At 70.1% G+C, this 57,671-nt stretch carries 53 protein-coding genes (1 of these 53 running past the window's edge); 26 read left to right on the top strand and 27 right to left on the bottom strand.

What is annotated here, in order from left to right; genetic code table 11:
* Positions 1-76 precede the first annotated feature (76 nt).
* Positions 77-448, top strand: a complete 372-nt coding sequence (locus OG764_RS18925; protein ID WP_328969607.1) for a cyclophilin-like fold protein — start codon at positions 77-79, stop codon at positions 446-448.
* Positions 449-486: 38 nt separating this feature from the next.
* Here OG764_RS18925 and hisC read toward each other — a convergent pair whose 3' ends face one another.
* The gene (gene hisC / locus OG764_RS18920) at positions 487-1,566 is read right to left on the bottom strand and encodes a histidinol-phosphate transaminase (RefSeq protein WP_328969606.1); all 1,080 of its coding nucleotides are present in this window, start codon (positions 1,564-1,566) and stop codon (positions 487-489) included.
* 350 nt (positions 1,567-1,916) lie between these two features.
* Between hisC and OG764_RS18915 the strand changes: the two genes are divergently transcribed.
* The 3 genes from OG764_RS18915 to OG764_RS18905 all read left to right on the top strand — a co-directional run bounded on the left by OG764_RS18915 (position 1,917) and on the right by OG764_RS18905 (position 5,356).
* Positions 1,917-3,029: a LacI family DNA-binding transcriptional regulator gene (locus OG764_RS18915; RefSeq protein ID WP_328969605.1), complete on the top strand. Its 1,113-nt coding sequence runs from the start codon at positions 1,917-1,919 to the stop codon at positions 3,027-3,029.
* A gap of 184 nt (positions 3,030-3,213) precedes the next feature.
* Positions 3,214-4,380: a metallophosphoesterase gene (locus OG764_RS18910; RefSeq protein ID WP_328969604.1), complete on the top strand. Its 1,167-nt coding sequence runs from the start codon at positions 3,214-3,216 to the stop codon at positions 4,378-4,380.
* A 148-nt stretch (positions 4,381-4,528) separates the two neighbouring features.
* Positions 4,529-5,356, top strand: coding sequence for a hypothetical protein (locus tag OG764_RS18905; RefSeq protein WP_328969603.1), 828 nt, complete (start codon positions 4,529-4,531; stop codon positions 5,354-5,356).
* 72 nt (positions 5,357-5,428) lie between these two features.
* Here OG764_RS18905 and OG764_RS18900 read toward each other — a convergent pair whose 3' ends face one another.
* Together OG764_RS18900 and thiC are read right to left on the bottom strand one after the other, a co-directional pair.
* Positions 5,429-6,934 carry a VWA domain-containing protein gene (locus tag OG764_RS18900; protein WP_328973064.1) on the bottom strand — a complete coding sequence of 502 codons (1,506 nt, stop codon included), beginning with the start codon at positions 6,932-6,934 and terminating at the stop codon, positions 5,429-5,431.
* A gap of 236 nt (positions 6,935-7,170) precedes the next feature.
* On the bottom strand, positions 7,171-8,958 hold the full coding sequence (gene thiC / locus OG764_RS18895; RefSeq protein WP_328969602.1) for a phosphomethylpyrimidine synthase ThiC: 1,788 nt from the start codon (positions 8,956-8,958) through the stop codon (positions 7,171-7,173).
* Positions 8,959-9,170: 212 nt separating this feature from the next.
* Between thiC and OG764_RS18890 the strand changes: the two genes are divergently transcribed.
* Complete coding sequence (locus OG764_RS18890; RefSeq protein ID WP_328969601.1) at positions 9,171-10,622, top strand: YibE/F family protein; 1,452 nt, start codon at positions 9,171-9,173, stop codon at positions 10,620-10,622.
* Between the two features lie 91 nt (positions 10,623-10,713).
* Here OG764_RS18890 and OG764_RS18885 read toward each other — a convergent pair whose 3' ends face one another.
* The 4 genes from OG764_RS18885 to OG764_RS18870 all read right to left on the bottom strand — a co-directional run bounded on the left by OG764_RS18885 (position 10,714) and on the right by OG764_RS18870 (position 13,033).
* Positions 10,714-11,163, bottom strand: coding sequence for an SsgA family sporulation/cell division regulator (locus tag OG764_RS18885; protein ID WP_328969600.1), 450 nt, complete (start codon positions 11,161-11,163; stop codon positions 10,714-10,716).
* Positions 11,164-11,261: 98 nt separating this feature from the next.
* Positions 11,262-11,987, bottom strand: coding sequence for an IclR family transcriptional regulator (locus OG764_RS18880; RefSeq protein WP_328969599.1), 726 nt, complete (start codon positions 11,985-11,987; stop codon positions 11,262-11,264).
* A 309-nt stretch (positions 11,988-12,296) separates the two neighbouring features.
* Entirely contained in the window at positions 12,297-12,524 is a 228-nt protein-coding gene (locus OG764_RS18875; RefSeq protein WP_328969598.1) for a DUF5326 family protein, read from the bottom strand.
* Between the two features lie 188 nt (positions 12,525-12,712).
* Complete coding sequence (locus OG764_RS18870; RefSeq protein ID WP_328969597.1) at positions 12,713-13,033, bottom strand: cupin domain-containing protein; 321 nt, start codon at positions 13,031-13,033, stop codon at positions 12,713-12,715.
* Between the two features lie 97 nt (positions 13,034-13,130).
* On the opposite strand from OG764_RS18870, the gene OG764_RS18865 reads away from it, so the two are divergent.
* The 4 genes from OG764_RS18865 to OG764_RS18850 all read left to right on the top strand — a co-directional run bounded on the left by OG764_RS18865 (position 13,131) and on the right by OG764_RS18850 (position 16,374).
* Entirely contained in the window at positions 13,131-13,511 is a 381-nt protein-coding gene (locus OG764_RS18865) for a phage holin family protein (protein ID WP_328969596.1), read from the top strand.
* Positions 13,512-13,584: 73 nt separating this feature from the next.
* A complete protein-coding gene (locus OG764_RS18860) occupies positions 13,585-14,733 on the top strand; it encodes a cystathionine gamma-lyase (protein WP_328969595.1) in 1,149 nt (382 codons plus the stop codon).
* 187 nt (positions 14,734-14,920) lie between these two features.
* Positions 14,921-15,817, top strand: coding sequence for a LysR family transcriptional regulator (locus tag OG764_RS18855; RefSeq protein ID WP_328969594.1), 897 nt, complete (start codon positions 14,921-14,923; stop codon positions 15,815-15,817).
* A gap of 77 nt (positions 15,818-15,894) precedes the next feature.
* On the top strand, positions 15,895-16,374 hold the full coding sequence (locus tag OG764_RS18850) for an NUDIX hydrolase (RefSeq protein ID WP_328969593.1): 480 nt from the start codon (positions 15,895-15,897) through the stop codon (positions 16,372-16,374).
* Between the two features lie 65 nt (positions 16,375-16,439).
* On the opposite strand, the gene OG764_RS18845 is transcribed toward OG764_RS18850, so the two are convergent.
* Together OG764_RS18845 and OG764_RS18840 are read right to left on the bottom strand one after the other, a co-directional pair.
* The gene (locus OG764_RS18845) at positions 16,440-17,801 is read right to left on the bottom strand and encodes a globin domain-containing protein (protein ID WP_328969592.1); all 1,362 of its coding nucleotides are present in this window, start codon (positions 17,799-17,801) and stop codon (positions 16,440-16,442) included.
* Positions 17,802-17,954: 153 nt separating this feature from the next.
* Positions 17,955-18,587, bottom strand: coding sequence for an HAD family hydrolase (locus OG764_RS18840; protein WP_328969591.1), 633 nt, complete (start codon positions 18,585-18,587; stop codon positions 17,955-17,957).
* Between the two features lie 177 nt (positions 18,588-18,764).
* On the opposite strand from OG764_RS18840, the gene OG764_RS18835 reads away from it, so the two are divergent.
* Both OG764_RS18835 and OG764_RS18830 read left to right on the top strand, forming a co-directional pair.
* A complete protein-coding gene (locus tag OG764_RS18835) occupies positions 18,765-19,652 on the top strand; it encodes a GNAT family N-acetyltransferase (protein WP_328969590.1) in 888 nt (295 codons plus the stop codon).
* 79 nt (positions 19,653-19,731) lie between these two features.
* Positions 19,732-20,901, top strand: a complete 1,170-nt coding sequence (locus OG764_RS18830; RefSeq protein WP_328969589.1) for a winged helix DNA-binding domain-containing protein — start codon at positions 19,732-19,734, stop codon at positions 20,899-20,901.
* 22 nt (positions 20,902-20,923) lie between these two features.
* Here the strand turns inward: OG764_RS18830 and OG764_RS18825 are convergent, their stop codons facing one another.
* From OG764_RS18825 to OG764_RS18815, 3 genes are read right to left on the bottom strand one after another with little or no spacing between them, the layout of a single operon-like run.
* Entirely contained in the window at positions 20,924-22,312 is a 1,389-nt protein-coding gene (locus OG764_RS18825) for a serine hydrolase domain-containing protein (RefSeq protein ID WP_328969588.1), read from the bottom strand.
* A 31-nt stretch (positions 22,313-22,343) separates the two neighbouring features.
* On the bottom strand, positions 22,344-23,003 hold the full coding sequence (locus OG764_RS18820) for a response regulator transcription factor (RefSeq protein WP_443055978.1): 660 nt from the start codon (positions 23,001-23,003) through the stop codon (positions 22,344-22,346).
* Positions 23,000-24,148 (bottom strand): sensor histidine kinase, encoded by a 1,149-nt coding sequence (locus OG764_RS18815; RefSeq protein ID WP_328969587.1) that lies wholly within the window; start codon positions 24,146-24,148, stop codon positions 23,000-23,002. Before OG764_RS18815 ends, OG764_RS18820 begins: the two co-directional genes overlap by 4 nt.
* Before the next feature lie 156 nt (positions 24,149-24,304).
* Between OG764_RS18815 and OG764_RS18810 the strand changes: the two genes are divergently transcribed.
* Positions 24,305-24,517, top strand: a complete 213-nt coding sequence (locus tag OG764_RS18810; RefSeq protein WP_328969586.1) for a hypothetical protein — start codon at positions 24,305-24,307, stop codon at positions 24,515-24,517.
* Between the two features lie 28 nt (positions 24,518-24,545).
* Here OG764_RS18810 and dnaB read toward each other — a convergent pair whose 3' ends face one another.
* Positions 24,546-26,027, bottom strand: coding sequence for a replicative DNA helicase (gene dnaB / locus OG764_RS18805; protein WP_328969585.1), 1,482 nt, complete (start codon positions 26,025-26,027; stop codon positions 24,546-24,548).
* A gap of 424 nt (positions 26,028-26,451) precedes the next feature.
* Here dnaB and OG764_RS18800 point away from each other — a divergent pair, with 424 nt between their 5' ends.
* Complete coding sequence (locus tag OG764_RS18800) at positions 26,452-27,789, top strand: MATE family efflux transporter (protein WP_328969584.1); 1,338 nt, start codon at positions 26,452-26,454, stop codon at positions 27,787-27,789.
* Between the two features lie 172 nt (positions 27,790-27,961).
* Here the strand turns inward: OG764_RS18800 and rplI are convergent, their stop codons facing one another.
* From rplI to rpsF, 4 genes are all read right to left on the bottom strand, one after another.
* Positions 27,962-28,408 carry a 50S ribosomal protein L9 gene (gene rplI, locus OG764_RS18795; protein ID WP_328969583.1) on the bottom strand — a complete coding sequence of 149 codons (447 nt, stop codon included), beginning with the start codon at positions 28,406-28,408 and terminating at the stop codon, positions 27,962-27,964.
* A gap of 18 nt (positions 28,409-28,426) precedes the next feature.
* The gene (gene rpsR / locus OG764_RS18790) at positions 28,427-28,663 is read right to left on the bottom strand and encodes a 30S ribosomal protein S18 (RefSeq protein ID WP_005315025.1); all 237 of its coding nucleotides are present in this window, start codon (positions 28,661-28,663) and stop codon (positions 28,427-28,429) included.
* 42 nt (positions 28,664-28,705) lie between these two features.
* Complete coding sequence (locus OG764_RS18785) at positions 28,706-29,311, bottom strand: single-stranded DNA-binding protein (protein WP_328969582.1); 606 nt, start codon at positions 29,309-29,311, stop codon at positions 28,706-28,708.
* Between the two features lie 78 nt (positions 29,312-29,389).
* A complete protein-coding gene (gene rpsF, locus OG764_RS18780; protein ID WP_004950685.1) occupies positions 29,390-29,680 on the bottom strand; it encodes a 30S ribosomal protein S6 in 291 nt (96 codons plus the stop codon).
* Positions 29,681-29,928: 248 nt separating this feature from the next.
* On the opposite strand from rpsF, the gene OG764_RS18775 reads away from it, so the two are divergent.
* From OG764_RS18775 to OG764_RS18765, 3 genes are all read left to right on the top strand, one after another.
* The gene (locus OG764_RS18775) at positions 29,929-30,243 is read left to right on the top strand and encodes a hypothetical protein (RefSeq protein ID WP_328969581.1); all 315 of its coding nucleotides are present in this window, start codon (positions 29,929-29,931) and stop codon (positions 30,241-30,243) included.
* Positions 30,244-30,384: 141 nt separating this feature from the next.
* The gene (locus OG764_RS18770; RefSeq protein ID WP_328969580.1) at positions 30,385-31,503 is read left to right on the top strand and encodes a lipid II:glycine glycyltransferase FemX; all 1,119 of its coding nucleotides are present in this window, start codon (positions 30,385-30,387) and stop codon (positions 31,501-31,503) included.
* Positions 31,504-31,557: 54 nt separating this feature from the next.
* Positions 31,558-32,589: an alanine racemase gene (locus OG764_RS18765; RefSeq protein WP_328969579.1), complete on the top strand. Its 1,032-nt coding sequence runs from the start codon at positions 31,558-31,560 to the stop codon at positions 32,587-32,589.
* A 57-nt stretch (positions 32,590-32,646) separates the two neighbouring features.
* On the opposite strand, the gene OG764_RS18760 is transcribed toward OG764_RS18765, so the two are convergent.
* Both OG764_RS18760 and OG764_RS18755 read right to left on the bottom strand, forming a co-directional pair.
* The gene (locus OG764_RS18760) at positions 32,647-34,095 is read right to left on the bottom strand and encodes a glycosyltransferase family 87 protein (protein WP_328969578.1); all 1,449 of its coding nucleotides are present in this window, start codon (positions 34,093-34,095) and stop codon (positions 32,647-32,649) included.
* Between the two features lie 144 nt (positions 34,096-34,239).
* Positions 34,240-36,936: a transglycosylase domain-containing protein gene (locus OG764_RS18755; protein ID WP_328969577.1), complete on the bottom strand. Its 2,697-nt coding sequence runs from the start codon at positions 36,934-36,936 to the stop codon at positions 34,240-34,242.
* A gap of 273 nt (positions 36,937-37,209) precedes the next feature.
* Between OG764_RS18755 and OG764_RS18750 the strand changes: the two genes are divergently transcribed.
* From OG764_RS18750 to OG764_RS18740, 3 genes are all read left to right on the top strand, one after another.
* On the top strand, positions 37,210-37,812 hold the full coding sequence (locus tag OG764_RS18750; RefSeq protein ID WP_328969576.1) for a PadR family transcriptional regulator: 603 nt from the start codon (positions 37,210-37,212) through the stop codon (positions 37,810-37,812).
* Positions 37,813-37,870: 58 nt separating this feature from the next.
* Positions 37,871-38,953, top strand: a complete 1,083-nt coding sequence (locus OG764_RS18745) for an inositol-3-phosphate synthase (RefSeq protein ID WP_328969575.1) — start codon at positions 37,871-37,873, stop codon at positions 38,951-38,953.
* 102 nt (positions 38,954-39,055) lie between these two features.
* Positions 39,056-40,324 (top strand): MFS transporter, encoded by a 1,269-nt coding sequence (locus OG764_RS18740; protein ID WP_328969574.1) that lies wholly within the window; start codon positions 39,056-39,058, stop codon positions 40,322-40,324.
* A 135-nt stretch (positions 40,325-40,459) separates the two neighbouring features.
* On the opposite strand, the gene OG764_RS18735 is transcribed toward OG764_RS18740, so the two are convergent.
* The gene (locus tag OG764_RS18735; RefSeq protein ID WP_328969573.1) at positions 40,460-41,902 is read right to left on the bottom strand and encodes a CCA tRNA nucleotidyltransferase; all 1,443 of its coding nucleotides are present in this window, start codon (positions 41,900-41,902) and stop codon (positions 40,460-40,462) included.
* A 227-nt stretch (positions 41,903-42,129) separates the two neighbouring features.
* Between OG764_RS18735 and OG764_RS18730 the strand changes: the two genes are divergently transcribed.
* From OG764_RS18730 to trxA, 7 genes are all read left to right on the top strand, one after another.
* Entirely contained in the window at positions 42,130-44,448 is a 2,319-nt protein-coding gene (locus OG764_RS18730; protein ID WP_328969572.1) for a DUF6049 family protein, read from the top strand.
* 46 nt (positions 44,449-44,494) lie between these two features.
* On the top strand, positions 44,495-46,699 hold the full coding sequence (murJ, locus tag OG764_RS18725; RefSeq protein WP_328969571.1) for a murein biosynthesis integral membrane protein MurJ: 2,205 nt from the start codon (positions 44,495-44,497) through the stop codon (positions 46,697-46,699).
* Between the two features lie 117 nt (positions 46,700-46,816).
* A complete protein-coding gene (locus OG764_RS18720) occupies positions 46,817-48,544 on the top strand; it encodes a protein kinase family protein (RefSeq protein ID WP_328969570.1) in 1,728 nt (575 codons plus the stop codon).
* Positions 48,545-48,585: 41 nt separating this feature from the next.
* A complete protein-coding gene (gene sigM, locus OG764_RS18715) occupies positions 48,586-49,278 on the top strand; it encodes an RNA polymerase sigma factor SigM (protein WP_328969569.1) in 693 nt (230 codons plus the stop codon).
* Positions 49,275-50,234, top strand: coding sequence for a zf-HC2 domain-containing protein (locus tag OG764_RS18710; protein ID WP_328969568.1), 960 nt, complete (start codon positions 49,275-49,277; stop codon positions 50,232-50,234). Before sigM ends, OG764_RS18710 begins: the two co-directional genes overlap by 4 nt.
* Positions 50,235-50,359: 125 nt before the next feature.
* Positions 50,360-51,319 (top strand): thioredoxin-disulfide reductase, encoded by a 960-nt coding sequence (gene trxB, locus OG764_RS18705; RefSeq protein WP_328969567.1) that lies wholly within the window; start codon positions 50,360-50,362, stop codon positions 51,317-51,319.
* Positions 51,320-51,375: 56 nt separating this feature from the next.
* Positions 51,376-51,717 (top strand): thioredoxin, encoded by a 342-nt coding sequence (gene trxA / locus OG764_RS18700; RefSeq protein ID WP_328969566.1) that lies wholly within the window; start codon positions 51,376-51,378, stop codon positions 51,715-51,717.
* Between the two features lie 72 nt (positions 51,718-51,789).
* Here the strand turns inward: trxA and OG764_RS18695 are convergent, their stop codons facing one another.
* The 7 genes from OG764_RS18695 to yidD all read right to left on the bottom strand — a co-directional run.
* Positions 51,790-52,407, bottom strand: coding sequence for a GNAT family N-acetyltransferase (locus OG764_RS18695; RefSeq protein ID WP_328969565.1), 618 nt, complete (start codon positions 52,405-52,407; stop codon positions 51,790-51,792).
* A 211-nt stretch (positions 52,408-52,618) separates the two neighbouring features.
* Positions 52,619-53,686: a ParB/RepB/Spo0J family partition protein gene (locus tag OG764_RS18690; RefSeq protein ID WP_328969564.1), complete on the bottom strand. Its 1,068-nt coding sequence runs from the start codon at positions 53,684-53,686 to the stop codon at positions 52,619-52,621.
* Positions 53,683-54,759, bottom strand: coding sequence for a ParA family protein (locus OG764_RS18685; RefSeq protein WP_328969563.1), 1,077 nt, complete (start codon positions 54,757-54,759; stop codon positions 53,683-53,685). Before OG764_RS18685 ends, OG764_RS18690 begins: the two co-directional genes overlap by 4 nt.
* Positions 54,760-54,988: 229 nt before the next feature.
* A complete protein-coding gene (gene rsmG / locus OG764_RS18680; RefSeq protein ID WP_328969562.1) occupies positions 54,989-55,708 on the bottom strand; it encodes a 16S rRNA (guanine(527)-N(7))-methyltransferase RsmG in 720 nt (239 codons plus the stop codon).
* A 123-nt stretch (positions 55,709-55,831) separates the two neighbouring features.
* Complete coding sequence (locus tag OG764_RS18675) at positions 55,832-56,344, bottom strand: Jag family protein (protein ID WP_328969561.1); 513 nt, start codon at positions 56,342-56,344, stop codon at positions 55,832-55,834.
* A gap of 15 nt (positions 56,345-56,359) precedes the next feature.
* On the bottom strand, positions 56,360-57,463 hold the full coding sequence (gene yidC, locus OG764_RS18670) for a membrane protein insertase YidC (RefSeq protein ID WP_328969560.1): 1,104 nt from the start codon (positions 57,461-57,463) through the stop codon (positions 56,360-56,362).
* A 3-nt stretch (positions 57,464-57,466) separates the two neighbouring features.
* A protein-coding gene (gene yidD / locus OG764_RS18665) for a membrane protein insertion efficiency factor YidD (RefSeq protein WP_443055977.1) crosses the window boundary here: on the bottom strand, positions 57,467-57,671 show its 3' portion. It continues 77 nt past the right edge of the window; only the last 205 of its 282 coding nucleotides appear in the window; the start codon falls outside the window, past its right edge; its stop codon occupies positions 57,467-57,469.

The following is a 57,671-nucleotide window of genomic DNA, read 5'->3' as shown; positions in this document are numbered from 1 at the left end:
TATGTCGTACCGGTTCATCGACCCCGAAGGGGGGTCCCCCCTGGTCAAGAAATTCAACATCTTGTTGAATTTGGCCATGCAGATACGGATCTCCTGGCCCGCCGGCCAGCTCACCGCCACCCTCGACGACACCCCGACCGCCCAGGCCCTGGTAGCGGCCCTCCCGCTGGTCTCCAGCGCCCACACCTGGGGCGAGGAGGTCTACTTCGACACCCCGGTCTCCGTGGACCTGGAGGACGACGCCCGCCAGGTGGTCGACCCGGGCACGGTGGCCTTCTGGACCGAGGGGGACGCCCTCGCGCTGCCCTACGGCCCGACCCCGATATCGCGAGGAGGCGAGAGTCGCCTGGCGAGCCCGTGCAATGTGCTCGGCTCACTCGACGGCGACCCCCGCCTCCTCGCCACCGTCCGCGACGGCGACCCGATCAGGGTGGAACGGGCCGGCTGACCGGCCCGCCCCGGCGCCCCGCAGAGCGCCACCCCTCCCTACAGCTCCTTGCGGAACGCCTCCGCCGCGTGCAGGAAGAGGTCATTGGCCTCGGTCTCACCGATCGTGACCCGCAGGCCCTCGCCCGCGAAGGGCCGGACCACCACACCGGCCTTCTCGCAGGCCGCGGCGAAGTCGGCGGTCCGCTCCCCCAGCCGCATCCACACGAAGTTGGCCTGCGTGTCGGGGACCGTCCAGCCCTGCTTGAGCAGCGTCTCGTGGACCCGGGCGCGCTCGCCGACCAGCGACCCGACCCGCCCCAGCAGCTCGTCCTCGGCGCGCAGCGAGGCCACGGCCGCGTCCTGCGCCAGCTGGCTCACGCCGAAGGGCACGGCCGTCTTGCGCAGCGCCGCCGCCACCGGCTCGTGCGCCACCGCGAACCCGACCCGCAGGCCGGCCAGCCCGTACGCCTTGGAGAACGTACGCAGCACCGCCACGTTGGGCCGGGTGCGGTACAGCTCGATGCCGTCCGGGACGTCGGAGTCGCGGACGAACTCGCGGTACGCCTCGTCCAGCACCACCAGCACGTCGGAGGGCACCCGGTCCAGGAAGCGCTCCAGCTCCGCGCGGCGCACGGCGGTGCCGGTGGGGTTGTTCGGGTTGCAGACGAAGATCAGCCGGGTCCGGTCGGTGATCGCGTCGGCCATCGCGTCCAGGTCGTGCACGTCCCCCGGGGTCAGCGGGACCTGCACGGACGTCGCGCCCGAGATCTGCGTGATGATCGGGTAGGCCTCGAAGGAGCGCCAGGCGTACATGACCTCGTCGCCCGGGCCCGCGGTGGACTGGATCAGCGACTGGGCCACGCCCACCGAGCCGGTGCCGGTGGCGATGTGCTCGACCGGGACCCCGAACCGGTCCGCCAGCTCGTTCATGAGGCCGGTGCAGGCCATGTCGGGGTAGCGGTTGAAGTTGCCGGCCGCCGCGATCACGCCCTCCAGCACCCCGGGGAGCGGCGGATACGGGTTCTCGTTGGAGGACAGCTTGAATGCCACGGCGCCTCCGGCCGCGGCGGGCTTCCCCGGCTTGTAGGTGGGGATGCCATCCAGCTCGGCTCGCAGCTTCGGGCTGTTCTCGCTCACCGCAGGTCCTCCTCGACCGTCCCGTACAACTCAATACTGCTCACCTTATGAGGATTCCGCCGTCCCGAGAATGGCTGGCCGAAGGAAAGTGGGGGGCGCATGCATATATGCATGCGCTGGTGGCTCGCGCCGTGGCGCGCGTCCCCCGTAAAGGTGAGTTGAGACCACTTCGAGACATCACCACCTTGGCATGCCCGTACCGATCGACAAGCGGCACCCAGGCCCCTGCACCCCAAATCACCTTTGTTTTCAAGGTCATTGGGGGTGGCGAACCGTGCAGAAACGTGCCTGTCAACGACTGCATATGCATTCGGCCCAGCCGGCCTTCAGCGCCCTACTATCGGCTCGCCATGACAGCAGCAGGGAAGCATCAGGTGAGCCGGACGGAGACCCCCCGGCGGGCCGGCCGGCAAGGACGGGCGGGCATCAGGGACGTCGCGGCAGCGGCCGGCGTCTCCATCACAACCGTGTCGGACGCGCTCAATGGCAAGGGCAGGCTGCCGGACGCCACCCGCCGCCACGTCCGAGAGGTGGCCGACCGGCTGGGTTACCGCCCCTCCGCCGCGGCCCGAACCCTCCGTACCGGCAAATCGGGCCTCATCGGCCTGACCGTGACCACGTACGGGGATGAACCTTTCACCTTCACCGAATTCGCGTACTTCGCCGAGATGGCCCGAGCCGCCACCTCCGCCGCGCTCGCCCGCGGCTATGCCCTCGTCATCCTCCCCGCCACCTCGCGACACGACGTCTGGTCGAACGTCGCGCTGGACGGCACCGTCGTCATCGACCCCTCCGACCACGACCCCGTCGTCACCGAGCTGGTCCGCCAGGGCCTGCCCGTCGTCTCCGACGGCCGGCCGGCAGGATCCCTGCCGGTCACCGCCTGGGTCGACAACGACCACGAGGCCGCCGTCCTCGATCTGCTCGACCACCTGGCCTCCGCCGGCGCCCGCCGGATCGGCCTGCTCACCGGCACCACCACCGACACCTACACCCGGCTCTCCACCACCGCCTACCTCAACTGGTGCGACCGCGTGGGCCAGGACCCGGTCTACGAGTCCTACCCCGCCCACGACCCGTGCGCCGGAGCGGTCGCGGCCGACCGGCTGCTCGCCCGCCCCGACCGCCCCGACGCCGTCTACGGCCTCTTCGACCCCAACGGCACCGATCTGCTCGCCGCCGCCCGGCGCTACGGGCTGCGCGTCCCGGACGACCTGCTGCTCGTCTGCTGCAGCGAATCCACCGTCTACGCCACCACCGAGCCCCCCATCACCACGCTCTCCCTCAAGCCCCGGCGGATCGGCACGGCCGTCGTCCAACTCCTCATCGACGCCATCGAAGGAGTGGACACCGGGCGGCCGGTCGAGCAGGTGATACCGACGGAACTCATCGTCCGGACCTCCTCGCAGCGCAGGCAGCCCCGCACCACGGTCAGCCCGCCACGCTCACCGTCGAAGGACTGAGAACGAACAATTCGGGATAAAAGGCCAAGAACAGGCCTGTGCGGCTCGGGTCCGTCCAGGATTCACCACCCCTGGTGCGTCACAGAGCGCGAGCCGCATTCCTATGATGGGCGCACGACATCACGGACCCTCCGGCCAGGAGGGTCCGCGGATGTGCGGCAGCGCGACGGTGGTGGAGGGGTCGATGACTCAGGGGGCCGGTCAGGGACCCGTGGTGCGGACGGAGACGCTGCGGGACTTCCGCGTCCCCGGAACCGCTCCCGTTCCGTACGCGGAACCCGTGTCGTACGGGCAACCCGTCCCGTACGAGGAACCGGCGCCGTACCCGGAGCCGGCCCCCTACGCGAAGCCGGTTCCGTACGCGGAGACCGCGGAATCCGCGCCGTACCCGGAGCCCGCCCCGTACGAGGAAGAGGCCGAGGGCTACGACGGCTACACCCCGACGCAGCGCGACCTGCCCGTCATAGGGGCGCGGGCCGGGGACACCGTCCAGGTCACCTACGTGCCCGAAGAGCGGCCCGGCTCCGGCCTCGGCCCGCTCTACGTCGTCGGCGACGTCCACGGCTACCTCGACGAGCTCGTCACCGAACTGCACGCGCAGGGCCTCATCGACGCCGACGGCAACTGGTCCGCGGGCAACGCCCGGCTCTGGTTCCTCGGCGACTTCACCGACCGCGGCCCCGACGGCATCGGCGTCATCGACCTCGTCATGCGGCTGTCCGCCGAGGCCGCCGCCTCCGGCGGCTACTGCAAGGCCCTCATGGGCAACCACGAGCTGCTGCTGATCGGCGCCAAGCGCTTCGGCGACACTCCCGTCGCGTCCGGCGCCGGCACCGCCACCTTCCAGGCCGCCTGGCTCCTCAACGGCGGCCAGCGCACCGACATGGAACGCCTCCAGGACGTCCACCTCCAGTGGATGTCCCGCCTGGACGCGGCCGTGCTGGAGGACGGGCACCTGCTCCTGCACTCCGACACCACCGCCTACCTCGACTACGGCAGCTCCATCGAAGACGTCAACGACAAGATCCACGAGCTGCTCAACCTCAACGACGCCGACGAAACCTGGGACCTGTTCCGGAAGTTCACCCGCCGCTTCGCCTTCCGCGACGAGGAGTCCGGTCCGGCGGCGGTCCGCGAACTGCTCGACACATACGGCGGGCAGCGCGTGGTCCACGGCCACAGCCCCATCCCGTACCTGCTCGGCGAGGTCGGCACCGAGGACTCGGACGGCGAAGGCGGCCCGGTGGTCGAAGGCCCGCACGTGTACGCCGACGGCCTGGCCATCGCCATGGACGGCGGGGTCACGATGGCCGGAAAACTCCTCGTCGTGCAACTGCCGCTGAGCGACTGAGCGTTCACCGTCCGGGGTATTTCAGGAAAGCCCCTGTCACCGTATGGCGTGGGCGCTCTACCATCGCTTTATCCGTAGCAGGCTCTCCTCCGTTTCCGCCGTTTGTCCGGAACTACGCGGGCATACCGGCCCGACGGAGTATCGGGGGATGCACATGACCAGCGCTCCGCACCTGCTGAACGAGGACCGGCCGGAGTTCGGACGCCTTCTCGACGAGGCATTGCGCACCGCGCACGAGCGACCGGAACTGTCCGCGGTCGGCGAGCGGCTCAACACCGAACAACTGCGCACCATGGCAATGAATGCCAGCGCTCTGCTCACCACCGCGGCAGCCGCCGAGTACGAGCATTATGTGAAAGTACGAGAAGAACTGCGCGACGAGGTCGCGTCGACTCCCGTGGGCGGGGAACCCGACGGCCCGGCAGGCGCGGGCGCCGGAGCGAGCGCCGTCGTGGCGGTCCTCGCGCCGGTCCTGGCCGGCACCGCCATGGTGATCTTCCTCCTGGTGGGCTACTGCCTGAAGATGCTCGACCCGGAGCCCGCCTTCGCGAACACCATGCTCACCGTCGGCTGGCTCTTCGGCGCGCTGACCGCCGCGGCCATCCTGTGCGCCGCGATCGGCCTCCTCGTGACCGCCGTGCGCAACAGCTCCACCGAGGTCGTGGCCGACGCGCAGGAAGCCGTACCCGACGAGGTCTCGCGGGCCCGCGAGGCCTGGCGGCACGCCCTGCTGGAACGCGGCATCATGCCGTTCCTCCAGGACGCGCTGGCCGACCCGAGCGCGGATCCCGCGGCGCGCACCCCGCACCGGCCGCGCGGCCGGATCCCCCACCTGGGCTACGACCGGCCGGACTTCACCAGCCCGGGCACGTCCGGGACCTCCACCCGGCCGGGGTACAGCGGCCCCGACTTCACCAGCCCGGACTTCGGCGGGCCCGGCGCCCGGCCGGCCCGGACCGAGGGGGACGGGGACTGACGGGGGCGGGGACTGAGGGGACCGGGACCGGAGCCTGCCGAGCCGGACGGCCCCCGCCTTCCCGTGGCCGGGTCAGAAGATGCCGGCCCGGCGGGCGTCGCGGATCCACGACGGGAACTCGGAGAGCAGCCGGTCGTAGAGGTCCGGATCGGGGACCGTGGCGATGTCGTCCACCGCGAAGAAGCCCACATTGTCCACCCGCCGCCCGGGCATCGTGTCGAAGCGTTCCAGCACGCCGTAGTTGGCCCGGCCGAGACCGACGAACTGCCAGAAGACCGGCTCCTCCACCGCCTCGCGCAGCTCCCGCTCGATCTCCGCGTTGCGGTAGACGCCACCGTCGGAGAAGAACAGCACCAGGGTCGGATCGGCGGCCGGATGCGCGCGGACGAACTCGCGCACCTGCCGGATGACCTTCTGCTCCTCGTTCTGGATGCCTACGGTCCGCATGTCCACCTGTCCCGGCTGGAGGCCACGGGGAGGTTTGCGCCGCCCGAATACGGTGAACTCGCCGATCCGCACGTGCAGCCGGAGCCACTCCGGGAGTTCGCCCAGCCGCAGGTCCGGCAGCCGGGCCGGGTTCGAGGCGAAGGTCCACGCCTGCATCTCGCCGTCGTCGTCCAGTTGCGCGGCCACCGCGGCCATCCGCTCGACCACGTCGGACACGACGCCCTTCGCGTACAGCGAGGCCATGGATCCGGAGGCGTCCAGGATGAGCACCACCCGGGCCCGGACCCCGCTCGCCCCGTGCTTGCTCAGGCTCACCGCGACCTGCTCCTTGCGCAGGGACAGGCGCTTGCGCATCTCGACCGGAAGCCGCTCCTCCCCCTTCGTGAGCCGCGGCCGCGCCGGTTCGGGGGCCGGCGCCGGTACGGGTACGGGCGCCCGGACCGGTACGGGCGCCGGGGCGGGCGGGCGTACGGGTGCGGGCGGAGCCGTACGGACCGGCGCGGGCGGGCGTACGGGCGGCCGGGACGTACGTGCCGGTGCGGGCGGGGCCGTACGGACGGGCGGAGCGGGCGGCGGGGGCGGCGCGGGCGGGGGAGCCGGGGCGGCGGGCGGCGGGTCGTCGACCGTGATGCCGAAATCCGTGGCCAGTCCGGCGAGTCCGGCCGCGTACCCCTGCCCGACCGCCCGGAACTTCCACTGCCCGGCCCGCCGGTACAGCTCCCCGCCGATGATCGCCGTCTCCGTGCCGGCCGCCATCGCGAACAGCGCCAGCTCGGCTCCCGTCGCCGCGTCGAGCAGCCGCAGGGTCAGCCCCGGCACCTGCCCGAAGGTGCCGCCGTCGGCCGACGCGCAGAGCAGGACCCGTTCGACGGCGGGCTCCAGGCGGGCCAGGGCCACCTCGACGGTGTCGGTCCAGACCCCCGGCCCCCGCCGCTTGCCCAGGTGCCGCACCGCGCCCGACGCGTGCTCGGGCTGGTTGTAGAAGACGAAGTCGCCGTCGTCGCGCACCCGCCCGGCGGCGGTGAGCAGCAGCGCCGACGCGTCCGAGTCGGGTACCCCCGGCCGGTCCGCCCAGCTCAGCTCGGCGCGCACGACGGGAGCGGCGACGGGCAGGTTGGCCCCTTTGGACATGGCAGTCGCAGTCACGTCCTCAGTCTGCCGAGCCGACTCCCCGCCCGGCCAGGGTCCGTGGGCATCGGCCGGAAACAGGCGCTGCCCGGAACCAATGGTTCCGGGCAGCGCCTCCCCCGCCCTCGGGTCCCCCCCCCTCGGGCTGCCTCAGGTCCCCCCTCGGGCCTTCGGCGCGGATCTGTGGAGCCGCGGATCCACGGATCCGCCGCGCCACAGGTAGTCGGTTCGACCGTTTGTCAGTCGGCCAGCGGCAGGTACACGCGGTTGCCCGCGGCCGCGAACTCGGCGGACTTCTCCGCCATGCCGGCCTGGATCTCGTCGGCCTTCAGGTCGCCGCCGTGCTCACGGCGGATGTCCTGCGAGATCTTCATCGAGCAGAACTTCGGGCCGCACATGGAGCAGAAGTGCGCGGTCTTGGCCGGCTCGGCGGGCAGCGTCTCGTCGTGGAACTCACGGGCCGTGTCCGGGTCGAGGGCCAGGTTGAACTGGTCCTCCCAGCGGAATTCGAAGCGCGCGTCGGACAGCGCGTCGTCCCACTCCTGCGCGCCCGGGTGGCCCTTGGCCAGGTCCGCCGCGTGGGCCGCGATCTTGTACGTGATGACACCGGTCTTCACGTCGTCGCGGTTGGGCAGGCCCAGGTGCTCCTTGGGCGTCACGTAGCAGAGCATCGCCGTGCCCCACCAGGCGATCATCGCGGCGCCGATGCCCGAGGTGATGTGGTCGTACGCGGGCGCGACGTCGGTGGTCAGCGGTCCGAGCGTGTAGAACGGCGCCTCTTCGCAGATCTCCTGCTGGAGGTCGATGTTCTCCTTGATCTTGTGCATCGGGACGTGCCCGGGGCCTTCGATCATGGTCTGGACGTTGTGCCGCTTGGCGATCGTGTTCAGCTCGCCCAGGGTCTTCAGCTCGGCGAACTGCGCGGCGTCGTTGGCGTCCGCGATCGAGCCGGGGCGCAGGCCGTCGCCCAGCGAGTAGGTGACGTCGTACGCCGCGAGGATCTCGCAGAGCTCCTCGAAGTTCGTGTAGAGGAAGTTCTCCTTGTGGTGCGCGAGGCACCACGCGGCCATGATCGAGCCGCCGCGGGAGACGATGCCGGTCTTGCGGCGCGCGGTCAGCGGGACGTACGGGAGCAGCACGCCGGCGTGGACCGTCATGTAGTCGACGCCCTGCTCGGCCTGCTCGATGACCGTGTCCTTGTAGATCTCCCAGGTCAGGTCCTCGGCGCGGCCGTCGACCTTCTCCAGCGCCTGGTACAGCGGCACGGTGCCGATCGGGACGGGGGAGTTGCGCAGCACCCACTCGCGGGTGGTGTGGATGTTGCGGCCGGTGGAGAGGTCCATGACCGTGTCGGCGCCCCACTTGGTCGCCCAGGTCATCTTGTCCACCTCCTCCTCGATGGAGGAGGTGACCGCGGAGTTGCCGATGTTGGCGTTGACCTTCACCAGGAACTTCTTGCCGATGATCATCGGCTCGATCTCCGGGTGGTTCACGTTCGCCGGGAGCACCGCGCGACCTGCGGCGATCTCCTCGCGGACGACCTCGGGGGAGACGTTCTCGCGGATCGCGACGTACTCCATCTCCGGGGTGATCTCGCCGCGGCGGGCGTACGCGAGCTGGGTGACGGCCTGGCCGTCGCGGCCGCGGCGGGGCTGGCGGGGGCGGCCGGGGAAGACCGCGTCGAGGTTCTTGAGGCCACCGCGCGGCGAGGTGTGCTTGATGCCGTCGTCCTCGGGACGCACGGGCCGGCCCGCGTACTCCTCGGTGTCGCCGCGGCCGATGATCCAGTTCTCCCGCAGCGGGGCGAGGCCGCGCCGTACGTCGGTGTCGATCTGCGGGTCGGTGTACGGGCCGGAGGTGTCGTACAGCGTGACGTCCTGGCCGTTGGTGAGGTGCACCTGGCGGACCGGCACCTGGATGTCGGGGCGGGAGCCCGTGACGTACCCCTTGTGCCAGCCCGGCTTGCGCTCGTCCCCGCCGTCGCTGTTCTGGCTGACGGCAGGCGTGCGTGCGTCCTGAATGGTCATGAGACCTATCTCCCTACGCCGGCATTACCCGGTAACAGGTTCGGCGGTCGACGCAGCCTCTTCCCGTACCCGTCTCTCGACGCGCGTACGGTGATCAGCGCCCTCTCAGCCCGGTGCTCCGAGCTCCCGCGTTGTGCAAAGGTGCCCCCACGCTAGCGTCATCTGTGGCGTGCTGAACAGTGGGCCCCCTCATCTCTTGCGATGATCAGGCAGTGACGACCTCGCCGCAGCCCCCCACAGAACCCTCCGGTCACAGCCATGGGCACGGCGGAGAGCCGGGCCACGGACACGGCCGCGACCCGGGCCACGGGCACGGGGGCGACTCCGGCCACGGGCACGGTGGCGGCCACGGGCACGGCAGCGAGCCGGGGCACGGTCACGGGCACTCACACGGCCACGGCCCGGCCGCGCCCGTCTCCAAGCACCTGCGCAAGGTGATCGCCGCGGTGCTGATCCCGTTCGCGACCGCCGTCGTCGTCGGACTGGTGGTGCTGTGGCCGGGCGGCGCGCCGGGCCACGAGCGCACCGGTATCGGCTTCGACCGGCAGACCCAGCAGGGCCGGGTGGCGCGGCTGGACATGGTCGACTGCAAGAGCGTCAACGCGGCCCAGACGCCTCCGCCCGCCGACCCGTCCAGCCCCGAGGGGGGCAAGACGAACCCCTCGCAGCAGGACCTGTGCGGGAAGGCGACCGTCGAGGTCACCTCCGGCCGGGACCGCGGCCGCACCTTCGTGGAGATCGTCCAGCCGGGCGCACCGCGGCAGTTGAAGCAGGGTCAGGAAGTCGTCCTCGCGTACGCGCCGGACGCGCCCCGGGACCTCCAGTACTCCGTCATCGATCTCAACCGCAAACTTCCGATGGCCGTGCTGGCCGGGATCTTCGCGCTGGCGGTCGTCGCGGTCGGCCGGCTGCGGGGGCTGTTCGCGCTGATCGCGCTGGTGGTGAGCTTCGGGGTCCTGACGCTGTTCATCCTGCCGGCGATCCTGCAGGGCTCGAACCCGCTGGTGGTGGCGGTGGTCGGGGCCAGCGCCATCATGCTGATCGGCCTGTACATGTGTCACGGGTTGTCGGCGCGTACGTCGGTCGCGGTGCTGGGCACCCTGGTGTCGCTGCTGCTGATCGGGGTGCTCGGATCGCTGTTCATCGACTGGGCGTTCCTGAGCGGGAACACGGACGACAACACCGGGTTGATCCACGGGCTGTACCCGGGGATCGACATGAGCGGCCTGCTGCTTGCAGGTGTGATCATCGGATCGCTGGGTGTGCTCGACGATGTGACGGTCACCCAGACGTCGGCGGTGTGGGAACTCCACCAGGCGGACCCGTCGATGGGGCCGCGGGCGGTGTACCGCGCGGCCATCAGGATCGGCCGGGATCACATCGCGTCGGTGGTGAACACCCTGGTCCTGGCGTACGCGGGCGCGGCGCTCCCGCTGTTGCTGCTGTTCTCGATCGCACAGAGCAGCATGGGCTCGGTGGCCACCAGCGAGCTGGTCGCCGTGGAGATCGTACGGACCCTGGTGGGGTCGATCGGCCTGGTGGCGTCGGTTCCGGTGACGACGGCGCTGGCCGCGCTGGTGGTCTCCGCCGACCGGCCGGGGTCCCCGGGAGCCGGGCCGGCCGGACCGGTCCGCGGCGGCCGGGGACGGCGCCGCAAGCACTGACTCGTCTGGGTCGGGTCCTGTGGTGGGGTGGTCGGGGTCCGCGGGTGCGCCGGGTCCGGGGGGTGGTCCGCGGGCCGGGGTCGGGCCGGGGTCAGCCCGCGTTCTGCTCGTTCTGCCTGGTCTCGGCCAGGATCTTGTCGAGTGCGTCGTCGAGATGCTGCTCGAAGTCGCCGAGGTTGCGCTCCTGGCCGAGCGGCACGAGCCGGTCGGTCCGGTCGAGGAACGCCACCAGTGGAGCCGCACTGGCACGGAACAGGGCCCGGTCGCTGCCGACCTGGAGCCGGATGTGGACGTCGGACAGCTCCTCCGGATCGGTGGGGGCGATGTGCACATCACCGTCACCGCACGGCTTGTTGATGCCGTCGAGAAGGAGTTCCCGGCCGAACGCCCAGGTCACGGGCATGTCGCCGGGGAGGTGGAAGGTCAAGCGGATTGCGTAGGGGTCACGAGCGTCGTACCGGAGTTCCACCGGGATCCGGAACGAGAGCTCCTCAGAGACGAGGAAGCTCATCATGACCTCTGCCTGTACCGACTCGCGCATTGCCTACCCCGCTGTAAGTGGAAGTGGCCAGGAATGATCCCCCAGGGCCCTCTTGACAAGAGTGGTGGAAGCGGCAAGAGATCACAAGGAGTGAGTTTTCAGATACTGATAGAGAACGAGAGGGTACTCAACAGCGCGCCTACTTCACTCCGTAGCCGATCAACCACACAGAGCAATCGGTCCTGCTGGTGCAGAGGGAGAGAAATCGCCATGGTCGCGGCGGCGTCGCCGGCCGTGATCGGGATGGCCGCGCAGACCGTTCCGAGGGCGTACTCCTGGCGCTCGACCACCGGCTGCATCCGCTCCAGGGCGGCGATGCGGTCCTCCAGGGACCGAACATCGCGCACGGAGTACGGGGTGACGGCCTGGAGGGGGTGGCGGGCGTAGTGGTCGCGCCGGGTCTTCTCGTCGAGCTGGCCGAGCAGGCACTGGCCGACGGCGTGCGCGTGACCGGTCTCGCGGAAGTCGGCCCACTCCTCGACGGCGGGGTCGCCGGGGGTGTCGGACACCCCGACCACCTCGATCTCGCCCTCCCGGTAGACGGCGAAGTAGACGGGGGCGCCGATGACGTCACGGAAGTGCGCGAGCGAGTCGAGGATCATGCTGCGACGTTTCTGCTGGAGTCCGCCGCCCGCCAGCCGCTCGGCGGCGTCACCGAGGACGAACACTCCGCCCTCCCGGCGCAGGTAGCCCTCGTGGGTCAGGGTGCGCAGCAGGTGGTAAGCGGTGGGGAGCGGGAGCCCGGCCTCGCGCGCGAGCTGCTTCGCCGGAGCCCCGTCGCCATGAGACCCGACCGCTTCGAGCAGCCTCAGCGCCCTCTGCACCGAACCGATCAGGGTCGGAACAGCGGCGTTGTGAACCGATGGCAAAGCTCACCCCCAGGCGTGGCGGCGGGCCATTGGGGTGACCCACCCGCGGGGGCCGCCCCCGCAGCTGCCGCGTTCCCTGGGGGTCGATGCGCCGCGGTGCCGATATGACCGCAGGTCAGAGCAGTGCGATCGGCTGCGGCACCCAGGAAACGACACAGATTGCCACTCTATCCGCCGATTCCTGGCATGAGGGGGGTTTAGGCCCCATCGATCCCCCGGCCGGGTTAATCGGCGTAACGGGGGACCGACCGTTACCCAAGGCTCCTACCAGTCGCTTCGCCCGGCCTTCGGCTTCGCTCCGCCAAACGCCTTCACGAGGAAGACCAGCCCGCCGACGAGAGCCGCGAACAGCAGCACATTGAAGGCGAAACCGATCAGCGAAGAGAGGATCGAGCCGATCACTCCGCCGAACACGAAAAGGGCAATCAGCGGAATGGCGACCCACTTTACCCAACCGGGCATACCGGCCAAAGTCTCTCGGAACCCGTCCATGTGCTCTACCTCTTCCGCTCTTCCCGCTCTTCGCGGACCGTGCCGCGCTGGCTCCTACTGCTTCGATGCTAGGAGCGCGGGAGGCCGTACGGGCGGCCCCGATCCCTTGGAGTCCCCTGATCCGACCCCTAAGGGAAACGGGCCGACAACGGCGGTGGACCCTCAGGGACGGACCGGGTCCGAGCAGGTCAGGAGCCCTCCGGCGGCGAGAAGACCACCAGCACCTTCAGGTCCTCGGAGATGTGGTGGAACCGGTGCGGCACCCCCGCCGGCACGTACACCACGCTGCCGCGCGCGACCGTCGTCGTCTCCTCCCCGACCGTGATCGAGGCCCGCCCGCTGACGACGAAATACACCTCGTCCTCGCGGTGCGGCTGCTGCGGATCACTCCGCCCGGCATCCAGCGCGTACAGGCCGACGGACATGTTGCGTTCCCTGAGGAACTGGAGATACGCGCCGTCGTTCGCGGCCCGCTCCGCCTCCAGTTCGTCCAGTCGGAATGCCTTCATCGCTGGTGTGCCCCTTGCGTTCACTCGTGTTCCGGGTTCCGTGTTTCCGCTGCGCTGCCGATGTCACACGCGGATCCTCTCTGCCACGATCAGACACATGACGAATTTCGTAGTCAAGACGGTCGCCAATGCGGCGGCCCTTGCCGTGGCGATCTGGCTGCTCGCGGGACTCACCCTCGACGACGGCAGCAGCCTCGGCAGGAGGACCCTCACCCTCATCCTGGTCGCGCTGATCTTCGGCCTGGTCAACTTCCTCGTCAAGCCGATCGTGAAGTTGCTCTCGCTGCCGCTGTTCATCCTCACCCTCGGCCTGTTCACGCTCGTCGTGAACGCCCTGATGCTGATGCTGACCTCCTGGCTGGCCGAGCAGTTCGACCTCAGCTTCCACGTGGACGGCTTCTGGTGGGCGGTCCTCGGCGGCCTGATCATCAGCATCGTCTCCTGGGCCCTGAACCTCGTCCTGCCGGACAACAGGTGAGCGACCGCCCTGCCCACCGCGGCCGCTTCGACGGCTTCGTCAGCTTCGTCGGCGTACCGGGGGAGGACCCGCGATGAACGATCCCGCACCGTCCTACGGAGACGGCACCCGCGCCGTACGCGCCGGCCTGCCCGAACCCGTCAAGAACGAACCCACTCTGCCCGGCCCGGTGTTCGCCGCGCACTTCCACCTGCCCGGCGACGTCGAAGGCCCGTACACCTACGGCCGCGACACCAACCCGACCTGGACCCTGCTGGAACGGGCCATCGGCGAGCTGGAGGCCCCCGGCCTGGACGGCGCCGAAACCGTCGTCTTCGCCTCCGGCATGGCCGCCGTCAGCGCCGTCCTCCTCGCCCACGCCCGCACCGGCGACACGGTCGTCCTCCCCGACGACGGCTACCAGGCCCTGCCGCTCGTGCGCACCCAACTGGAGGAGTACGGCGTCGAGGTCCGCACCGCGCCCACCGCCGGCGAGGCCCAGCTGGCCCACCTCGACGGGGCACGGCTGCTGTGGATCGAGAGCCCCTCCAACCCCGGGCTCGACGTCTGCGACATCCGCGCCCTGGCCGAGGCCGCGCACCGGGCCGGAGCCCTGGTCGCCGTGGACAACACCCTCGCCACCCCCCTCGGCCAGCGCCCGCTGGAACTCGGCGCGGACTTCTCCGTGGCCAGCGGCACCAAGGGACTCACCGGACACGGCGACCTGCTCCTCGGATACGTCGTGTGCCGGACCCCGGAACTCGCCGCGCGCGTCCGGAACTGGCGCAAGATCGTCGGGGCCATCCCCGGCCCGATGGAAGCCTGGCTCGCCCACCGCTCGCTGGCCACCCTCCACCTGCGCGCACAGCGCCAATGCGGCAACGCCCTCGCCGTCGCCCAGGCCCTGGCCGGCCGCACCGACGTGACCGGCCTGCGCCACCCGGGCCTCCCCACGGACCCCGCGCACAAGACGGCCACCCGCCAGATGGCCTCGTACGGCAGCGTGGTGTCCTTCACGCTCCCCGACCGCGCCCACGCCGAGCGCTTTCTCGCCGCGCTGCGGCTCGTCGAGGACGCCACGAGCTTCGGAAGCGTACGGTCCACCGCCGAGCGGCGCGGCCGGTGGGGCGGGGACGCCGTACCGGAAGGCTTCATCCGCTTCTCCGCCGGCGCCGAGGACACCGAAGACCTGGTCACGGACGTGCTACGCGCCCTCGACCTCGCCGCAAGCCCGCCTGCGTAGACGCCCTACGCACAACGGACGGTCCGAGCCTCCCCCCTCATGGCTCGGACCGTCCCGGGTTCCACGCGCGAAGAACCACACAGACAAGGCTAGTTGACTCTGCGTCAGAGTCCAATCACGCTAACGACAGAGACCTATCGACATATTTATAGTGGGGACCCGGACGAGACCTGCCGAGGGGGCAGCCGTGGACCTGGCCCTGCTGCGCACCTTCGTCGCCGTACACCGCGCGGGCTCCTTCACCCGCGCCGCAGCCCTCCTCGGACTCTCCCAGCCCGCGGTCACCTCGCAGATCCGCACCCTGGAACGCCGACTGGGCCGCCCGCTGTTCGTCCGGCGCGCCCGCGGCGTCACACCGACCGCCGTCGGCGACGAACTCGCCCACAAGGCCGCACCCCACCTCGACGCCCTCCTGGAGATCACCGAGACCGAGTGGGACCCGGACGCCGGCTTACGCACCCTCCACCTGGCCGGACCGCCCGAATTCCTCACCCTGCGCGTCCTGCCCGCCCTGACCCCGCTGATCGCCCGCGGACAGATGCTGCGCACCGCACTGCCCGGCGACGCGCAGGACGCGCTGGCGGGCCTGGCCGCCGGACACCACGACCTGGTCGTCACGACGGCCCGGCCGCGCGGCGGCCTGTTCTCCACGGAGGTGCTGTGCGACGAGGAACACGTCCTGGTCGCGGCGCCCAACTGGGCGTCCCTCGTCGACCGGGCGGCGCTGCGGGACACCGGGCCGGACGCCCTGGCCGGCGTCCCGGTGGTCGAGGTCCACGAATCGCTGCCCCTGGTGTCCCGGTACTGGGCCGAGGTCTTCGACACGCCGCCGGTGGTCACCGCCTCGGCCGTCGTGCCCGACCTGCGAGCGGTCCTGGAGTACACGGCGGCGGGCGGCGGACTCGCCGTACTCCCCCGGTACCTGTGCGAGGAGGCCCTGCGGACGGGCCGGGTGGTGGCGCTGCTGGACCCGCCGGTCCCGCCGCTGCGCTCGTACTTCCTGGCCGCGCGGGCCGGCACGCTGGCCCATCCCCACCTGGCACCGGCCCACGCTCTGCTGCTGCGGGCGGCCGCCCACTGGTGAGCCGGCCGGACGACCGGCCGCCCACACGGATGCGCCCGGAGAGTTTCAGAACCCCTGTACTGGGCCACTCTTCTCCCATGACCGAACGTCCTGTGGTCAAGCGCACCGCCCGCGCCATCCTGCTCGACGGTGAAGACCTCATCCTCATCAAACGGACCAAGCCCGGCGTCGACCCGTACTGGCTCACCCCCGGCGGGGGAGTCGAACCGGAAGACGCCACCGTCGTCGACGCCCTGCACCGCGAGGTGCACGAGGAACTCGGCGCGAAGATCACCGATGTCGTGCCCTGCTTCGTCGACACCGTCGAGCACATCGCCGAAGGCGGCGTGACCGGCGTGAAGGTGCAGCACTTCTTCGTCTGCCGCCTCGAATCCATGGACACCGCACTGCGGCACGGCCCCGAAGTGGACCAGCCCGAAGGCGAATACGAGATCGTCCGGGTGCCCTTCAGCCGGGTCGGCATCGCCGCCGTGCACCTCGTCCCGCTCTCCCTGCGCCACTACCTCGACGGCAACATCGAAGGCGTCCGCGCGATGCACGCGCCCGACCTGGGCTGACCTCGCGGCCTGCGCCCCGCCGGACCCCCGGGCCCGGCGGGACCCGGCACGCGGGCCCCGCGCCCTCAGCTCGCGGCGCCCACCAGCTCCTCCACCGCGTCGTGCCGGATCCGCTCCCCCGGGATGCCGATCCGTTTCAGCGCGTCCACCCCGCTGCGGATCAGCCCGGGCGGACCCGAGATGTACGCGTCGTACGAATTCCACGGCCCGTGCTCCCCCACGGCCTGCGGCAGCTGCCCGGTGAGGCCCTCGGAGACCACCGGGCGCACCGACAGCCAGGAATGCGACTTCTGCAGGCCCAGCAGGGTGTCGATGTCGTACAGGTCGACATCGGTGCGCGCCCCGTAGAACACCTCCACCGGCCGCCGCTCCCCGTGCTCCGCGACGTCCTCGATGAGCGCCTTGATCGGCGCGATGCCGGTACCGCCGCCGAGGCACAGCATCCCGTTCTCCGTGCTGTGGTCCACCACCATCGAGCCGGCCGGCGGACCCAGCCGCAGCACGTCACCGGGCCGGGCGTGCCGGACCAGGGCATTGGACACCCAGCCCGCCGGAACGGCCTTGACGTGGAAGGACAACAACCCGTCGGCGCGGGGCGCGGAGGCGAAGGAGTAGTGCCGCCACACCCGCGGCCACCACGGCGTCTCCAGGCTCGTGTACTGGCCGGCCAGGAACGGGTACGGCTGGTCGGGGCGGACGGTGATCACCGCGATGTCCGGGGTGCGCAGGTCGTGCGAGACCACCTCCGCCTGCCACCAGGCGGGCGCGACCTGCTCGTGCTCCGCGGCCGCGTCGATCATGATCTGCGAGATCGCCGTGTACGCCCGGACCCACGCGGCCTCGGCCTCCGGCCCCCAGGTCTGCGTGGCGTAACGGGACAGCGACCCGATCAGGGCCTCGCCGACCGCGGGGTAGTGCTCGGGGCGGGTGCCGTACTTGCGGTGCCCGCTGCCCAGCCTGCGCAGGTACGGCGCCAGCACCTGCGGGTTGTCGATGTGCTCGGCGGCGGTCAGCAGCGCCTTCAGGAGGCGGTCCCGCTGGACGTCCATCGCCGCCGGGAACATCTGCCGCAGGTCGGGATGCCCGGTGAACAGGAGCGCGTAGAAGTACGAGGTGACCTTGTCGGCGATGGGCGCGACCTCGGTCAGCGTCCGACGCACCAGCAGCGCGTCGGGAGAGGGCTCGGAGGCGCTCTGCGGTGGTGCGGTGGGCCCGCCGTCCAGACGCCCCGGAGCTCCGGGCGCTACCGGTGCGCCGGCGGGCGCGGCCACGGGCCGCGCGCCGGGCGGTGCCGGCTGCTGAGCCGTACCCGCCGCCTCCCGCGGTGCGGCGGACCTGCCTGCTGCGGGACCCACCGGACGTATCTGTGCCAGACGTCTGGGCGGCTTGGTAGGCGGAGCGTCCATGCGGTGCCTCGCTTCGAGCATCTCGGTCGGTCGGCGCCCGCCACGGCCTCGAATCCGTGGTTCCGGGTTTTCGCAGCATGGCACCCGGCAGCGAGAGATGTGTCGAATAGCGAGAATTCAGCGTTTCATGGCCGAGATTCCCGTTAGGATCCCCCGCCGTTCACGCCCGCCCGTTCACGCCCGCTGCCGCGCCAGCCCGAAGGCCTCCCGCAGATCCCGGCCCTCGTAGACATGCGTCGCCGTGGCGGCCAGGCTCGGCCGGGCATTGACGGCGACCGAGACGGGAACGGCCTCGAAGAGCACCGCATCCGTCATCGAGTCCCCGTACGCCACACAGTCCTGCAGGCTCACACCGAACCGGGTGCACAGCCGGCGCGCCACCTCGGCCTTGCCCGCCGGAGTGAGGATGCCCGCCACATCGACGGGCCGGGTGAAGGGCACCGGAGGGAAGACAGAACCGTGAGCGGAATGGGCACCCCAGTCCAGGAGCCGCTCCACGAAGAACGAAGGGGACAGCGAGATCACCGCACAGTAGTCCCCGCGCTCGCGGATCTCCTGCCAGACCTCACGGATCCCCGACAGCCAGGGGGCGCCGTCGAAAGCCGCCCGGACATGCGCCTCGGTCAGCCCGGCCCACAGCTCGCGCAGCCCCAGGGCGAACTCCGGAGGGCCGATCCTGCGCGCACTGAACTGCCGCTCCAACTCGGCGATCTCCGCGTCCAGGCCGAGCTGCCGGGAGATCTCCACCGGAGCAGCCGACCCGTACATCAACGTGCCGTCGAGATCGAAGAGGTGCAGTGCCGTCATGGCACAAGAGGCTAGTGGGCATGTTTCACGTGAAACATCGGCTTCGGTGAAATCCCGGCCCACCCCACCGAACAGCACGGTGTTTCACGTGAAACATCAGGCTGTTTCACGTGAAACACGACCCGGGAAACCGAAATCTGCTGGACGCCCCCTCGGCCCTTGATCCAGTCTGGACCGGTGCCCACACCTCACCTCGCCACCCTGGCCATCCGCCCCCTGACCCTGCAGGACCTCTCCGGCTGCGCCGACCTCTCCGAGGACCGCGGCTGGCCACGCGAGGAACACAAATGGGGGCTACTGCTCAGCGCGGGCACCGGCTACGGCATCGACGCCCCCGACGGGCAAGGCCTCGCCGCCTCGTGCGTGGTCACCTCCTACGGCGACTCGACCAGCAGCCCGGCCCTCACCGCCATCGGCATGGTCCTCGTCGCCGAACGCTATGCCCGCCAGGGACTCGGCCGCCGCCTCATGACACAGCTCTGCGCGGAACTCGCCCCGACCCCCCTCACCCTCCACGCCACCCCCAACGGCCGCCCGCTCTACGAAGAACTCGGCTTCAAGGCCACCGGCCGGGCCGAAATGCTCGTGGGCCACTTCACTCCGTCCGCCCCCACCCCCGCGGACCCGATCACCGGGACGGTACGACCCGCCACCGCCGCGGACCTCCAAGCCATCCTGCGCCTGGACCGCGACGTCTTCGGTGAAGACCGCACCCACATGATCACGCGGCTGCCCTCGTTCGCAGACCGGCTCTTGGTCGCCGAAGACGAAGACGGCACCCTCACCGGCTACGCCGCAGCCTGGCCCAACATGAACACCCACGTGGTCGGCCCCCTCATCGCCCAGGACACCGCCACCGCCCAGGCCCTGGTGGCCGCACTCGCCGACACCACCGACCGGCCCCTACGCACCGACATCGACATCCGGCACGCCGGCCTCATCGACTGGCTCAAGGCCCACGGCCTGCAGTCCGTCGCCTTCAACGCCGTCATGACCCACGGCATCCCGGCCCTGCCCGGCGACTGGACCCGACGCTTCGCCCCGCTGACCGTCGCCGCGGGCTGACACCCCACCCGCACGGCGGGCCGCAGAACACACCACCATCACCGCCACCCCTGTCAGCGGTCCGACCTACCATCCGGGCATGAGCAGCCACCCCCGGATCAGCACGGCCGACCGCCGCAACCGGCTCGGCATCCGCCACCGCCTGGCTCCCTCCGCCCACGCCGCCACGGCGGCCGAAGCAGCGGATGCCGTGGTCGCCCTGCACGCCACCGACGCGGCCACCGTCTTCCTGTCCGTCCGGGCCCGCACCGGCGCCGACCCGGCCGCCATCGAGGACGAGTTCTACGCACAGCGGACCCTGGTCCGGCTCCTCAGCATGCGCAACACCCTCTTCGCCGTCTCCACCCGCCTCGCCCCGTACGTCGACTCCTCCACCGCCCGCGCCATCGCGGCCAAGGAACGCCGGACCCTGCTCAAGCACCTCGACGAAGACGGCCAAGGCCTCGACGCGCACTGGCTCGCCCAAGCAGAGGAAGCCACCCTCACCGCCCTCGACACCCACGGCCCCGCCACCGGCAGCCAGCTCTCCGCCGCCGTGCCGCTCCTCCAGAAAAAGATCACCATCGGCCGCGGCAAGAAATACGAAACCACCACCGGCGTAGCCACCCGCGTGATCCGTCTCCTCGCCGCCGACGGCCGGATCCGCCGCGACCGACCCCGCGGCAGCTGGACCTCCAGCCAATTCCGCTGGACCCACACCGAGCCCTGGCCCGCCCTCCCGCCCGCCGACGCCCGCACGGAAATCGCCCGGCGCTGGCTCCACGCCTACGGCCCCGCCACCGAAGCCGACCTCAAGTGGTGGACCGGCTGGACCCTCACCGACGCACGCAAAGCCCTCGCCGCCGCCGGCACCGAAAACGTACTCCTCGACGACGGCACCACCGCCCTCGTCACCCCCGGCGACACCGAACCCACCCCGGCACCCGAACCCTGGGCAGCCCTGCTCCCCGGCCTCGACCCCAGCGCCATGGGCTGGGCCGACCGCAGCTTCCACCTCGACCCCGCCCACCGGCCCGCACTCTTCGACTACGCCGGCAACATCGGCCCCACCATCTGGTGGAACGGCGAAATCATCGGCGGCTGGGCACAGCGCCCCGACGGGAGCATCGTCCGGCGACTGCTCACCGACCCCGGCCGGGAAGCCACCGCCGCGATCCACACCGAATCGGAACGCCTCGCCACCTGGCTGGGGGACACCCTCGTCACCCCGCGCTTCCGCACCCCGCTCGAACGCGAACTCGTCGCGTGACACCCCGGCCGGCCCAGTCCCCTCACTGATCCAGGCCGCGCCACCCCTGAGGATCCACCCCACCCGGGACACCCGCCTCCGGGTCGTACGGCTCACGCGTGAACACGAACGACCCCAGATCCAGGTGCTCCACCGAACCGTCCGCCCGCCGCACCACCCTCAGACACTCACCCGCGTGGTAGCCGGTCAGCCCGATCCACGTCCCGTCCGGACCCGACCGGAACCGCGCACCGCGCCCCACCGGCCCCACCGGCCCCAACGACAGCTCCCCACCCGGCAGCAGACGCAGCACGTTCGGCGAAGTCCCCCAGTACCAAATCCCCGTGATCGCCACCACCGCCGGATCCGCCTCCGCCACCGGAAGCGGCCGCCACGGCTCCGGAATCCGCGGCTCGGCCTCCGCGACGATCCGCACCAGATCGACCGCAACCCCCGAAGCAGGCAGCCCCGACGTGCAATTGGCCAGCACCACCGCCGCCAGATCGTCCGCCTCGCTCACCCACAGACCCGCCACGAAACCCGGCAGCGAACCACTGTGCCCGAACATCACCCGGCCGCCCTCGTCCAGGACCTGCAGCCCCAGCCCGTACCCGGCCTGCGGCGACCCCGCCTCCGCCGGCACCGCAGGCGTCCGCATCTCCCGCACGCTCCGCGCACTCAGAACCCGGTCGTCACCCCGCGCCAGGAACACCGCGAAGCGGGCAAGATCCGCCGTCGTGGACCACAACTGACCGGCCGGCGCCATCAGCCCCAGATCCTCCAGCGGCTCCGGCATCAACACATCCGCCCACGGATGCACCGCCCAACCACCCGCATGCGGGGCCTGCGGATGCGCACTCGTCCGGTCCAGCCCCAGCGGCTCCAGCACCTCGGTCCGCAGCACCTCCTCCCACGGCCGCCCCCGCACCGCCTCGACCAGCGAACCCAGCAGCGTGTAACCGGGATTGGAGTAGTGGTGCCGACGCCCCGGCTCATGCCGGAACGGCTCCTCGCCCAGCACTTCCGCCAACCCCGGCCGCAACGCACTCGACGACCGCTCCCACCACTCACCCGGCGTCTCCGCCGCCAGCCCGGCACTGTGGCACAGCAACTGAGCGATGGTCACCTCACCCGCCGTCGTACCCGGCAGGTGCTTCTCCAACGGATCCGACAGGCTCAGCAGCCCCTCGTCCCGCAACCGCAGCACCAGCACCGCCGTGAACGTCTTCGTGATGGAACCCACCCGGTACTGCACCCCGCCGTCCGGGCCATGCCCCTCCACCGACGTACGCGACCCCTCCCACACCGTCCGCCCACCCCGCACGACAGCGGCGACGACCGACGGGGCACGCCCCTCCGACTGGGCGACGGCAAGCCGGTGCAGCAGGGCCCGGCGCGTGGCCGGCAGAAGCTCTTCAGGCACATAAGTCATGCCCGCAGCTTCGCACTTCCCCCTGCCCGGATCATCCGACTTCTCCCGCGTCGTTCACCAGCAACGCGATCTGCACCCGGTTGTTCAACCCCAGCTTCGCCAGGATCCGCGACACATTCGTCTTCACCGTCGGCACACTCATGAACAGCTCCGCGGCGATCTCCGCATTCGACTTCCCCGCACCCACCGCCACCGCCACCTCCCGCTCCCGGTCCGCCAGCACCGCCAGCCGAGCCCGCGCCTCAGCCGCCCGCGACCGCCCACCACCCGACACCTGCGCCATCAACTGCCGCGTCACCGCCGGCGACAGCACCGGCTCCCCGGCCGCCACCTTCCGCACCGCCGCCACGATCTCCGGCGGCGGCGTGTGCTTCAACACGAACCCCGCCGCCCCCGCACGCATCGCCCGCACCACATGCTCGTCCGTGTTGAACGTGGTCAGCACGATCACCTCGGGCGCCCCCGGCCGCCCCCGCAGCGCCTCGGTCGCCGCCAGCCCGTCCACCGTCGGCATCCGGATGTCCATCAGCACCACATCCGGCGCGTGCAGCGCCACCAGCGGCTCCACCTCGCTCCCGTCCGAAGCCTCCGCCACCACCTCGATGTCCGGCGCACCCCCCAGCATCAGCCGCAGCCCGGAACGGACCAGCGGATCGTCATCGACCAGCAGAACCCTGATGTCAGCACTCACGCCGACCACGGTAGCCACGCGTACAACCGGAAGTCCCCACCCCACCCGCCGTGTTCAAGCCGCCCACCCGCCAGCTCCACCCGCTCCGCCAGCCCGTTCAGCCCCTGCCCCGCCCCCGGAATCCCCACCGCACCGCCCACACCCGGACCTCCCGCACCCGACCCGCGCACCGGCACCGCATTGCGCAGCTCCAGCTCCAGACCCCGCCCCGGCAGCCCGCCCACCGTCACCGTGACCTCGGCATCCGGCGCATGCTTGCGCACGTTCGTCAGCCCCTCCTGCACCACCCGGTAGGCCGTCCGGCCCACCACCGCCGACACCCCCGCCAGATCTCCCTCCGGCAGCACCAGCACCACCCGCAGCCCCGCCTCCCGCGACTCCCCGACAAGCCGCTCCAGATCACCCACCGTCGGCTGCGGCCGGTCCCCGTCCTCGCCACCCGGCGACCGCAGCACACCGATGATCTCCCGCAGGTCCTCCAACGCCTGGTGCGCACTGTCGCGGATCACCGCGGCCGCCCGCCGCACCTCCTCCGGCGAGGCTCCCCGGTTGTACTCCAGCGCCCCGGCATGGACGCTCAGCAACGACAGCCGGTGGGCCAGCACGTCGTGCATCTCCCGCGCCACGTCCTCCCGCGCCTGCCGCCGCGCCGCCTCCTCGGCCTGCTCCGCCCGCCGCCGCAGTTCGGCCACCAGCTGCCGCCTCGACCGTACGTACAGCCCCCAGCCGAACGACGCGGCGACCAGGGCGAAGTACACGATCGCCGACCAGGTGCGCGGCAGATCCGGATCGGGGCGGCCCCACAGGAACACCACGAGCGGCGCGAGCGCGAGCCCGCCGACCCACCGGCTCACCCGCAGCGGACGCAGACACGCCACGGTGAACAGCGCCACCATGATCGGCCCCGTCGCGAAATGCGACCACGTGCCCACCACCGGCAGCGCCAGTGCCAGCGGAACCGGCCACCGCCGCCGCAGGAACAGCGACGCACACGCCAGCGCCCCGACCAGCTGGTCGTAGAACAGCTGCGTCTCCGACAGGTCCGTCCCCACCAGCACCTCCTCGGAGCTGGCCACCGAGAACGCGGCCGCGAAGAGGAAGAAGCCGATGTCGGCGAAACGATCACGAACGGTCCGGCTGGTCATGCCCGCAATCTACGGTCCGCCACCGCCGCGGGACGGCCCGCGCAGGGCCGTCGATACTTCCGGACGACACGGGGCGGCCACCGCGCTACTTCGGTCGCCGCCACCACTACCCGCGGCCGATACCGGGGACCGCGGGCCCGCTCCTACCGTCGAGGCATGAAGAGCATCCTGGGTTTCCTCAGCTTCGTACTGATCGCCGGCGGGATCAGCGGCCTGATCCGCGAGTGGCTGCACGGCTTCGCCCTGTTCGGCTTCCTCCGCCACCTCAGCCCGGACGGCTACGAGGTCTACGCGAACCTCGTCTTCATCGTGCTCGGCACCGCCCTGGCGCTCGTCAACCGCTCCCTGCCCCGCCAGACCCCGTCCTGACCCACCGGAAGCCCGTCCTGGCCGGCGGCTACGTGTTGGCCATGTCCACGAAGCGCGAGTAGTGGCCCTGGAACGCGACGGTGATCGTCGCAGTCGGGCCGTTACGGTGCTTGGCGACGATCAGGTCGGCTTCGCCGGCCCGCGGGGACTCCTTCTCGTAGGCGTCCTCGCGGTGCAGCAGGATCACCATGTCGGCGTCCTGCTCGATGGAGCCCGACTCACGCAGGTCGGACACCATCGGCTTCTTGTCCGTGCGCTGCTCGGGGCCACGGTTCAGCTGCGAGAGCGCGATCACCGGGACCTCCAGCTCCTTGGCGAGGAGCTTGAGGTTTCGCGACATGTCCGAGACTTCCTGCTGGCGGCTCTCGGGCCGCCGGGAGCCGCCGGACTGCATCAGCTGCAGGTAGTCGATGACGACGAGCTGGAGGTCGGCGCGCTGCTTGAGCCGACGGCACTTGGCGCGGATCTCCATCATCGACAGGTTGGGCGAGTCGTCGATGTAGAGCGGCGCCGCGGACACGTCGGGCATGCGGCGTGCCAGCCGGGTCCAGTCCTCGTCGGTCATCGTGCCGGAGCGCATGTGGTGCAGGGCGACCCGGGCCTCCGCCGACAGCAGGCGCATCGCGATCTCGTTGCGCCCCATTTCGAGGGAGAAGATCACGCTCGGCAGATTGCTCTTGATGGAGCAGGCACGGGCGAAGTCGAGGGCGAGGGTGGACTTGCCCATGGCGGGTCGGGCGGCGATGACGATCATCTGGCCGGGGTGCAGGCCGTTGGTCAGCGAGTCGAGGTCGGTGAAGCCGGTCGGTACGCCGGACATCTGTCCGCTGCGGGATCCGATGGCCTCGATCTCGTCGAGTGCGCCTTCCATGATGTCGCCGAGCGGCAGGTAGTCCTCGGAGGTCCGCTGCTCGGTGACGGCGTAGATCTCGGCCTGGGCGCTGTTGACGATCTCGTCGACGTCTCCGTCGGCGGCATAACCCATCTGCGTGATCTTCGTACCGGCGGTGACGAGCCGGCGCAGGACGGCCCGCTCGTGGACGATCTCCGCGTAGTACTCGGCGTTGGCCGCGGTCGGCACGGACTGCACGAGGGTGTGCAGGTAGGCGGCGCCGCCGACCTTGGCGATCTCGCCGCGGCGGGTGAGTTCGGCGCCGACGGTGATGGGGTCGGCGGGCTCGCCCTTGGCGTAGAGGTCGAGGATCGCCTGGTAGATCGTCTCGTGGGAGGGGCGGTAGAAGTCGTGGCCCTTGATCACTTCGACGACGTCGGCGATGGCGTCCTTGGACAGGAGCATGCCGCCGAGGACGGACTGTTCGGCGTCGAGGTCCTGGGGCGGGACGCGTTCGAAGCCGCCTCCGCCGCCTTCCCAGGTGCTGTGGCCGTCGCTTTGGCCTTGGTCGTCGCCGCGTCGGCCGCCGCCGTCGTTCCGGCGGGACCGGGAGACGGGCAGACGGTCGCCTGGACCGGCGTCGGCCCAGGGGTCGTCCATGGGCTCGGAGATGCTCACCGGGCCGCCTCCTCCCGTCCGCTGCGCGGACCTCGCCGTGTCACTCTTTCTACGACACGGCTCTGACATTTGGGGCGCCCGAATCCGCTCTCGGCGCGTCGGGGCGCCGGTCCACGGTAGGCCTGCCGGCACCTTCAGCCAATCTTGTTATCCACAGGGCGTGTGGATGAAGCCCCCAATGCTGTGGGTAACTCACTCCTTCCTGTGCACGGACCAGGGGACGACGCTGTGGACAAAATCTCACCCACCCCCGCCACACCCCACTTGACCTGCGGTTTCTCCATCCACGACCTGTGGGGGAGAAAAACTTTCCCGGTTCCTTCAAGATCGTCGCGAACGGCGCCCGAACGAGCTGCCAAGCGACGCTAAAGTAATAGATGTATTGCGAGTGCACCCATTACCTGTGGAAGATGAGACTGCGCCCATGACACAGGCTCCCGCGAGACCCCGGACCACCCTCCGCAAGCATGACCGCGAGATCTTCACGCTCGCCGTTCCCGCCTTCGGCGCGCTCGTCGCCGAGCCCCTCTTCGTCATGGCCGACAGCGCCGTCGTCGGCCACCTCGGGACGGCCCAGCTGGCCGGACTCGGCATCGCCGCCACCCTGCTCACCACGGCCGTGAGCGTCTTCGTCTTCCTCGCCTACGCCACCACCGCGGCGGTGGCCCGCCGGGTCGGCGCGGGAGACCTCAAGGCCGCCATCCGCCAGGGCATGGACGGCATCTGGCTCGCCCTGCTGCTCGGCGCGGCCGTGGTCGTCACGGTCCAGCCCACCGCCCCCGCCCTGGTCTCCCTACTCGGAGCCTCCGACACCGCCACCCCGTACGCCGTCAGCTACCTACGGATCGCCTCCCTGGGCATTCCGGCGATGCTGATGGTCCTGGCGGCCACCGGCGTACTCCGCGGACTTCAGGACACCCGCACACCGCTCTACGTCGCACTCGGCGGCTTCACCGCCAACGCGGCCCTGAACGTGGGCCTCGTCTACGGGGCCGGTCTGGGCATCGCCGGATCCGCCTGGGGCACGGTCATCGCCCAGTTCGCCATGGCGGCCGCCTACCTCGTCGTCGTGGTCCGCGGGGCCCGCCGCCACGGCGCCTCGCTACGGCCGGACGCCGCCGGGATCCGGGCCTGCGCCCAGGCCGGCGCCCCGCTGCTGATCCGCACCCTGTCCCTGCGCGCCGTGCTGGTGATCGCCACCGCGGTCGCCGCCCGGCTCGGGGACGCGGACATCGCCGCCCACCAGATCCTGCTCGCGCTCTGGAGCCTGCTCGCCTTCGCCCTGGACGCCATCGCGATCGCCGGCCAGGCCATCGTCGGCCGGTACCTGGGCGCCGGTGACGCCGAGGGCGCACGCGCGGTATGCCGCCGCATGGTCCAGTGGGGAATCGTGTCGGGCGCGGTGCTCGGGGTGCTGGTCGTGATCACCCGTCCGCTGTTCGTCCCGCTCTTCACCGGCGATCCGGCAGTCCAGGACGCCCTGCTGCCGGCTCTGCTCGTGATGGCGGTCTCCCAGCCCGTCTGCGGCATCGTGTTCGTCCTGGACGGGGTCCTGATGGGCGCCGGCGACGGTTCGTACCTCGCCTGGGCGATGCTCGTGACGCTGGCCGTCTTCGCTCCGGTCGCCCTGCTCGTGCCGGTCGTCGGAGGCGGGCTCACGGCGCTGTGGTGGGCGATGACCCTGATGATGCTGGTCCGCATGGCGACCCTCCAGCTACGCGCCCACTCGGGCCGCTGGCTGGTCACGGGCGCCAGCCGCTGAGGCTGTTCCCCGCGAACAGGCCGCCGCGTTTCACGTGGAACAACGACCGGCCCGTTTCACGTGAAACGACGACCACCCCTGTTTCACGTGAAACACCGACCAGCCGCCTGTTTCACGTGAAACATGCAGAAGGGCCGCACCCCCGAGGGGGTGCGGCCCTTATTGCGCAGCCTTAGGCCGCGACGACCTCGACGCCCACGTTCGCGGCGACCTCAGGGTGCAGACGCACGGAGACCTGGTACGAACCGAGGGTCTTGATCGGGGCAGACAGCTCCACGCGGCGCTTGTCGACCTTGGGACCACCGGAGGACTCGATCGCCGTGGCGACGTCGGCCGGGGTCACGGAGCCGAAGAGACGACCGGTGTCACCCGAGCGGGTGGACAGGCGGACCTTCAGGCCCTCGAGCTTGGCCTTGATCTCGTTGGCCTGCTCGATGGTCGCGATCTCGTGGATCTTGCGGGCGCGGCGGATCTGCGCCACGTCCTTCTCGCCACCCTTGGTCCAGCGGATCGCGAAACCACGCGGGACCAGGTAGTTGCGAGCGTAGCCGTCCTTGACGTCAACGACGTCGCCGGCAGTGCCGAGGCCAGAGACCTCGTGGGTCAGGATGATCTTCATTTTTCGGTCACCCTTCCCTTATCGCGCGGTGGACGTGTAGGGCAGCAGCGCCATCTCACGGCTGTTCTTGACGGCCGTGGCGACGTCACGCTGGTGCTGCGTGCAGTTGCCGGTCACGCGGCGGGCACGGATCTTGCCACGGTCGGAAATGAACTTCCGCAGCATGTTCGTGTCCTTGTAGTCCACGTACGCGGTCTTGTCCTTGCAGAATGCGCAGACCTTCTTCTTAGGCTTGCGCACAGGCGGCTTCGCCATTGTGTTTCTCCTGTGTGATCAAGAAGTGGGGAACGGGCTGCCCTAGAAGGGCGGCTCGTCCGAGTAGCCGCCGCCGGAGCCGCCGGAGCTGCCGGAGTTTCCACCCCAGCCACCCCCGCCGCCCTGCGGCTGACCGCCGGCCGGCGCGCTGGAGGCCCAGGGGTCGTCGGAGGGAGCTCCGCCGCCCTGCTGGCCGCCACCGCTGGGGGCTCCGCCCCAGCTGCCGCCGCCGCCACCCTGCTGGCCGCCGCCACCGCCGCCGTATCCACCCTGGCCACCGCGGCCGGCGGTCTTGGTGACCTTGGCCGTGGCGTTGCGCAGGCTGGGGCCGACTTCCTCGACGTCCAGCTCGTAGACCGTGCGCTTGACTCCGTCACGGTCCTCGTAAGAGCGCTGGCGAAGCCGGCCCTGGACGAGGACGCGCATGCCGCGCTGGAGCGACTCGGCGACGTTCTCAGCCGCCTGGCGCCATACCGAGCAGGTCAGGAACAGGCTTTCGCCGTCCTTCCACTCATTGGTCTGGCGGTCGAACGTGCGCGGGGTGGACGCGACGCGGAACTTCGCGACGGCCGCCCCGGAGGGGGTGAAGCGCAGCTCGGGGTCGTCGACGAGATTGCCGACGACCGTGATGACGGTCTCGCCTGCCATGGATGAACCTCTCGGCGGGGATTGCTGCTGGCTGCTGGTGCTTGGCTACTCGAACCCGATGACCTGTGAGCTAGAAGCTCAGTGGGTCTCGGGACGGAGGACCTTGGTCCGGAGGACCGACTCGTTCAGGTTCATCTGTCGGTCAAGCTCCTTGACGACCGCAGGCTCGGCCTGCAGGTCGATGACCGAGTAGATGCCCTCGGGCTTCTTCTTGATCTCGTAAGCGAGACGACGACGGCCCCAGGTGTCGACCTTCTCGACCTTTCCGTTGCCCTCACGGACGACGGAGAGGAAGTTCTCGATCAGCGGGGAGACAGCGCGCTCCTCGAGATCGGGGTCGAGGATGACCATCACTTCGTAGTGACGCATGTGGAACCCACCTCCTTTGGACTCAGCGGCCACGGTCGTTCCGTGGCAGGAGGGTCGTGATGCGTGCTGCACGATGACTGAGAGCAGACACCGCGCAGACCGTACAGAGTACCTGCTCACCTCCTTCCGGTTGAAATCCGGGACCAGAGGGCCACAATCTGTACACATCGGGTGTGCGCGGTGCTAGGACCGGCGAAGCGGCCGGCGAGGCGCTGCGGCACCGTCTCTCCTTCGTCGGGAGGTGCCTCATGGCACAGGCAATGCGACCGCAGCCGTCGATCTCTCTCTTGTCGACCGACCACAAGCCCCACCCGCTCCAGGACACGCTCCTCGCGGTCACGCTGGTGCTGGGCGCCGTGGCCTTCATCACGGCCTTCTTCCACCACCTGCACCTGCTGAGCTCGTGGACCGGCTTGATCGGGATCCTGACCGGGGCCTACGGCCAGTTCGTCTCGGAGACGACACGCGAGCGTTTCGCACTGATCATCGGCCTGGGCGCCTCGGCCATCGGCTTCTTCCTCGGCATGGCGCACGGCGGGCTCTTCGGGGGCTGGCTGGGCTGATCCGGGCGGCTCCGCGACAGGGGCGCGGGCGGGCTGCGGCCGGGCCGCGGCCCGCCCCTGCCCGTCCCCCAGATGGGTGGCGCCCTTGTCGCAGTAGGCTTCGCGCCATACCCAGCGAAGCCGCCGGAGGAGACACCCCGCATGAGCCTGTCCCTGAGGACCATCAGCCGAGAGCAGCATCTGGCCTATATCCAGAGCCTGTCCTCGGCGAGCCACTGTCAGGTCCCGGCATGGGCCGACGTCAAGAACGAGTGGCGTTCGGAGAGCCTCGGCTGGTTCGACAAATCCGAAGAACTCGTCGGTGTCGCGCTGGTGTTGTACCGCCAGCTGCCCAAGGTGAAGCGGTACCTCGCGTACCTTCCCGAGGGCCCGGTCATCAACTGGTACGCGCCCAATCTCGACGAGTGGCTGAAGCCGATGCTGGCGCACCTGAAGAGCCAGGGCGCGTTCACCGTGAAGATGGGCCCGCCGGTCGTCATCCGGCGCTGGAACTCGGCCGCCATCAAGGCCGGTATCCAGGATCCGGAGGTCAAGCGCCTGCGTGACGTCGAGGCGTCGCACATCGAGCCGCGCGCTTTCGAGGTCTCCGACAAGCTCCGCCGGATGGGCTGGCAGCAGGGCGAGGACGGCGGCGCCGGATTCGGTGACGTGCAGCCGCGTTACGTGTTCCAGGTGCCGCTGGCCAACCGTTCGCTGGACGACGTCCTCAAGGGCTTCAACCAGCTGTGGCGCCGCAACATCAAGAAGGCCGAGAAGGCCGGCGTCGAGGTGGTCCAGGGCGGTTACGAGGACCTGCCCACCTGGCAGCACCTGTACGAGATCACGGCCGAGCGGGACAAGTTCCGCCCGCGCCCGCTCAGCTACTTCCAGCGCCAGTGGACGGCCCTCAACTCCGAGGACCCCAACCGGATGCGCCTGTACATCGCGAAGCACGAGGGCGAGCCGCTGGCGGCCGCCACGATGCTGACGGTCGGCCAGCACGTCTGGTACTCGTACGGCGCCTCCGCGAACCACAAGCGCGAGGTCCGTCCGTCGAACGCGATGCAGTGGCGGATGCTCCGCGATTCGTACGCGCTGGGCGCAAGCGTGTACGACCTGCGCGGCATCAGTGACACCCTGGACGAGAACGACCACTTGTTCGGCCTGATCCAGTTCAAGGTCGGCACGGGTGGCGAGGCCGTGGAGTACGTCGGAGAGTGGGACTTCCCGCTCAACAAGGTGCTGCACAAGGCGCTCGACATCTACATGTCGCGGCGCTGACGGCTGCCGCCACCTCCTCTCCCCACCCTTTTCGAGAAAGGCTCCGTTCGGGTCATGGCGCTCACGCTCTACGTCGACACCGCGCGCTGGCGTGCGCACCAGAAGCAGGTCCTGGACCAGTTCCCGGGGATGATCCCGGTCTGCAAGGGCAACGGCTACGGGTTCAGCCACGAACGGCTGGCCGATGAGGCGACCCGGCTCGGCGCGGACGTCCTGGCCGTGGGCACGACGTTCGAGGCGTCCCGGATCAAGGACATGTTCAGCGGGGACCTGCTGGTCCTCACCCCGTTCCGGCGGGGTGAGGAGCCGGTGCCGCTGCCGGACCGGGTGATCCGCTCCGTCTCGTCCGTCGACGGGGTCCGTGCGCTGGTCGGCGTCCGTGTCGTCATCGAGTGCATGAGCTCGATGAAGCGGCACGGCGTCTCCGAGCAGGATCTGGGGATGCTGACCTCGGCCATCGAGGACGTGCGGCTGGAAGGTTTTGCCCTGCACCTGCCGCTGGACCGGCCGGACGGCTCCGACGCCGTCGAGGAGGTCATCGGCTGGATGGACCGGCTGCGGGCGGCCCGGCTGCCCCTGCACACCATGTTCGTCAGCCACCTGCGGGCCGAGGAGCTGGTGCGGCTGCAGCAGCAGTTCCCGCAGACGCGGTTCCGGGCCCGCATCGGGACCCGGCTGTGGCTGGGCGACCACGACGCCACCGAGTACCGCGGTGCGGTGCTGGACGTCACGCGCGTCGCCAAGGGGGACCGGTTCGGCTACCGGCAGCAGAAGGCCGCTTCGGACGGCTGGCTGGTCGTGGTCGCCGGCGGTACCTCGCACGGTGTGGGCCTGGAGGCGCCCAAGGCGCTGCACGGTGTGATGCCGCGGGCCAAGGGCGTGGCGCGGGCCGGGCTGGCGACGGTCAACCGCAACCTGTCGCCCTTCGTGTGGGCGGGCAAGCAGCGCTGGTTCGCGGAGCCTCCGCACATGCAGGTGTCGATCCTGTTCGTGCCGTCGGACGCGGACGAGCCGAAGGTCGGTGACGAGCTGGTGGCCCACCTGCGGCACACGACCACGCAGTTCGACCGCATGGTCGACCGCTAGGGCCCATGAGCGCCCGGCGGGGCCGCCGGGCGCTCATGGGCTGTGCTCGGGGGGCGGTCAGTACCCCCAGTCCACCCGCTGTCCCTGTGAGGGCGCCGCGTCCTGCGGCGCCCTCGCTGCGTCTCCGAGCACGAACACGTCGGGGGCGCCGTCCAGCACGCCGCCGGAGGGGTCGTCGGAGCCGTCGCGCCGGACCGGGTCCCGGTCGGGCCGCAGGATGTCCCGTACGACCACGGCGCACAGGTAGACCGTGGCGAGCAGGTGTGCGGCGATGGCCAGCTGGTAGCCCTCGAGGGGCAGCCCCTGGTGTTTGTCGCCGCTGCTCGTGTAGGCGAGGTACATCCAGATGCCGAGGAAGTACACGACCTCGCCGGCCTGCCAGATCAGGAAGTCGCGCCAGCGGGGCCGGGCGAGCGCGGCGAGCGGGATGAGCCACAGCACGTACTGGGGCGAGTAGACCTTGTTGGTGAGGACGAAGAAGGCCACGACCAGGAAGGCCAGCTGTGCCAGGCGGGGGCGGCGCGGGGCGGTCAGGGCGAGCAGTCCCAGGCCGGCGCAGAGCAGCAGCATGAGGGCGGTCGCGTACGTGTTCGCGTCGTCCAGGGGGTTCCCGGAGCGCTGCGAGACGATCAGCCAGAGGGAGCCGAAGTCGACGGGCCGTTCCTGGCTGAAGGTGTAGAACTTCCGCCATCCCTGCGGCGCCGCCAGCATCACCGGCAGGTTGACGACCAGCCAGGCGGCGGCCGCGCCGCCGAGGGCCGTCCCGTACGCGCGCCGTTTTCCGGCCCGCCAGCACAGGACGAACAGCGGGCCGAGGATCAGGACGGGGTAGAGCTTCGCGGCGGTGGCGAGGCCGATGAGGAGGCCGAAGGCGAGCGGCCGGCTCCGGGACCACATCAGCAGGGCGGCCGCGGTGAGGGCGACGGCGAGCAGGTCCCAGTTGATGGTGGCGGTGAGGGCGAAGGCGGGTGCCAGGGCGACGAGGAGGGCGTCCCAGGGGCGGCGGCGGTGGGTGCGGGCCACGCAGACGGCGATGACCGCGGCGCAGGCCATGAGCAGGCCCGCGTTGACCATCCAGTAGATCTGTTCGCGGTGCTGCATGGATCCGCCGTGTGGGGTGAGCCAGGAGGCGAATTCCATGAACAGGCCGGTGAGCACCGGGTACTCGAGGTACTGCATGTCGCCGGGGATCCGGTCCAGGTACGGCGTGAGGTTGTCCGAGAAGCCGCGGGCGACGTACAGGTGCGGGATGTCGGAGTAGCAGGCGTGCGTGTACTGCGATCCGGCCCCGCGGAACCAGGCCCAGTCGTAGCAGGGCAGTTTCTGCACCATGCCGAGGGCGAACATGCCGAGGGCGACCAGGGCGACCACGGCGACCGGGGTGATGCGGTGTCCGCCGGTCACGGCCCGCCTGCCGAGCGGGCCGCCGAGCAGCTCGCTGCCCGCCGCGGCGACCTCGTCCTGCTGGGTGGGCGGTACGGGGCGGTCCCCGTGCACCTTCGTCATGCGCACATCCTGCCGTACGGCGTCTCATGCGGTGAGGGCCGCCGCACCGGGGTGCGACGGCCCTCAGGGGGGCTCTGGAGGGGCTGTGGGCGGCCTGTGGGCGCCCTTGGACCGGGGTCCCGGGCCGAGGCCCCGTAGGCCGGGTCAGCCGCCTTCGGCGCCGGAGATCAGGCCGCTGTTGGAGCCTCCGTTGCGGCCGCCGGGTCTTCCGCTGCTCGACGGGCTGGTCGTCGGCGTCGGCTCGCCGGTCGCCCCGCCGTCGGAGGCGCCGCCGCTGTCGTTGCCGGTGGTGGTGCCCGAGTCCGTGCCGCCGTCGGTGTTGCAGTCCCACTGCCAGGGCTTGCAGGACGGCTTGCCGCCCCGGGACGGGGTGGGTGAGGGCGACTTGGTGGGACTCGGCGTGGTGGCGCTGGGCGTGGGCTCCACGGTCTTGGTGAACGTGGGGGTGGGCTTGGGGGTGGGGGCGCCGTCGGCGTCCGCGTCCACGCCGATCTCCTCGGCCTCCGGGAATTCCTTCTCCGGGGTGCCCTTGACGGCGTCCCGCATGTAGTTCACCCAGATCTCGGCCGGAATGTCACCACCGTGGATGGACGGGACGTCGCCCGTGCCGTTCATGGAGATGAGCTTCTTGTCCTTGGAGGTCGGGTCGGTGCGGAACAGCGTCACCGCGGTCGAGAGCTGCGGGGTGTAGCCGACGAACCAGGCCGACTTGTTGCGGTCGGTGGTGCCGGTCTTGCCGGCGACCGGCCGGCCCAGCTTCTTGGCCTTGGTGCCGGTGCCGTTCTCCACCACGTTCTGCAGCACCTTGGTGATGTTGTCGGCGATGGAGTTGTCCATCGCCTTCTGGGCCGCGGGGGGCTCGAAGCCGGACTGTTCCTTGCCGTCCTTGAGGACCTTCGTGACGGAGAACGGCTCGTGGTGGGTGCCGGAGGCGGCGAACGTCGCGTACGAGTCGGCCATCCGGATGGCGCTCGGGGTGGACGTGCCGAGGGCGAACGACGCGTCGTCGTTCGGGTTCATCGAGTCCTTGAGGATGCCGGTGGACTCGGCGACCTGGCGCACCTTGTCGTGGCCGACGTCGAAGACGAGCTGGGCGAACGGGGTGTTGATGGATTTCTCCATCGCCTCGTTGAGCGTCACGTACCCGAAGCGGGTGGGGCTCTCGTTCTTCTGCCGGAACGGACGGCCGTCGGCGTAGCGCAGCGGTTGGCCGTCGCGGTTCTTGATGACCGTCAGGTCGTTGCCGTTGTACTTGCTGTCCGCGGAGATGCCCTCGCCGTCGGAGTTCTGCGTGCCGTACTGCATGGCCGCGGCCAGCACGTACGGCTTCCAGGTGGAGCCGACCGGGACACCGATGGTGTTGGCGTTGTTCGAGAAGTGGTTCTTGTCGAAGCCGGCGCCGCCGTACAGGGCGACGATGGCGCCGTTGCTGGTGTCCACGGAGGCGGCGCCGAACTGGACGAACTTGTCCGTCCTGGGCCGGGCCTTCTCGTCGAGGAACTCCTTGCGCGTCTTGTCGACGGCCTTGGCGAGGGCGTCGACCTTCGGCTTCTGGAAGGTGGTGTGGATCTGGTAGCCGCCGCGGTCCAGGTCCTCGGGCTTGAGGTCCAGCTTCTTCATGACGTACTGCTTGGCCGTCTCGACCAGGTAGCCGGTCTGGCCGGACAGCGAGAGGGCCTGCGCGGAGGGCTGGAGCGTGGGGAACACCTTGTACTTGTCCCGCTCCGACTGCTCCATCCGGCCGACCTCGACCTCGCGGTCGAGCACCCACTTCCAGCGCTTCTTGGCGCGCTCCGTGTTGCCCTCGGGGGTGGCCGCGGCGCCGATGCCGCCGTCCGGGTTGTACAGGTTGGGGCCCTTGAGCAGCTGGGCGAGGAAGGCGCTCTGGGAGGGGTTGAGCTCCTCGCAGTCCAGCTTGAAGTACGCCTGGGAGGCCGCCTGGCAGCCGTAGGCGTTGCGGCCGAAGTATGCGGTGTTGAGATAGCCCTGCATGATCTCGGGCTTCTTCTTCGTGGCACCGACCTTTATCGAGATGAAGAGCTCGACGACCTTGCGCTTGAGCGTCTGCTCCGAGTCCAGGTAGGTGTTCTTCACGAACTGCTGGGTGATCGTGGAGCCGCCCTGGGTGTCGCCGCCGGTCGCCATGTTGAAGACGGCGCGGCCGATGCCCATGGGGTCGACGCCCTTGTCGTCGTCGAACGAGGCGTTCTCGGCCGCGATCACGGCGTCCTGCAGCGACTTCGGGATCTTCTCGATGGGCACGATCTGGCGGTTGCGCTCACCGCCCACCGCGGCCATCTGGGTCTCGTCGGCCCAGTAGTAGACGTTGTTCTGGGCGATCGCGGCCTGCTTCTCGCTGGGCGTGCCGACGAGGGCGAAGGCGATGCCGGCGCCCGCGGTCAGCAGGGCCGTGAAGCCGAGCGCGGTCCCGCCCACCAGCTTCCAGCTGGGCACGAAGCGCTTCCAGCCGTGCTTGTTCGCGCGCGGGTAGTCGATGAACCGCTTGCCGGCGGCCTCGCCACCCCGGCCCTGGGGCTCCGCACCGCGCCGACGGCCGCCGCGCTGCGCGGCCCGCCGGGCCTCGGCGCGGCTGCCGTGGACCGATTCCTGGCCGTAACCGCCCTGGGCGTGGCCGCCCTGGCCGTACGGATCCTGGCCGCGGCCATGCTGTCCGTACGGGGGCTGGCCGTAGGGGGACTGACCGTACGGGGCAGCGGGCGCTCCGGTGGGGACGTCCCGTCCGTCCGCGCCTCTGCGACCGGGACGCTGCTGCGCGGCCCGGCGGGCCGCGGCGCGTCCACCGCCCTGCGACTGAGGCGGTTTACGACGGTGCTCGCTCATCGAACGACTACTCCTCGGGCAGGCGAGTGACGCCTGAAGCGGCAGTTGAGTTCCGGTCCCCCCGGTGTCTGCCGCACAGACTACGCACGGTCAAAACGCTCGCAGCGCAGAAGTTCACCCCAAATCAGGCAACTTGCCTCCTACGAATTGGTGATGTGACGCCGGTCACCATGTCCGGCCTTGCCGTCTGCCCGCGCCCGTTCTATCGTCCGGATGTATCGAGTCGATACATCAGCTCGGCATAAGGAACCAGGGCGGAGGAGGAGGCGGCGAGTGAGCAGACGCTCAGGAATCCTCGAATTCGCCGTCCTCGGTCTGCTTCGCGAGTCCCCGATGCACGGTTATGAGCTGCGGAAACGGCTCAATACCTCACTGGGGGTGTTCCGGGCGTTCAGCTACGGAACCCTCTACCCCTGCCTCAAGACGCTGGTGGCGAACGGCTGGTTGATCGAGGAACCGGGGAATGCCCCGGAGGACGCCCTCGCCGCTTCACTCGCGGGGCGCCGTGCCAAGATCGTCTACCGGTTGACGGCGGAAGGTAAGGAGCACTTCGAGGAGCTCCTGTCCCACACCGGACCCGACACCTGGGAAGACGAGTCCTTCGCGGCCCGCTTCGCCTTCTTCGGCCAGACCGAACGTGAAGTGCGGATGCGGGTGCTCGAAGGCCGTCGGAGCCGTCTCGAGGAGCGCCTGGAGAAGATGCGGGCCTCACTGGCCCGCACCCGGGAACGCCTCGACGACTACACGCTTGAGCTGCAGCGGCACGGAATGGAGTCCGTGGAGCGCGAAGTGCGCTGGCTGAACGAGCTCATCGAGAGCGAGCGGGCGGGACGGGATCGGCGACGACCCGAATCGCCCGACGACACTGCAAAGTGAGGGCCTGCGGATGCAGGCGCTCAACCGGAACACTGAGAACTGACAGGGAGCAACCGGAATGGGTTCGGTTCGCGTAGCCATCGTCGGCGTGGGCAACTGCGCCGCCTCGCTGGTGCAGGGCGTCGAGTACTACAAGGACGCCGACCCGGCCACCAAGGTCCCGGGTCTGATGCACGTCCAGTTCGGCGACTACCACGTCGGTGACGTCGAGTTCGTTGCCGCCTTCGACGTCGACGCGAAGAAGGTCGGCCTCGACCTCTCGGACGCCATCGGCGCCAGCGAGAACAACACCATCAAGATCTGCGACGTCCCGAGCGCGGGCGTCACGGTCCAGCGCGGCCACACCCTGGACGGCCTCGGCAAGTACTACCGGATGACCATCGAGGAGTCCGACGAGGCTCCGGTCGACGTCGTCCAGATCCTCAAGGACCGCCAGGTCGACGTCCTCGTCTGCTACCTCCCGGTCGGCTCCGAGGCTGCTGCGAAGTTCTACGCGCAGTGCGCCATCGACGCCAAGGTCGCGTTCGTCAACGCCCTCCCGGTCTTCATCGCCGGCACCAAGGAGTGGGCGGACAAGTTCACCGAGGCCGGTGTCCCGATCGTCGGCGACGACATCAAGTCGCAGGTCGGCGCGACCATCACGCACCGCGTGATGGCGAAGCTGTTCGAGGACCGCGGTGTCCGTCTTGAGCGCACCATGCAGCTCAACGTCGGCGGCAACATGGACTTCAAGAACATGCTGGAGCGCGAGCGCCTCGAGTCGAAGAAGATCTCGAAGACGCAGGCCGTCACCTCGCAGATCCCGGACCGCGAGATGGGCGAGAAGAACGTCCACATCGGCCCGTCCGACTACGTCGCGTGGCTCGACGACCGCAAGTGGGCCTACGTCCGCCTTGAGGGCCGTGCGTTCGGCGACGTCCCGCTGAACCTCGAGTACAAGCTCGAGGTGTGGGACTCCCCGAACTCCGCCGGTGTCATCATCGACGCCCTGCGCGCCGCGAAGATCGCGAAGGACCGGGGCATCGGTGGCCCGATCCTCTCCGCGTCCTCGTACTTCATGAAGTCCCCGCCGGTGCAGTACTTCGACGACGAGGCCCTGGCCAACGTCGAGAAGTTCATCAAGGGCGAGGTCGAGCGCTAAACAGCGCCGACCGGCCGGGACGACACGTCTTCGGCTGTCTTTCCGCAGAGGGTCCCCGGACAATGTGTCCGGGGACCCTCTCCGTGTGTGACCCTTGCCCACATGCCTGTCGTACGTGATCTGCGCGTACTCCTGCGCCTCAGGGACTTCCGCCACCTGCTCGCCGTGCGACTGCTCTCCCAGGCCGCCGACGGCGTCTACCAGGTGGCCCTCGCCACCTATGTGGTCTTCTCCCCCGAGAAGCAGACCTCGCCCGCCGCGATCGCCTCCGCCATGGCCGTCCTGCTGCTCCCGTACTCGGTCGTCGGCCCCTTCGCCGGGGTCCTGCTCGACCGGTGGCGCCGCCGCCAGGTCTTCCTCTACGGCAATCTCCTGCGCGCCTTCCTGGCCTGCGGGACCGCGGTCCTGGTCCTCGCCGCCGCCCCCGACTGGCTGTTCTACGCGTCCGCCCTCTCCGTCACCGCGGTCAACCGCTTCGTGCTGGCCGGGCTCTCCGCCTCCCTGCCCCGCGTCGTCGACGCGGGCCGGCTGGTGACCGCGAACGCGCTCTCGCCGACCGCCGGAACCCTCGCGGCCACCGCCGGCGGCGCCCTCGCCTTCCTCGTCCGGCTGCTCGCCGCGGACTCCAACGCCCCGGTCGTGCTGCTGGGCGCGGTGCTCTATCTGTGCGCGGCCCTCGCTTCGCTGCGGCTGGCCGTCGGACTGCTCGGCCCGGACCACGGCCCGGACCACCGTCATCCCCGCCTCGTCGAGGCCCTCGCCCTGACCGCGCGCGGGATGGCAGAGGGCCTGCGCCACCTCGCGGCCCGCCGGGAGGCCGCCCGCGCCTTGGCCGCCATGACCCTCATGCGGTTCTGCTACGGCGCGCTCCTGGTGATGCTGCTCATGCTCTGCCGCTACGCCTGGTCCGACCGCGAGTCGGACGGGCTGGCCCTGCTGGGCCTGGCGATCGGGGTGTCCGGAGGCGGGTTCTTCGTCGCGGCCCTGATCACTCCCTGGGCCGTGGCCAGGCTCGGCACCCACGGCTGGATCACCGCCTGCGCGGGGATCGCCGCCGTCCTCGTGCCCGCCCTGGGGCTGCCCTTCACGGTCGCACCGGCACTGGTGGCCGCGTTCGTCCTGGGGCTGGTCACACAGAGCGCGAAGATCTGCACCGACACCGAGGTCCAGTCCCGGGTGGACGACGCCTTCCGGGGCCGGGTCTTCGCCGTCTACGACGTGCTGTTCAACGTCGCCTTCGTGGGCGCGGCGGCGGTGTCCGCCCTGATGCTGCCGCCGGACGGGAAGTCCGTGGTCCTGGTCCTCTTCGTCGCCGTCCTCTACACCGCGGTCGCGCTGGGACTCATGCGGAAGGGGCGACGTTTCACGTGAAACAACGCCCCTGTTTCACGTGAAACATCGCCCTCGCAGCTACTGCCCCGCCGCCCTCGGCCCGCCCCGTCGTCCTCGATGTTTCACGTGAAACATCGAGGACGGGTCGCGGCGTCGAGCCCTGCGGCGGCCGGCTCAGCCCTGGGTGGCCCACCACTCCTTGAGCGCCTCGGCCGCGGCCTCCGAGCCCATCGGCCCGTTCTCCAGCCGCAGCTCCAGCAGGAACTGGTACGCCTGCCCGATCACGGGACCGGGCCCCACGCCCAGCACCGCCATGATCTCGTTGCCGTCGAGGTCGGGCCGGATCGCGTCCAGCTCCTCCTGCTCCTGAAGCTGCGCGATGCGCTCCTCCAGGCCGTCGTAGGTCCGCGACAGCGCGGTGGCCTTGCGCTTGTTCCGCGTGGTGCAGTCGGAGCGGGTCAGTTTGTGCAGGCGGCTGAGCAGCGGACCCGCGTCGCGCACGTACCGGCGCACCGCCGAGTCGGTCCACTCGCCGTCCCCGTAACCGTGGAAACGCAGGTGGAGCTCGACCAGCCGCGAGACGTCCTTGACCATGTCGTTGGAGTACTTCAGCGCCGTCATGCGCTTCTTGGTCATCTTGGCGCCGACCACCTCGTGGTGGTGGAAGGAGACCCGCCCGTCACTCTCGAAGCGGCGCGTGCGCGGCTTGCCGATGTCGTGCAGCAGCGCGGCCAGCCGCAGCACCAGGTCGGGGCCGTCCTCCTCCAGGTCGATCGCCTGCTCCAGCACGATCAGCGAGTGGTCGTAGACGTCCTTGTGCCGGTGGTGCTCGTCGCTCTCCAGCCGCAGGGCCGGCAGCTCGGGCAGCACGTGGTCGGCCAGGCCGGTGTCCACGAGCAGCGCCAGCCCCTTGCGCGGCCGGGCCGAGAGCAGCAGCTTGTTGAACTCCTCGCGGACCCGCTCCGCCGAGACGATCTCCAGCCGGTCGGACATGGCCGTCATCGCGGCCACCACGTCGGGAGCCACCTCGAAGTCCAGCTGGGCGGCGAACCGGGCGGCCCGCATCATGCGCAGCGGATCGTCCGAGAAAGACTCCTCGGGCGTGCCCGGGGTCCGCAGGACCCGCGCGTCGAGGTCCTCCAGGCCGCCGTGCGGGTCGATGAACTCCTTCTGCGGAAGAGCCACCGCCATGGCGTTCACCGTGAAGTCGCGCCGGACCAGGTCCTGCTCGATCGAGTCGCCGTACGAGACCTCGGGCTTGCGCGACGTCCGGTCGTACGCCTCGGAGCGGTACGTGGTCACCTCGATCTGGTAGCCGTCCTTCTGCGCGCCGACCGTGCCGAAGGCGATGCCGACGTCCCAGACGGAGTCCGCCCAGCCGCGGACGAGCCCCAGCACGTCCTCGGGACGGGCGTCTGTGGTGAAGTCGAGGTCGTTGCCGAGCCGGCCCAGCAGCGCGTCCCTGACGGAGCCCCCGACGAGGGCGAGACTGAAGCCCGCCCCCTGAAAACGGCGGGCAAGATCGTCTGCGACAGGGGAGACCCGCAGCAGCTCGGTCACGGCGCGCTGCTGCACCTGGCTCAGGGCGCTGGGGGTGTCTTCGTTGGCGTTCGGCACAACAGAAGAGGGTACGTGGCCCGCCCGGTGCGAGCTCCCCGGTTTCCGCCCAGGTCGGGCAGCGGCCACCCCACGGCCCGGACGGCAGGCACCCCGCCCCGGCCGGCGTGCACCCGGGCCCCGGCGATCATGTGGAGCAGTCCGCGGCACTCACGCCCAGCGGCTCTCGTTACCATGCGTGGACGCACAACCGACGACCACTGACACGACGAGGGACGGGCGAGCGCGTGGCCGAGGCGGCAGACATCCAGGGGACCACCCCCGCTCCTGCCCGCCGCTGGCTGCGGCGGGCAGTCGTTCTGCTCGCCGGAACGCCGGTGCTGGCCGGGCTGGTGTACGTACAGGCGGGGTCCTCCGCACAGGCCGCGCCGACCGCCCCGAGCGCGCCGGCCGTCCCGTCCACGCCGGCCGGCCCCCGCTCCGGGTCGTCCACGGTCGAAGTGTCCGTGGATTCCCTCACACCGAGCGCGCCGGTGAAGGACGACACCCTCACGATCACCGGGACCGTCTTCAACCGCGGCCCCGAGGCGATCACGAAGGCACACGTCGGACTCCGCGTCGGAGCGGTCCTCAGCGAACGCGACTCGATCGACGAAGCCACCGAGGGGACCACGTTCCGCCCCGGTGTCGACCCCTCGGAGATCGACTCGGCGTACGCGGTGAAACTCCCCGACCTCGCCGCGAAGACCGCCCAGCCCTTCACACTGAAGATCCCCGTGAGCAAGCTGGAGCTCGACGAGGACGGCGTGTACCCGCTGGGCGTCTCGATGTCCGGTGAAAGCGGCGACCGCGGGTACGAGCAGGTCCTGGGGCTGCGCCGGACCCTGCTGCCCTGGCAGCCCGACGCCGCCGCCAAGCGCTCCCAGCTCAGCTACGTGTGGCCGCTGATCTCCACGACCCACCTGACGGCGGAGACGGGCTCGGACGAAACCCAGACCCCGGTCTTCGAGAACGACGACCTCGCAGCCGAGCTCGCCCCCGGCGGCCGCCTGGAGCAGATGGTCACCCTCGGATCCGGGCTGCCCGTCACCTGGGTCATCGACCCCGACCTGCTCGCCAGCGCCGACGCGATGAAGGGCAGCTACCGGGTCCGGACCGCGGACGGCAGCACCGTACCCGGCACCAACCAGGACATCGCCAAGCGCTGGCTGAACGCCCTGGAACAGGCCGTCCAGGGCAAAAAGGTCGTCGCCCTCCCCTTCGCCGACCCCGACCTCGCCTCCCTCGCCCACCGCGGCAAGAACGTCTCCGGCTCACTGGGACAGCTCCGGCCCGCCACCGAGAAGGCCAAGCAGGCCGTGGAGACCGTCCTGCACGTCACCCCGTCCACGGACTTCTCCTGGCCGGTGGACGGGGCCGTGGACCCCGCGATCGTCAGCGTCGCCACCTCCGCGGGCGCCCACAACGTGCTCGCACGCAGCGACAGCCTCCAGGAGACCGGCGGCCTCGGCTACACCCCGTCCGCGGCCCGCCCCATCGGAGCCGGCCGCACCGCCGTCGTCGCCGACGCCCGCCTCTCCACCGCCTTCACCGGGGACATGCTCAGCGCCGAGAAATCCACGCTCGCCGTGCAGCGCTTCCTCGCGCAGAGCCTCGCCCTCAACCTCCAGGACGCCGACGCCCAGCGCAGCTTCGTCGTCGCCCCGCAGCGCATGCCCACCGCCAGCCAGGCACAGACGATGGCCCAGGCACTGCGCGCCCTGCAGCCCGGCCGCTGGACCCTGCCCGTCGACCTCGAAACCGCCGCCAAGACCAAGCCGGACCCGGACGCCACCTCCCTGGTTCCCGGCGCGGGCCAGTACCCCCAGGCACTGAGCCGCCAGGAACTGCCGCAGTCCGCCTTCGAGAAGATCCGCACCACCCAGAACACCCTCGACAACTTCAAGGTGATCCTCACCAAGCCCGAGCGGGTCGAATTCCCCTTCGGCAACACCTTCAACCGGGAGATGTCCACCTCCTGGCGCGGCCGCGCCCAAGAGGGCCGGACCTACCGCAACGAGGTACAGGACTACCTGATCACCCTCACCCAGCGGGTACAGCTGATCCCCAAGTCGGACGTCACCCTCTCCGGCCACAGCGCGACCGTCCCGGTCACCGTCCAGAACAGCCTCGTCCAGGACGTCCAGGGCCTCGTCCTCAAAGTGAAGTCCACCAACCCCACCCGACTGATGTTCGGCGACTCCGGCGAGGCCGAGCAGGACGTCACCATCACGGGCGGACACAGCCAGTCGGTCAAGTTCACGGCGAACGCCACGGCCAGCGGCCCCGTCGAGGTCACCGCACAGCTCTTCACCAAAGAAGGCGTCCCCTACGGCAAGGAGCGCCGCTTCGTCGTCGACGCCACCGAGATCACCGCCACGGTGATGCTCGTCATCGCCGGCGGCATGCTGCTCCTCGTCCTCGCCTGCATCAAGATGTACGCCAGCCGCAAGCGCGCCGCGGCCCGTGCCGCCTCCGAGGAGAGCACGCAGCCGAGTGACCCGACACCGGACACCGCACCCGAAAGCGGTGACCCGTCCGGCCCGGGTGAGACAGTGGACCGTTGAGCGATGCCGTGGCCGGCCGGCCTGGGGACGATGAGGTGGGGTTTCGATGAACGCGCCGTACGACGGTGACCGCGCGCAGGGCGCCGGCGGTCCTGCGCCCGCCCGGGACACGGGCCAGGGCGCACCGCTGCCGGGACAGGCCACGCCGCCCGCGCCGCCACAGCCCGACCCGTACGTCCAGGACCCGTACGTCCAGGACGCCTACGACCGCGACCCCTACCGGTCCCAGGACCTCTCCTGGCAGGACCCGGTGACGGAGGCGCTCTACGACCGCGCCTCCCACCCGCCGCCCCCGCCCGGCACCTTCCAGGAGCCCGGCCCGCTGTACGGCAGCCCCGCCGCCGCACCCGGCTACGCCCCCGACCCGCGGGTCTGGGCCCAGACCCCGCCGCCCGAGCCCGACGGCCCCTCCCGCCACCTGCCCTACGGCGACCACGCCACCACCACCCAGTTCGTCGGCGTGGACGCCCTGGTCACCGAGGCCGCCGACGAGCAGCCCGAGCCCGACGCCTTCGCCCACCTCTACCGGGACCAGCAGGCCCCCGGCACCCCGGCACCCCCGACGCCCGCCGCCGAGGAACCCCCGGTCGCCACCCCCGCCCCGGCCAAGCCGGCGGGCCGCGCGTCGAGCCTGCTGAAGTCCTCGGCCCTGATGGCCGCGGGCACGATCGTCTCCCGCATCACCGGCTTCCTGCGCACCCTGGTGATCGCGGCGGCCATCGGCGTCGGCACCCTCAACGACACCTACCAGGTCGCCAACACCCTCCCGACGATGATCTACGTCCTCGTCGGCGGCGGCGCCCTGAACGCCGTCTTCATCCCCCAGCTCGTGCGCGCGATGAAGAACGACGACGACGGCGGCGAGGCCTACGCCAACCGACTCCTGACCCTCGTCGTGGTCCTCCTCGCCGGCGTCACCACGGTCTGCGTGCTCGCCGCACCCCTGTTCATCCGGATGATGTCCACGAAGATCGCATCCGACCCCGAACAGCTCGACGTGGCCGTCACCTTCGCCCGCTACTGCCTGCCCACCATGTTCTTCATGGGCATCCACGTGGTGCTCGGTCAGATCCTCAACGCCCGCGGCCGCTTCGGCGCGATGATGTGGACCCCCGTCCTCAACAACATCGTCGTCATCGCCACGTTCGGCACCTTCATCTGGGCCTTCGGCGGATTCACCAGCTCCGGCGTCACCGCCGCCAACGTCACCGCCGACGGCGTACGCCTGCTCGGCCTCGGCACCCTCCTCGGACTCACCGTCCAGGCCCTGGCCATGTTCCCGTACCTGCGCGACGCCGGCTTCCGGCCCCGCCTGCGCTTCGACTGGAAGGGCCACGGCCTCGGCAAGGCCGCCCGCCTCGCCAAGTGGACGTTCTTCTTCGTCCTGGCCAACCAGCTCGGCCTCGTCGTCGTCACCCAGCTCGCCACCTGGGCCGGCTCCGTCGCCGAGAAGCAGGGCCACTCCGGCACCGGCATCACCGCCTACAACTACGCCCTGCTGCTCTGGCAGATGCCGCAGGCCATCATCACCGTCTCCGTGATGACCGCCGTCCTGCCCCGCATCTCCCGCTCCGCCCACGACGGCGACGCCGCCGCGGTCCGCGACGACATCTCCTACGGACTGCGCACCTCCGCCGTCGCGATCGTCCCCTGCGCCTTCGCGTTCCTCGCGCTCGGCGTACCGATGGCCACCCTGCTCTACGCAGGATCCGGCGCCGGCGCCCAGAACATCGGCTACATCCTGATGGCCTTCGGCCTCGGCCTCATCCCGTACTCCGTGCAGTACGTCGTGCTCCGCGGCTTCTACGCCTACGAAGACACCCGGACGCCGTTCTACAACACGGTCATCGTCGCCTCCGTGAACGCCGCCGTCTCCGCCGCCGCCTTCCTCGTCCTGCCCGCCCGCTGGGCCGTCGTCGGCATGGCCGTCGCCTACGGCCTCGGCTACACGGTCGGCGTGGGCGTGGCCTGGCGCCGCCTGCGCACCCGCCTCGGCGGCGACCTCGACGGCGCCCACGTCATGCGCACCTACGCCCGGCTCGCCGGCGCCTGCCTGCCGGCCGCCGCACTGGCCGGCGCCTGCGCGTACGGCATCACCCGAATGCTCGGCAGCGGCATCACCGGATCCCTCGCCTCCCTCATCGCCGGCGGCATCGTCCTGCTGGGCGTGTTCCTCGCCGCAGCCAAGCGCATGCGCATCGACGAACTCAACGCGATGGTCGGCATGGTGCGCGGACGTCTCGGACGCTGATGCGCACAACCATCACCGCCCGCCGCGTGTCGTGCATAGCGGCGGACTGTGGGCACAATTGGCATGGCTTTGCAGACTGGCGGACAGCGCGCAACGGATGGGGAGGCAGGAACGACGGTGGCGGAACGTAGCACGGCTGCCGTCGACGTGGCCGACAACAGCGGAGACAAGCCGCTGGCCGCCAAGGCGGCGAAGGCCACGGCCGACGGGGCAGCGGAGACCCAGCAGTCCGGAACAGCCCGGCAGGACACGGACAAGCCCACGCCCGAGGCGGAAGGCGAACGCAAGGGCACGGCCACGACAGCCGCGCCCGAGCTGCACAGCGGCCACAAACTCGCCAGACGCTACCGCCTGGAGGAGTGCGTCACCCGTCTGGACGGTTTCAGCAGCTGGCGCGCGATGGACGAAAAACTCCGCCGCGCCGTCGGCGTCCACCTGCTGCCCGCGGACCACCCCCGCGCGCGCTCCGTACTCGCCGCCGCCCGCTCCTCGGCCCTCCTCGGCGACCCCCGCTTCGTCCAGGTCCTCGACGCCGTCGAAGAGAACGACCTCGTCTACGTCGTCCACGAGTGGCTGCCCGACGCCACCGAACTCACCGCGATCCTCGCCGCCGGCCCCCTCGAAGCCCACGAGGCCTACCAGCTCGTCAACCAGGTCTCCCAGGCGATGACCGCAGCCCACCGCGAAGGCCTCGCCCACCTGCGGCTGACGCCCAGCGCCATACTGCGCACCTCCACCGGCCAGTACCGGATCCGCGGCCTCGCCGTGAACGCCGCCCTGCGCGGCATCACCAGCGAACGCCCCCAGCGCACCGACACCGAAGCCATCGGCGCCCTGCTCTACGCCGCCCTCACCCAGCGCTGGCCGTACGAGAACGACGCACACGGCCTGACCGGACTCCCCAAGGGCGTCGGCCTGATCGCCCCCGACCAGGTCCGGGCCGGAGTCCACCGCGGACTCGGCGAACTCGCCATGCGCGCCCTCGCCAACGACGGAGCCACCGCATCGCGGCAGGAACCGGCCTGCACCACCCCCGAGGAACTCGCCAAGGCCGTCACCGCCATGCCGCGGATCCGGCCCCCGGAGCCCGCGTTCACCGCCCCGCCGGACTACCAGCACACCACCTACCAGCAGGGCAGCTACGGACGCCCCCAGCCCCACCCGGCCGTCGCCCAGCCCGTCGCCACCCCGCCGGCCCCCCTGCAGAGCCGCACCGGAAGGGCCCTCAAGTGGGGCGTCGCCGCGCTGCTCATCGCCTCGCTCGGCCTCGGCAGCTGGCAGCTCGCGGACTCCCTCCTCGACCGGTTCAACGCCGACAGCGGCCAGCAGCAGACCGAACGCCAGGAAACCGACGACACCCCGAAGAAGAAGGAACCCGGCAAGCCCCTCGCCCTCGACGACGTCTCCGTCTTCGCCCCCGACGGCGACGCGATAAACGAGAAGTACAGCGCCAATGCGTTCGACGGCGACACCGGATCCGCCTGGGTCACCCCCCGCTACGAGGACTTCGCGAACTTCGGCAACCTGACCGCCCGCAAGGACGGCAGCGGCCTCGTCATCGACCTCGGCAGCGTCAAGAACGTGTCCGGACTGGACATCGACCTGTACGCCGCCGGGCAGACCGCCGAAGTCCTCGCCGCCGCCCCCGACGCCTCCTCGCCCTCCTCACTCGCCGACTTCCCACAGCGCCTCACCAAGCTGGAAAGCGTCGGCAAGAAGCTCAAGACCGACCTCGAAAAGCCGGTCCGCACCCGGTACGTTCTGATCCACATCACCGAGTTGCCGTCCGACGGCAGCGCGGACGGCTACCGGGGCGGCATCTCCGAGATCCACGTTCTGGGCTGAGCGCCCCAAGTACCGGGGCCGACAGAGTGCGGGGGAGTCACGTGAGTCCTGGCCCAGAGAGCCAAGGAGTTCCCGACGAGGAACTCCTGGCCCGCCATGTCGCCGGCGACCCCGACGCCTTCGGCGAACTCGTACGCCGCCACCGCGACCGCCTCTGGGCCGTCGCCCTGCGCACCCTCAGCGACCGCGAGGAAGCCGCCGACGCCGTCCAGGACGCCCTCGTCTCCGCCTACCGCGCCGCCCACACCTTCCGCGGCCAGTCCGCCGTCACCACCTGGCTGCACCGGATCACCGTCAACGCCTGCCTCGACCGGGCCCGCAAGGCCGCCACCCGGCGCACCTCCCCGCTCGACGACACCGACCGCCTGGAAAGGCTCCTGGAGCCCCACGAATCGGCCGAGGCACCCGCCGAGCGACAAGACCTCCACCGCGAGCTCCTGGCCGCCCTGAGCACCCTCCCAGCCGAACAGCGGGCCGCCCTGGTCCTCGTCGACATGCAGGGATACCCCGTGGCCGAAGCCGCCCGCATCCTCGACGTGCCCACCGGCACCATCAAGAGCCGCTGCGCCCGGGGCCGCGCAAGACTTCTCCCGATGCTCACTCATCTGCGCAACGGCACCGGGGATAACAACGGCGCCGACCGGGGAAGGAACCGGTCGCAGGGGACACCCGTCCCACCAGCAGCAGAACCCAGGGACCCAGATGCTGTGAAGGGCGGAGGTGGGCGAGCGTGACTTCTACAACCGGCACAATCCGGCACCCGGACGTCTCGGAGATCTCCGACCTGACCGAGGGCCTGCTCTCGCCGGCCCGGACGGCCGAAGTGCGCGAGCACCTGATCACATGCGCCCTGTGCGCCGACGTACGCACCTCCCTGGAGGAGATCCGCGGGCTGCTCGGCACGCTGCCCGGCCACCAGCGGATGCCCGCCGACATCGCCGGGCGCATCGATGCCGCACTCGCCGCCGAGGCCCTCCTCGACGCGACGTCCCCCGAGGCCCGCCGGCCCGAACCGGCCCCGGCACCCCACACTCCGGCCCCCGATGTTTCACGTGAAACATCGCTCCCCGCCACCGCCGCAGTCCCGAAGAGCGGACCCACCACCACGGCCGGCACGGGCTCCAGGCCCCCCGGCCGTCCACGCGCCGCCACCGGCCCCGGCCGCACCCGAGGCCGCCGCGGGATCGCCGTCCTGGGCGCCCTCACCGGAGCCGCCGTCTGCGCCCTGGGCATCTTCCTCTCCCAGACCGGCCAGCCCAGCATGACCGCCTCGGACACCAAGAGGGAGATCAGCGGCGCCATGGCGTCCGCCATCCCCTCGACGGAATTCACCGCCGCAGGGCTGGAAGGCACCGTTCAGCAGCTCCTCGGCGGCCAGAACACCGCCATGAGCCGGCAGGACCCGACCACCCCCCAGATGGACACATACGGAGACGGCAGCGGCGACGCTCCCCGGGTGGCCGCACCCACCGACCTGCCGCCGTGCGTCAGCGCCGGCACCGGACGCACGGAGACGCCCCTCGCAGCCGAACACGGCACGTACCGGGGTACGGAGGTCTACCTCCTCGTCCTCGCGCACCCGGGCGACACCGCCAAGGCGGACGCCTACCTCGTGGACGCCACCTGCGAGAACAGCGCAGCCGCCGGCCCCGGCAAAGTCCTCCTGAAGGGCTCCTACCCCCGTCACTGAGGCTCGCCCGCGGTCACGCGGACCGCCCGGGAATGCACGCGCCGTAGGATCCGTTGGGTGGGGTGAGACCACGCACCGGCCCCCCGGTAGTCAGCAGGCAGTCCGCAGAGACGAGGAAAACACCCGTGAGCGACGTTCGTAACGTGATCATCATCGGCTCCGGGCCGGCCGGTTACACCGCCGCCCTGTACACCGCACGCGCTTCGCTCAAGCCGCTGGTCTTCGAGGGCGCCGTCACCGCCGGTGGCGCGCTCATGAACACCACCGAGGTGGAGAACTTCCCCGGCTTCCGCGACGGCATCATCGGCCCGGACCTCATGGACAACATGCGTGCCCAGGCCGAGCGCTTCGGCGCCGAGCTCGTTCCCGACGACGTCGTCTCCGTGGACCTCACCGGTGAGATCAAGACCGTCACCGACACCGCCGGCACCGTGCACCGTGCCAAGGCCGTCATCGTGACCACCGGCTCGCAGCACCGCAAGCTCGGCCTGCCCAACGAGGACGCCCTCTCCGGCCGCGGCGTCTCCTGGTGCGCCACCTGCGACGGCTTCTTCTTCAAGGACCAGGACATCGTCGTGGTCGGCGGCGGCGACACCGCGATGGAGGAAGCCACCTTCCTCTCGCGCTTCGCCAAGTCCGTCACCGTCGTCCACCGCCGGGACTCCCTGCGCGCCTCCAAGGCCATGCAGGACCGCGCCTTCGCCGACCCGAAGATCAAGTTCGCCTGGGACAGCGAGGTCGCCGAGATCCACGGCGAGCAGAAGCTCTCCGGCCTGACGCTGCGCAACACCAAGACCGGCGAGACCTCCGAGCTCCCCGTCACCGGCCTGTTCATCGCCGTCGGCCACGACCCGCGCACCGAGCTCTTCAAGGGCCAGCTGGAGCTCGACGACGAGGGCTACCTGAAGGTCGCCGCCCCGTCGACCCGCACCAACGTCACCGGCGTCTTCGGAGCCGGCGACGTCGTCGACCACACCTACCGCCAGGCGATCACCGCCGCCGGCACGGGCTGCTCCGCCGCCCTGGACGCCGAGCGGTTCCTCGCGGCGCTCTCCGACGCGGAGACCGCGGCCGCCGCCGTCTGACCCGGCACCACCGAGCTCCCCCACACCCCACCGCAGTACAGAAGAAGGAGGCCGTTGTGGCCGGCACCCTGAAGAACGTGACCGACGCGACGTTCGAGGACGACGTCCTCAAGAGCGACAAGCCCGTCCTGGTGGACTTCTGGGCCGCCTGGTGCGGCCCGTGCCGCCAGATCGCTCCGTCCCTCGAAGCCATCGCGGCCGAGTACGGCGACCAGATCGAGATCGTCAAGCTCAACATCGACGAGAACCCGGGCACGGCCGCCAAGTACGGCGTCATGTCGATCCCGACCCTGAACGTCTACCAGGGCGGCGAGGTTGCCAAGACCATCGTCGGCGCCAAGCCGAAGGCCGCGATCCTCCGCGACCTCGACGGTTTCGTCGAGCTGAAGCAGGCCTGACCCGCACCGTTTCACGTGAAACAGGGCCGCCCTCCGGGGCGGCCCTGTTCTCGTTTCCCCACCCGGACCCGCTCAGAGCGGGCGCAGCGCCGGCTCCTTCTGCACCGCACCCAACAGCCGGTCGAGGGCATGCTCCACGTCCTCCTTCCAGGACAACGTGGAACGCAACTCCAGCCGCATCCGCGGATGAGCCGGATGCGGACGCACCGTCTTGAAACCCACCGACAGCAGATGGTCCGCCGGCAGCACACACGCCGGACCCGCCCAGCGGGCGTCACCGAACGCCTCGACCGCCCGGAACCCGCGCCGCAGGAGATCCTTGGCCACCGTCTGCACGATCACCCGCCCCAGCCCCTGTCCCTGGTACCCGGGCAGGATCCGGGCCGTGATCAGCTGCACGGCATCAGGCGAGACGGGACTTGTCGGGAAGGCCAGCGACCGGGGCACATACGCGGGTGGTGCGTACAGCACGAAGCCCACAGCGACGTCGTCCACATAGACCACCCGGCCGCACGAACCCCACTCCAGCAGCACGGCGGAGATCCAGGACTCCTTCTCCGACTCCGAAGTGCCCGCCTTTACCGCGGCTTCTCCGCTGACCGGATCGAGCTCCCAGAAGACACAGGACCGGCAACGCTCGGGCAGGTCCTTGAGGTTGTCCAGCGTAAGCGGTACAAGCCGACGGCCCATGATCCGACAAACCCTCCGACGGCTCCCAGTCCCAGGCCCACCGAAACGAGCCCGGTGCGACTCACCGATCGCATGGCCCCCGCCCTCCAGGTTGAGGTGCTCTTGAGTGGAAATGCCATACCTGACCGCATCGTATCCACCCAGTCATTGCGCCGATACCGGTAGAAAGCAAAGGGCGGGCCTCAGCCCGCCCTTCACGTCCTCCACCGGCTCAGTTCTCGGCGCCGCCCTGCTCCAGTACCCGTCCCTCACCCGGAGCAAGCGTCCCGAGAATCCGCTCAAGATCCTCCATCGAGGCGAACTCGACGGTGATCTTGCCCTTCTTCTGACCCAGGTCGACCTTCACCCGCGTCTCGAACCTGTCCGACAGCCGCGAAGCCAAGTCGGTCAGAGCCGGCGAGACCCGGGCACCGGCCCGCGGACCCTTCGGCTTCACCGAACTCGCCGGGCTCGAACCCATCAGCGTCACGATCTCCTCGACCGCACGCACCGACAGCCCCTCGGCCACGATCCGGTGCGCCAGCAGGTCCTGCTCCTCGGAATCCTCCACCGACAGCAAGGCCCGGGCATGCCCGGCCGACAGCACACCCGCCGCCACCCGACGCTGCACCGGAGGAGACAGCCGCAGGAGCCTCAGCGTGTTCGACACCTGGGGCCGCGAACGACCGATCCGGTCCGCCAGCTGATCATGCGTGCAGTTGAAGTCCTGGAGCAGCTGGTCATACGCCGCCGCCTCCTCCAAGGGATTCAGCTGCGACCGGTGCAGGTTCTCCAGCAGCGCGTCGAGAAGCAGCTTCTCGTCATCCGTATCCCGGATGATCGCCGGAATCCGCTCCAGACCCGACTCCCGGCAGGCCCGCCAGCGCCGCTCGCCCATGATCAGCTCATAGCGCTCGGCACCCACCTGCCGCACCACCACCGGCTGAAGCAGACCCACCTCCTGGATGGAGGTCACCAGCTCCGCCAGAGCGTCCTCGTCGAACACCTCACGCGGCTGCTTCGGATTGGGCGTGATCGCATCCAGCGGAATCTCCGCGAACGTCGCCCCCGCGACCGTCGGCAGCTCCGCCTCCGGCTGCGCCACCAATGTTTCACGTGAAACAGCGCTGTGCGGAAGCGTCGCCACCTTCGCCGCCGCCACCCCACGCTCCGCCGTCAGCAACGGCACCGCCGAAGGGGACGTGGAACCCGCCCCCACGGGCGTGGACGGCTTCTCCTGGGGAGCAGCGGGAATCAGCGCACCAAGCCCCCGCCCCAGACCCCTACGTCGCTCACTCACTGGACCCCCTCCACCATGCTCTGCTCATTCTGGGCATCGCCCATGTGGGCGTGCCGGCCGTCGTACGCCAGCCCCACACCCTTCAGCGCGATCTCCCGCGCCGCCTCCAGATAAGAAAGGGACCCGCTGGAGCTCGGGTCGTAGGTGAGCACCGTCTGGCCGTAGCTCGGAGCCTCCGAGATACGCACCGACCGCGGGATGCTCGTCCGCAGGACCTCATTGCCGAAGTGACTGCGCACCTCGTCGGCCACCTGGGAGGCAAGCCGGGTCCGTCCGTCGTACATCGTCAGAAGGATCGTCGACACGTGCAGGTCCGGATTCAGGTGCGCCCGCACCAGGTCCACGTTCCGCAGCAGCTGCCCCAGCCCCTCCAGCGCGTAGTACTCGCACTGGATCGGGATCAGCACCTCGGCCCCCGCCACCATGGCATTGACCGTGAGCAGCCCCAGCGACGGGGGGCAGTCGATCAGGATGTAGTCCAGCGGCTGCTGGTACGCCTGGATCGCGCGCTGGAGCCTGCTCTCCCGGGCCACCAGCGACACCAGCTCGATCTCGGCACCTGCCAGATCGATGGTCGCGGGCGCACAGAACAGCCCCTCGACGTCCACCACCGGCTGGACGACCTCCAGCAGCGGCCTGCTCTCCACCAGAACGTCGTAGATGGACGGCACATCGGCGTGGTGGTCGATCCCCAGCGCAGTGGACGCATTGCCCTGCGGGTCCAGGTCGATCACAAGAACCCGGGCACCGTGCAGGGCGAGCGAAGCCGCCAGGTTCACGGTGGTCGTGGTCTTGCCCACGCCACCCTTCTGATTGGCGACCACCATCACCCGGGTCTGAGCCGGACGGGGCAGCGACTCACCCGCACGGCCCATCGCCTGCACCGCCAACTGGGCGGCACGACCATCAGGGGTAGCCATCGGGGGAGATGTTTCACGTGAAACATCCTCGCCCGCCGACTCGGAGCGGGGACCGGGGACCGGATCGGCCATGGGCCCCGCGAGGTTGGCGTCGGACCGCACGGATTCACTCTCCTCGACGACTTCAGGCTCGGGATAGACAGAGCCTGCCATGCCATCGGGGTCGCGAACCAGCGGGGCCCGTCCTCCTGTGGATGATTCCACCGATGTGGACAAGTCTGTGCCCCCCGTGTCCTTACGGGCTCGAGGGGACGTGGCCGCACGGCCGCGGCTGATGATTCCGTGCAGCAGAGAGCGACGTTTCACGTGAAACACGATGCACGGAGCGCATCCTCAGCCCGCTACGACACTCCGAAATCCATACCTTTAGGGGCGCAACGGATCAACGGCGCCGACGGGTACGCCCCACCCGGGCCGCCTTCGCCCGCTTGGCCGCGAACCGCACCCCACCCGGGCTCTCCCCGACCTCCACCCGCACCACCGTGGACAGCGGGTCGACCACGCCCTCGCCCACCTGAAGCACCGAGGTCTTCACCACACCCAGCCGGCTCAGCGCGGCCTTCGCCGACACCAGCTCCTCATCGGCCGTGTCGCCCTTGAGCGCGAGCATCTCTCCGTACGGCCGCAGCAGCGGAACACCCCACCCGGCCAGCCGGTCCAGCGGCGCGACCGCACGCGCGGTCACCACGTGCACCGGCTGGAGCTTGCCCAGCATCTCCTCGGCACGCCCGCGCAGCACGGTCACATGGTCCAGGCCCAGCAGCTCGACGACTTCCTGGAGGAAGGTCGTCCGCCGCAGCAGCGGCTCCAGCAGTGTGATCTTGAGGTCCGGCCGGACCAGCGCCAGCGGAATACCGGGCAGACCCGCACCCGAACCCACATCGCACACGGTGACACCCTCGGGCACCACCTCGGAGAGCACGGCACAGTTCAACAGGTGCCGCTCCCACAGGCGGGGCACTTCACGCGGCCCGATCAGGCCGCGCTTGACGCCGGCGTCCGCCAGCAGCTCCGCGTACCGGACAGCCTCCGGGAAATACTCGCCGAATACCGCCCGGGCCTCTTCGGGAGCCGGGGGAAGCTCAGCTGCTGCCTCCGTCACGGGGACCGTCCTTCCGTACCGTGCTGTGATGACACTGAACACTGTGATGGTGTGAATGCCAGGCTGACAAAGATCGGCCCCGCCTGCGATACAGACGGGGCCGATCTCTCGACTCGCTCCGGATCAGGCCGGGAGCACAACGACGAAGCGCTGCGGCTCCTCGCCCTCGGACTCGCTGCTGAGGCCCGCGGCGGCGACAGCGTCGTGGACGACCTTCCGCTCGAACGGGGTCATCGGGTCCATCTTCACCGGACGGCCACTGCTCTTCGCCTCGTCCGCGGCCTTGGCACCGAGCGCCGCGAGCTCCTCGCGCTTCTTGGCGCGGTAGCCGGCGATGTCCAGCATCAGGCGGCTGCGGTCACCGGTCTCCCGGTGCACGGCCAGACGCGTCAGCTCCTGCAGCGCCTCCAGGACCTCGCCGTCACGGCCGACGAGCTTCTGCAGGTCCCGGGTGCCCGAGTCACTGACGATGGAGACCGCGGCCCGGTCGGCCTCGACGTCCATGTCGATGTCGCCGTCGAGATCGGCGATGTCGAGCAGACCCTCAAGGTAGTCGGCCGCGATCTCGCCCTCCTGCTCCAGGCGGGTGAGAGTGTCGCCACCCTCAGCGGCGGCGGAGGTGGTGCCTTCCGTCACGGGATGGACTCCTTCTTACTTCTTGGAAGAGGGCTTGGGGGGATTCTGCCGCTGCGACTTGCTCTGGCGCTTCGGCTGCTGCCGCTTCGCCAGACCACCGCTCGCCGCATCCGCGTCCGCCGTGGTCTCGGAGCTCTTGATCACACTGCCGTCGGCCTGCGCCGCCAGACCCTGCTTCGACAGCGCGGTGATGAACCGGCGCTCGTTGTCGTTGCGGTCCGGACCCTTGGCGACGATCGCGGCGACGATGTTCTTCCGGCGCCGGCCCTTCACCTCACCGTGCGAGCTGACGTGCTTCAGCAGACGCGACAGGTAGTGGTCCTGAGCCTTCGAACCCGGCGTCGGGTTCTGGTTGATCACGTACATCTGCTGGCCCATGGTCCACACGTTGGTGGTCAGCCAGTAGACGAGAACACCGACGGGGAAGTTGATGCCCATCACGGCGAAGATCACCGGGAAGATGTACATCAGCATCTTCTGCTGCTGCATGAACGGCGTCTTGACCGACAGGTCCACGTTCTTCTGCATCAGCTGGCGCTGCGTGTAGAACTGGGACAGCGACATCAGCACGATCATGATCGCGGTGACGACCCGGACGTCCGTGATCGAAGCGTTCAGCGCGGCGACCTTCTCAGCGCTGTCCGTGAACTTCGCAGCCAGCGGAGCACCGAAGATGTGCGCCTGACGGGCACTCTCCAGCAGCGGCTGGTCGATCACGCCGATGGTCTTGCCGTTGGCGATGCTCGCGAGCACGTGGTACAGCGCAAAGAAGAACGGCGACTGCGCCAGGATGGGAAGGCACGAGGAGAGCGGGTTGGTACCCGTCTCCTTGTACAGCTTCATCATCTCTTCGGACTGACGCTGCTTGTCGTTCTTGTAGCGCTCCTGGATCGCCTTCATCTTCGGCTGGAGCGCCTGCATGCCCCGCGTCGCCTTGATCTGCTTCACGAAGAGCGGGATCAGGCAGATACGGATCAGGATCACCAGGGACACGATGGACAGGCCCCAGGCCCAGCCCGTGTCAGGACCGAAAATAGCCCCGTACACGCTGTGGAACTGGACGATGACCCAGGAAACAGGTGTGGTGATAAAGCTGAACAGACTGGCAATCGTGTCCACTAATCAGGCTCCTTGAGCATTGCGAGGTCTACGCAACGCACTGCGCAGCTGTTCATGCCAACGCGGGCGTTTACGAGCTGGGACATGATCAACACCACCCGGCGACCACGGATTGCACCGCAGAATCCGCCAGGCGGTGAGAGCTGTCCCCTTCACCGCACCATGCCGGTCGATGGCCGTGTACCCGTAGTGCGAACACGAGGGGTAA

This window comes from Streptomyces sp. NBC_00239 (genome assembly GCF_036194065.1).
Lineage (GTDB): Bacteria > Actinomycetota > Actinomycetes > Streptomycetales > Streptomycetaceae > Streptomyces.
Note: the sequence above shows the minus strand (reverse complement) of the source record. Positions and strands in the feature narration are given on the sequence as shown.

Excerpts from the sequence above, each read along its gene's own strand:
- OG764_RS18785 (WP_328969582.1), bottom strand. The coding sequence starts at position 29,311 with ATGGCAGGCGAGACCGTCATCACGGTCGTCGGCAATCTCGTCGACGAC.
- OG764_RS18830 (WP_328969589.1), top strand. The coding sequence starts at position 19,732 with ATGAGCAGCCACCCCCGGATCAGCACGGCCGACCGCCGCAACCGGCTC.
- rpsF (WP_004950685.1), bottom strand. The coding sequence starts at position 29,680 with ATGCGTCACTACGAAGTGATGGTCATCCTCGACCCCGATCTCGAGGAG.
- OG764_RS18865 (WP_328969596.1), top strand. The coding sequence starts at position 13,131 with ATGACGAATTTCGTAGTCAAGACGGTCGCCAATGCGGCGGCCCTTGCC.
- murJ (WP_328969571.1), top strand. The coding sequence starts at position 44,495 with ATGAACGCGCCGTACGACGGTGACCGCGCGCAGGGCGCCGGCGGTCCT.
- thiC (WP_328969602.1), bottom strand. The coding sequence starts at position 8,958 with ATGACCATTCAGGACGCACGCACGCCTGCCGTCAGCCAGAACAGCGAC.
- OG764_RS18910 (WP_328969604.1), top strand. The coding sequence starts at position 3,214 with ATGACTCAGGGGGCCGGTCAGGGACCCGTGGTGCGGACGGAGACGCTG.
- OG764_RS18825 (WP_328969588.1), bottom strand. The coding sequence starts at position 22,312 with ATGACTTATGTGCCTGAAGAGCTTCTGCCGGCCACGCGCCGGGCCCTG.
- rpsR (WP_005315025.1), bottom strand. The coding sequence starts at position 28,663 with ATGGCGAAGCCGCCTGTGCGCAAGCCTAAGAAGAAGGTCTGCGCATTC.
- OG764_RS18925 (WP_328969607.1), top strand. The coding sequence starts at position 77 with ATGCAGATACGGATCTCCTGGCCCGCCGGCCAGCTCACCGCCACCCTC.
- OG764_RS18850 (WP_328969593.1), top strand. The coding sequence starts at position 15,895 with ATGACCGAACGTCCTGTGGTCAAGCGCACCGCCCGCGCCATCCTGCTC.
- OG764_RS18810 (WP_328969586.1), top strand. The coding sequence starts at position 24,305 with ATGAAGAGCATCCTGGGTTTCCTCAGCTTCGTACTGATCGCCGGCGGG.
- OG764_RS18765 (WP_328969579.1), top strand. The coding sequence starts at position 31,558 with ATGGCGCTCACGCTCTACGTCGACACCGCGCGCTGGCGTGCGCACCAG.
- OG764_RS18900 (WP_328973064.1), bottom strand. The coding sequence starts at position 6,934 with ATGTCCAAAGGGGCCAACCTGCCCGTCGCCGCTCCCGTCGTGCGCGCC.
- OG764_RS18915 (WP_328969605.1), top strand. The coding sequence starts at position 1,917 with ATGACAGCAGCAGGGAAGCATCAGGTGAGCCGGACGGAGACCCCCCGG.
- OG764_RS18845 (WP_328969592.1), bottom strand. The coding sequence starts at position 17,801 with ATGCTCGAAGCGAGGCACCGCATGGACGCTCCGCCTACCAAGCCGCCC.
- OG764_RS18815 (WP_328969587.1), bottom strand. The coding sequence starts at position 24,148 with ATGACCAGCCGGACCGTTCGTGATCGTTTCGCCGACATCGGCTTCTTC.
- OG764_RS18840 (WP_328969591.1), bottom strand. The coding sequence starts at position 18,587 with ATGACGGCACTGCACCTCTTCGATCTCGACGGCACGTTGATGTACGGG.
- OG764_RS18775 (WP_328969581.1), top strand. The coding sequence starts at position 29,929 with ATGGCACAGGCAATGCGACCGCAGCCGTCGATCTCTCTCTTGTCGACC.
- OG764_RS18770 (WP_328969580.1), top strand. The coding sequence starts at position 30,385 with ATGAGCCTGTCCCTGAGGACCATCAGCCGAGAGCAGCATCTGGCCTAT.
- OG764_RS18740 (WP_328969574.1), top strand. The coding sequence starts at position 39,056 with ATGCCTGTCGTACGTGATCTGCGCGTACTCCTGCGCCTCAGGGACTTC.
- OG764_RS18695 (WP_328969565.1), bottom strand. The coding sequence starts at position 52,407 with ATGGGCCGTCGGCTTGTACCGCTTACGCTGGACAACCTCAAGGACCTG.
- OG764_RS18905 (WP_328969603.1), top strand. The coding sequence starts at position 4,529 with ATGCACATGACCAGCGCTCCGCACCTGCTGAACGAGGACCGGCCGGAG.
- OG764_RS18685 (WP_328969563.1), bottom strand. The coding sequence starts at position 54,759 with ATGGCAGGCTCTGTCTATCCCGAGCCTGAAGTCGTCGAGGAGAGTGAA.
- OG764_RS18860 (WP_328969595.1), top strand. The coding sequence starts at position 13,585 with ATGAACGATCCCGCACCGTCCTACGGAGACGGCACCCGCGCCGTACGC.
- OG764_RS18870 (WP_328969597.1), bottom strand. The coding sequence starts at position 13,033 with ATGAAGGCATTCCGACTGGACGAACTGGAGGCGGAGCGGGCCGCGAAC.
- OG764_RS18875 (WP_328969598.1), bottom strand. The coding sequence starts at position 12,524 with ATGGACGGGTTCCGAGAGACTTTGGCCGGTATGCCCGGTTGGGTAAAG.
- OG764_RS18885 (WP_328969600.1), bottom strand. The coding sequence starts at position 11,163 with ATGCGCGAGTCGGTACAGGCAGAGGTCATGATGAGCTTCCTCGTCTCT.
- OG764_RS18745 (WP_328969575.1), top strand. The coding sequence starts at position 37,871 with ATGGGTTCGGTTCGCGTAGCCATCGTCGGCGTGGGCAACTGCGCCGCC.
- OG764_RS18760 (WP_328969578.1), bottom strand. The coding sequence starts at position 34,095 with ATGACGAAGGTGCACGGGGACCGCCCCGTACCGCCCACCCAGCAGGAC.
- OG764_RS18800 (WP_328969584.1), top strand. The coding sequence starts at position 26,452 with ATGACACAGGCTCCCGCGAGACCCCGGACCACCCTCCGCAAGCATGAC.
- rplI (WP_328969583.1), bottom strand. The coding sequence starts at position 28,408 with ATGAAGATCATCCTGACCCACGAGGTCTCTGGCCTCGGCACTGCCGGC.
- OG764_RS18755 (WP_328969577.1), bottom strand. The coding sequence starts at position 36,936 with ATGAGCGAGCACCGTCGTAAACCGCCTCAGTCGCAGGGCGGTGGACGC.